Origin of the sequence: Haloferula sp., assembly GCF_049672945.1 — a bacterium.
Taxonomy (GTDB): domain Bacteria; phylum Verrucomicrobiota; class Verrucomicrobiia; order Verrucomicrobiales; family Akkermansiaceae; genus Haloferula.
The window spans coordinates 1-57,671 of the sequence record NZ_JBATWY010000039.1 but is presented as its reverse complement, the minus strand read 5'-3'; the positions used below and the strand labels follow the sequence as shown (position 1 = coordinate 57,671).

Here is a 57,671-nt window from a genome sequence, read left to right as displayed (position 1 = left end):
TCCAACTCCTTTAGCGGGCAGGTTTCAGCATTAGGGGGTGGAGCGAACGACCGATTCCCGATCCTCGATCAATTCAAAAAACCGTAAAAGTCTTTCCTCGCGCCGGCAAAAATTTGGATTTCTCGAGCAGAATGAGGAGGTTCAATGCTCTGGAGGTAAAACGGTCAATTCAGCTTGGCACGACCACCTTGTTTCAGAGGTGGTCGTGCGGGATGCCGGATCAATTCGTGCGATTAGGCACGTTCCGCTCTGAAGTTGGACTACTTGCCGGCGGGATGTCCCATGCGGTGGGTGCTGGTTCCAGATGACTGCCTGGAGTATGACCTCACCCTATCCGAGGAGGACTGGGTGTTGCTTGGAAATCCTTTGCTTGGATTGCCCATTCGATGGGTGTCGCTCCTTGAAGGATCGGTGGAACACGAGGTAGTGGCAAAACCGAAGGTTAATATGCCGACTGTCGTAGCGATGGTTGCGAGGTACGTTTTCATGGATTGTTTGTTGTTTGTTCTTGGTTTGTTGCGGTCGTCAATCCGCCCGTGCTGGAGACTCCTCCGTGGATGGATTGAAGAGATTGATTTCGGGTGTAATAATAGGATGGGGTCGGATTCAGGTGTATTCCAAGGGTGCCATCCTCATTGTGCCGTTGCTTTCCTTCGGTTCACCATCAGGTAGAGGATTGGCAGCACGACGAGGGTCAGGGCGGTGGATGTGATGACTCCTCCGATGACGACGGTGGCGAGCGGTTTCTGGACTTCCGAGCCGACACCGGTGGAGATCGCCATAGGGAGAAAACCGATCGCATCGGTGATGGCGGTAGCGAGCACCGGGCGGAGGCGTTCGGTGGCGGCTTGTTTAACTGCGGTCACTGCGTCGGTGGCGTCCTGAAGGTTGGAGCGGATCGCCTCGATGAGAATTTGGCCGTTGAGAACGGCGATGCCGAAGAGAGCAATGAAGCCGATGGCGGCGCTGATGCTGAACGGGATGTCGCGTATCCAAAGAGACAGCACGCCGCCCACCAGAGCGAAGGGAATCCCGAGATAGATGAGGGCGACATCCTTGAAGTTCCGCAAGCTGAGATAGAGCAGGACGAAGACGAGAATCATGGTCAGGGGGACGACCAGAGAGAGGCGGTTGTGGGCGCGTTCGAGGTTTTCGAACTGGCCACCCCACTCGATGACATAGCCTTCCGGAAGGTCGATCTCCTCGGCGATCTTGCGCTTGGCTTCCTCGACGAAGGAGACGACATCGCGGCCATCGACGTTGCTCTGGACACGGATCAGGCGGCGGCCCCATTCGCGGTTGATTGTGGCTGCACCGGGAGCCTCGACGACATCGGCGACATCTGAAAGGGGGATGTTTGCGCCAGTAGATGTTGGAATGACGAGGTTCCGCACCGCGTCGATCTGGGTGCGGTATTTGTCCGGTAAGACGACGGCCAGGGGAAACTGGCGCTGGCCTTCGTAGATCTCGCCTACGCGGAGCACGCCTATCGCCTCGATGTAGGGAAGAATTTCGGAGGCGGAAACCCCTAGCCGAGCCATCTTTTCGGGGCGGAGCTCAATACGGAGTCCCGGTTGGCCGCTGATCTGATCGGTGGATACGTCAGCCTGCCCCGGAATATCGACGAGAACGCTCTGAATCTCATCGCTCAGCTGGGTGAGCGTTTCGAAGCTGTCACCGTAGATCAGGATGCCGACATCGGAGCGCACGCCGGATTCCATTTCGTTGAGCCGCATCTCGATGGGCTGGGTGAAGAGAATATTGACGCCCGGCAGGGTAGATACGGTTTCCTGCATTTGGGTCACGAGTTCGTCTTGGGTCGAGGCACGGGTCCATTGTTCGCGTGGCGTCAGGGATAGAAAAATGTCGGTCAGCTCGGTTCCCATCGGGTCGGTCGCGATCTCGGCGGTGCCGATGCGGCTCCAGACATGGCGTATCTCATCGGGAAAGTTTTCCTTCAGCAGTTGTTCGATGCGGGTGTTGTAGTCGGTGGATGTATCGATCGAGGTGCCTGCCAGGCGGATGGTGTTGGCGGTGATCGCGCCTTCACTCAGGCGTGGGATAAACTCGCCGCCGAGCCGGGTGGCCACGATACCGGTAACGACGAGTAACGCGACGACGATGGCGAGAACAGGCCAGCGAAGTTTCAAGACCAAGCCTAGGATCGCCGAGTAGCCGCCGGTTAGTTTGCGCGAAAGCCAGCCTTCGGTGGCTTTGAATTTGCGGGGAAGGAACAGATGCCCGAGAACCGGTGAGGCGACGATGGCAATGATCAACGCACCCAACAACGCGAGGATGAATGTGATTGCCATGGGCCGGAACATCTTCCCTTCGGTACCTTCGAGGGTGAGGATGGGCAGGAAAACAACGGCGATGATTCCCATGCCGAAGAGGATGGGTCTTGCGACCGAACGGCTGGATTCCAGAATGCAGTCGAAGCGTTCGGCGATGGTCAGCTTGCGTCCAGCTTGGCGGGTGCGCTCGGCGAGGCCGCGCAAGTTCGCCTCGGTCATGACGACGGAACCATCGACGATCAGGCCGAAGTCAATCGCCCCGAGACTGAGTAGGCTGGCGGTGATGGCGAAGTAGTTCATCCCGAGAACTGCAAAGAGCATGGCCAGCGGGATACAGATGGCGACGAGCAGACCGGCGCGGACGTTTCCGAGAAGAATAAGCAACGTGAGCGTGACCAGAACCGCTCCGCCGATGAGATTGTGGCTCACGGTATCGAGCACCGCATCGGTCAGCTCGGTGCGATCATAGACGACTTCCACTTCCACGCCGTCTGGGATCGAGGGACGGATTTCCTCAAGACGCACTTTCAAAGCCTGAGTGACTTCCTGGGCGTTCTCGCCCATCAGCATGAAGGCCAGGCCAAGCACGACTTCGCCATTGCCATCGGCGGTGACGGCACCACGACGCAGCTCACTGCCGATGCGGACCTCCGCGATGTCCGACACGCGGACGGGTGTGCCAGCGCTGGAGGCTACCTCGATGCGCTCAATTTCCGGAATGGATGTGACGCGACCGATTCCGTGAACGAGCAAATCCTGGCCACTGACGGTGACGCGACCGCCGCCGACATTGCGGTTGTTGTTCTCAAGAGCCTCGACGACATCTTGCAGTGCTAGGTCGAACATCAGCAGTAGCTCGGGGTCGACGACGACGTGATACTGCTTTTCCAGGCCGCCCCAAGAATTAACTTCAGCGACGCCTCGCACCTTGCGAAGTTCCGGCTTGATGATCCAGTCGTGAATGGTGCGCAGCTGCTCAAGCGTTCGACTATCGTCGCTACTACGAATGACGTAGTGGAAGATTTCGCCGAGTCCGGTCGAGATAGGACCCATTTGCGGGGTGCCAACACCATCGGGTAATTCGACGGTGAGCAGCCGTTCGGAGATGTATTGCCGGGCAGTGGTGATCTCGGTGTCATCATCGAACGTGGCGACGACCTGCGAGAGCCCGAATTTTGAAACTGAGCGGACGCTGGCGAGACCAGGAAGCCCGGAAATCTCCAGCTCCACAGGAAGGGTGATCTGCTGCTCGATCTCCTCGCCGTTTAACGAAGGTGCGACGGTATTGATCTGAACCTGGATCGGGGTGGTGTCGGGGAAGGCATCGACCGGCACACGTGAACCGGCCCAGAACCCCGCGACCACCAGCAGTGCGGTGAAAAGGAAGACCAGCAGACGGTTGGCGAGACAGAAGCGGATAAGATGAGTGAACATGGATGCGGAATCGGATGAGAAAACTGGAATGGAGCGGAACTAGACGGACAGCGGCAATCAGTCATCGACGCAACCGGCGCCGAGCAGGGATTTGAGAAATTCGGAGCGCAGGATGTAGCTGCCTTGGCTGACGATCTGATCGCCAGGGGCGAGTCCGCTACGGATCGCGGTGACTTGTTCGGAACCAGTATCGGGCGTGAGTTCAACGCGGGTCGCGGCATAGAGAGCGGGCTCGATGCGAACGAAAACGAAAGGCACGCCATCGATGGTTTGGATCGCGCCAGTGGGTACCGCGAGAGAAGAGCTGGCCTCACCAAGGTGGATGCGTGCCTCGCCATACAGTCCTTTTCGTAGGGCCGTGGGTGGTGTAGTGACCAGAGCCCGTGCCTGAATGCGGCGGGTCTTTTCATCAATCGCGCTGGCCACCCAGACGAGTTCACCGGTGATGATCGTGTCCGGTAGGTCAGCGAAGATCGCGCTGACCTCCATGCCGGGAGCGAGGCCAGCCGCGTCGCGTGCGGGGATCGAAAGCTCAAGCCACATGGTCGAGAGATCGGCGAGGACGAAGATTGCATCGCCGGGCTCGATCCGTTCGCCAGCGGCGACGTCTCGTTCAACGATCGTTCCGGCAAATGGAGCCTTCAGCGTGAGTAGTGAAGTCGGGCGGCCATCAGAGGCTAATAGGTCGATTTCGTTGTCGCTCAGCCCGAGATTGAGCAAGCGCTGGCGGGCGGCTGCTAGATCGACATCGGCGACTTCCGCAGCGGCTTCGGCGGTTTCGAGATCGGCGACTGCGGAGATACGTTTGTCAGCGAGCTGGCGCTCGCGATCGGCTTGGAGTCCCGCGAGTTTCTTCGCGGCGGCGGCAGCGAGGAACCGACTTTTCATCTCGGCGAACTCGGGTGAATGGACCGTGCCGAGAATGTCTCCGGCAGCGACCGTCTGACCGGGGACGACAGCAATTTCGCGGACGATGCCTTCGACCAGAGGTGTGATCTTCGCGACTTGGTTCTGATTGTAATCGACTGTTGCGTATGCCTCGACTGCGGGCTGCGCGTTGGTGGTTTCGGGTTTGGAAACCTCGACGCCGACCCTCTCCATCGATTCGGCGGAGGCGACGCGGATCTTAAGGCTCTCGCCCGGCTTGAGTCCGGCAGCGAGTTGCGGCTGGCAGACGGCGCATTCCTTTTCGGGGACACCGTGTTCCTTGCACATCAGCACGTCGGCGGGTTCCGACGGAGCAGTGGCGTCAGTTTCCTTGCTCTTGAGTTCGGGGTGGCAAAGATAGCATTCGTCTTCAAAAACACCATGTTCTGAGCAGTAGAGGCGCTTGGGATCCTTCAGCTCCGGATGGCAGAGGAAGCATCGGTCCTCGTAGCGGTCGTGCTCTTTGCACCAGAGCCGACCGGCGTCTCGTTTTGAGGCGTCGCAAATGAAGCAACCCTCGCCGGTCGGGCATTCAGCCACGACGTGGACTTCGATTTCCCCACCGGAGGATTCCTCGCTCGCTTCGGGCTTGTTAGAGGGTTCACTTTTCTCGGCATTACACGCGGCGAAAAAAACGGTGAGGATGCCCAGGCCGATGACCTGACTTAGTTTTGGTATCGATTTCATGGCTTGTTGGTTTCAGTTGTTAGATAGGGTTTTTAGAGAATTGTGGGCGCGGAGAAGATCAGCTTGAGCGCGGGCTTGGCCACGCTCGACCTCGAAGAGGGTTTCGCGGGCATCGAGGACTTCGAGCAGAGACGCCTTGCCAGCGGAGTAGGCTTCGCGGGTGTCATCCAGGCCTTGGCGGGCGGCGTTGATGGTTCGTGAATCGAACTCGTTGGCGCGACTCCGGGCGGCTTGGAGGTCAGCAGACAGTTTGGCAAATCGGGAACGAAGATCACTTTCAGTGGAGCGACCTTCGGCATTGGCACGACCAAGGCGCTCCTTCGCGGCCTGGATATTGCCCTGATTGCGATCAAAGATCGGGAGCGGGACGCGGACCCCGACAATCGCGGCCGTTTCATCGGCATCCCGCAGTTCACGGATTCCACCGCCAACTTCGACGTCGGAATAACGCTTTGCCTTTTCGAGGTCGTAGGTCGCTTGGGCACGAGCATAGCGCAGTGCTGCGGCACGCATCGCGGGATGCCGTGAGATTGCGGCCTCAGGATTCGGTGGAGCACTTCCCCCGGGCGCGGTCAGTGATCCGGCGGCGGTGACATCGGCTGCTCCGCCGCCCCAGGTTTGGCTCAACTCGGCGGCGGCATTGCTTTCCGCCGAACGGGATTCGGCGAGGAGTTCCTTCGCTTCGGAAACAGCCAGCTTCGCCTTGCCGACATCGATACGATTGCTTTTCCCGGCTTCGAGTAAGGCGTCGAGAGTGCCGAGGTTCTCTTCGGCGCGAGTTACGTTCTGCTCGCTGAGTTCCCGGACCTGACGGGCTTCGAGCAGGGTGGTGAACCCACGATCTGCAGCAATCCTGATCTCGCGTTCTTCGCTGGCGATCTCGGCTCTTTGCGCCTCGGCTTCGAGCGCAGCGACGAGGGAACGCTTGGAGCGTTTGCCGCCAAGTTCGAGCTTTTGAGAGAGAGCTGCGGTAATTTCTGCTCCATCAAATCCACGGCTGCCGCCATTTCCTGCGAAGTTCTCCACATCGAACCCGAGTTCTGGATTCGGCGGCAATCCGGCCTGAACGATTTCAGATTCAAGTGCGCGGAGTTCGGCCCGCTGAGATTGTAAGGTTGGATTGTAAGTCAGCGCATGGCGGATGGCTTGATCGCGGCTGACCGACCCTCGCAATGCGGGGGCGGATGCGAAGTTGTTCGAGAACTTCGCTTGCATGAAAGTAGACGTGCTGCCGAGCGAGTCGGAAGGATCGTCCGTGGCGCATGATATGAGCAGGATCGGGAAAAGAATAAAAATTGAATGACGAGGGTGCATGAAATGAAGTCAGTAGAGTTGGCGTGATGCGGCTACAGCAAGAGGGCTGTGATTCAAAATGGACCGCCGAGAAATCGCGGGTCACAAGCATCCTGCAGCGCTCATGGGCGTGCGGATGGCAAGGCGGCAGGTCCGAAAAAGGACCAGCGCTTCAAAGGCGCAATACGACGCCCGACATCAAGGCTTTCCTCAATGGGACAGCCGGATCGGGAGCGTCCAGAGCGGACAGCCGCCTGTTCGCTTGGCTCTCTGACAGAATGGAGTCATCCGTGTCGAAAAGGGTCGCGAATTCAAAGGGAAGGATGATGCAGGGCTGAGACGGAATCTTAACCGAATCGGCGAGAACTGGATCGAGTCTGACTTCGTGTTCCTCGCAATCGTCGTCGTTGCACGGACAGTGGCAGGGGCTTTCGCGATCTTCACCCTGAGCGAAAATCTCAGGCTCGCAGAAGTAGCTACCTCCCGAAAGATCGAAGCATACACTGCGTCCCTGGCTGCAAAGCAGCAGGAGTAGAAGCAGGATGCGGATCGCGACGTTCACGGCAATTAGAACTCTAGGTAAGCTTAGTTAGTGTTCTAGTCAACCCAGAGTTGGTTTCCGCAGATCTCTTGTATGTGGTGGAAGCCATTTCGCTACTAAGAGTAGTGAAAGCCGATGGTATTCCCCAATGCTTGCAAATTGGGATGCCGATGAGAAAGCACCTCATCTTGAAGCATCTACGGATACTCCAGACGAGCATTCCGAGCAGGCCGGTTATTTATGGATCGTTTTGTTTTACTTGGCCAACTGTTGGGGTGAAGGAACCCAATGGGGTAAGATCACTCCAGGTCCATCCTGCGTCTTCGACGAAGGCCCGGAGGTGTCTGCGGCGCTGGCTGGAATCGGAAACGGCTTCTTCTAGCTCCTTTGCGTCGGCCATAGGGATCCCTGCATTTGCAAGTCGGGCCACTTCAGGTGGTGAGGGATTTTCTCCTGCTCGCTGGACATAGGTGGTACCCAGCATGTCAAGTAGGCCATTGATCGAACGGCGGGCGTGCAGAATCTCTGAAGGATGGGGGCGCGTGTTCGGAGCCGCCGCGTGGGCGATCAGGGCCAATGCCTCGTCGAGAACCGCGATTCCGATGGCAAGCGAGGCTTCGACCTTGATACTTTGGAAATAGTGGAGGACGGGATATTCCAAGTGTCGTTGCGCGTGCAGATGGATCATCGGGGAAAGGGTGGATGAAGTTTTTCTCATCAGCATGTCGAAGCCCTTTCCATCCCATGCCTCGATTACCACGCTTTGGGGATCGGCTCCGAGATCTCGGATCATTGCCGCAAGCTGGCGTTTTTGAGTCGCGGCTGAAAGAACCGGTAGCAGGTAGGTAATGGAGAGGGTGACGAGGAAAAGGCCGCTGAATGAGGATACTACGGTGACGAGTTGCCAGAACGGGCCGTTCGGGACGAAGTCACCGTTTCCGAGGGTGAAGAGGGTGAAGCCGGTGAAATACGCGCGGTCAATATGGCCAGCATCCATACCGGTTTTTGTATTCACGATACTGGATGGGTCAGCGCAGAACAGCACCATCCATCCAAGCCAGAGCATCAGGACACCACCGAAGATGACCACGAGCATACTGAGGCTGCCTACGACAGGCAGAAGTCTTCTTCGCAAGGGAGACGGACATCTTTTCACCAATGCCCACATCACTCTACAAACCCTTCCGCTGAGCGGGCCTGCACCGTGCGGCATCACGGTCGTCCAGAGGGCGTCAATAAGTGTGACCGCGAGAAGAGCGATCCCGCAGGCGAGGAGCAGTGGATTCATGATTTGGCGCAGCTTGAAGGGAAATAGGGATGGTCGATAGGCATCGGTTCGATGACGAAGGGGACCAACTTCAATTGCTGGGTGGGCGGGAGTGAAGTTCTACGGAAGTGGAGGTCGCCGATGATATGAATAAGCATTCCAGCGTCGAGCTGAGTAGCAGACTTTTTCGTGGATAGCTTCACAATCAGGTCGAGTTCAGCAATCATCTATCAAAGATAGGGGCAATGGAAGCCGGCGGCGTTCCATAAGGCGTGAGGCAAAGGAATGACGATGGCGGCGAGGATGGCAAAGGTCGCGTAGCCAAGCCAACGGCGGCCATCCGGAATCGGAGTCACGTCATTGAGCGGCGGGGCACCGCGACCGGCGATGAAGAACACGATGAACGCCCACATCATGAGCCCAGGCCAGATGAAGATGGCCAGCATGAACAGCGTCCACATCGCAACTCGGCTGACGTTCATGCCGGTGCGCGTACCAAACATGGCCCGCGCCATGTGGCCGCCGTCCAGCTGGCCAATGGGCAAGAGGTTGAGCGCAGTGATCAATAGACCAAGCCAGCCGGCGAAGGCAAGCGGGCTAAGGCGAACGAGGTGTCCCGATTGTAGGGCATCGCCGAATGATAGTTTGGCGAGCAGCGCAAAGAGGAGCGATGACCCAGCTGAAGTGCCACCAAACATGTGACCGAGTGAATCGGTGTCGGGCGGAAGTATGGTTGAAGTGCGTAAGCCGACCAGCAGTGCTGGAATGGCGATTGCCAGCCCGGCCAGCGGCCCAGCAACGGCAACATCGAAGAGGGCGGTGCGATTCTGCGACGGAGTGCGCATTTTGATAAACGCGCCGAAGGTCCCGAGTGCAAAGGGCACGGGGATGAAAAAGGGTGGAGTGACATCGATCCCGTGTCGTCGCGCCGCGAAGTAGTGTCCCATTTCGTGGACTCCAAGAATGGCTAGCAAGCCGAGGGAATAGGGAAGCCCGGCGATGAGTCGTTCCGGCTCGTTCAAGGGATTGATTCCTTGGTGGGCGGCACCCGCCCATGTGGTCGTGAGGATTGTGAGAGCGAAGAGAAGCCAATGAATCACAGGACGGGAAGGATTCGCAATGTCCGCCTCGCGCGCTCCTGCGGGGAGAATGATGATCGCCTCACCATGCTTCTCGTCTTGCTGAATGAGTGGAATGCTACCGGCTTCAAGAGTTCGGGAGAGGGATTCAAAGGCGGCAGAAGCAGGTAGTTTTAGCGGCCCTTGAAATGCCTGGATGCCGTCGTGATCCGTAGCAACGTGAATATCCATGACAGCTTTGACCGATTCCGGTTGCTGGTCCTCATGAAGCATTCGCGGTCGGGTTTCTGCGGTGTCCTTCTCTTCATCACGAGGAATTCCGATAATGGTCCAGATCAGTAGGAAGCAGAACATCAGAGCAATCCAGAACCATGCGCTTGAAACCAAGGCACCACCAGGAAGCAGGAAAATGATCACCACTGGAAGGCTGACCAGAAGGATGAAGGTTAGTCGTGACGCGATGGGGATATGTCGATGGCTGCTCATTGAACTTGAGGTCTTTGAGACCAGTGTGATGTAATCTTTATAGTGATACTCTTCGGAGACGGAGTGCGTTCAGGATAACTGACAGCGACGAAATACTCATGGCGGCACCGGCGATCATGGGGCTGAGCAGGAGACCGGTGACGGGGTAGAGCAATCCGGCTGCAATGGGCACTCCAAGGGCGTTGTAGATGAAGGCGAAGAACAGGTTTTGGCGGATGTTCTCCATCACGGCGCGACTCACATGGATGGCTTTGGTGATGCCCATCAGGTCACCTTTGACCAGAGTGATTCCGGCGCTTTCGATGGCAACGTCGGTGCCAGTACCCATGGCGATTCCGACGTTTGCTTCTGCCAATGCGGGAGCATCGTTGATGCCGTCTCCGGCCATCGCGACGATGGCACCACTAGCCTTGAGTTTGCGGACGATCTCGATCTTGTCTTGGGGAACGACTTCGGCATGCACCTCGTCGATTCCGAGTTCGTGGGCGACGGCTTCGGCCGTTTTGCGGTTGTCGCCGGTACACATGATGACCTTCAGACCGAGTGCATGCAGTGCCTTAATCGCTTCGGCGGAGCTTTCCTTGATGGGGTCGGCGATGCCTAGAATCCCGGCGGCACTGTCATCGATGGCAATCCAGACGACCGTGCGTGCTTGCTCCTGCCAGGTGCCGGCTTCTTGAACGAGATCAGTAGGAAGCTCGATGCCGTTGTCGGTGAGAAAACCCGCTTTCCCGACACGGATGGTTTTCCCATCGACTGTTCCCGTGACGCCTCCGGCTGTGGTTGAGGCGAAGTCCTTGGCGTCCAGCAACTCGATGTTGCTCTCCCGCGCTTCGTCGACGATGGCGCGTGCCAGAGGGTGCTCACTACTGGTTTCGATGGCGGCGGCGAGTTGCAGCAAGCGGCTTTCCTCGATTTCATCCACGGCCTTGCGGTGAGTGACGCGGGGTTTGCCGGCTGTTAGAGTTCCGGTTTTGTCGGTAACCAAATGAGTGACTTTCTCGGTGATCTCGATGGCTTCGGCATTCTTGACAAGGATTCCGATCTGGGCGGCGCGGCCAACTCCGACCATGATCGACATCGGCGTGGCGAGGCCGAGAGCACACGGGCAGGCGATGATAAGGACCGACACTGCATTTACCAAGGCGTAGGCCATCGCTGGGACTGGCCCGAAGATCGCCCAGACGATGAAGGTGATGATGGCAATGGCGATGACGATGGGCACAAACCAGCCAGCTACCGAATCGGCGAGCTTCTGGATCGGAGCACGGCTGCGTTGGGCCTCGGCCACCATGTGAACGATCTGGGAGAGGAGGGTTTCCGAGCCAACCTTCTCGGTTCTCATGACGAAGCTGCCTGTTTGATTGATCGTAGCTCCGATCACTGGGTCACCCTCACTTTTGCCAACGGGCAGGGGTTCGCCAGTGATCATCGATTCATCGAGGTTGCTGTGCCCTTCGGTGATGACACCGTCGATGGGAACCTTTTCACCTGGTCGGACTCGCAGTAGGTCACCCTTTTTCAAGTCATCCACCGGCACGTCCTTTTCTTTTCCATCGATCAATCGGTGAGCGGTCTTTGCTGCTAACCCGAGTAGGGCCTGAATGGCTTGGCCGGTGCGGCTGCGTGCCTTGGCTTCCAGTAGCTGACCCAGCAGGACCAGCACAGTGATGACGGCGGCCGCTTCGAAGTAGAGGCCAACCTCGCCATGCTCGCGGAATGATTCGGGAAAAATATCCGGGGCGAGGACTGCCACGGCACTGTAGACGAATGCGGCTCCAACGCCGGTCGCAATCAAGGTGAACATGTTGAGGTTTCGCGTCTTCAACGACCTCCAGGCTTTGGTGAAAAACATTCCGCCAGCCCAGATGACGACCGGAGTGGTAAGGGCGAATTCAATCCATTTCGAAATGTGCTTCGGGATCAGCGCCGCGATGTCGAAGCCCGGGATCCAGTGAGCCATTGCGATAACGAAAACCGGTAAAGTCAGGATGGCGGAGATCCAGAATTTTCGCGAAAGTGAGCGGATCTCTTCGTCATCCCCATCGTCTGCGGCGGGGACACCTTTTGGTTCGAGCGCCATCCCGCAAATGGGACAGTCGCCCGGATGATCCTGCTCGATCTCTGGATGCATCGGACATGTGTAGATGGTCGCCGATGCCGTGGACTTCCAAAGCGGATTTCGCTCAAGAGCCATGCCACATTTCGGGCAGTCGCCAGGTTTGTCGGATTCGACGCCCGGGCACATCGGGCAGAAGTATTTGGCCTGAGCCGAAGGTGTAACGTCGGTCTCCGAATGATGGTGAGCGTCGCTGCTATGTGCAGCTTCGTCGTGGCCTTTGCCACCGCAGCATGGCCTGTTCGGGTTGTCTTGCTGATGATCGTCCATATCTAATTCGTCGTTGGGAGGAAGGGGTGGGGGTGAATCCCGCACTACGGTTCTCGCTCATGAATGCTAGCTTGTCCACCAGTGACCTCCGTCCGGTTGGATAAGTCGCGTGGATGCATCCGGTCCCCATGTTCCGGATGGGTAATTCGGGAAATCGTCGGGCGGATTATCTTTCCATGTCTGGAGGATTGGATCGGCGACCTTCCACGCGGCTTCCACCATGTCGGTTCGATGGAAGAGTGTCGGGTCGCCCACCATACAATCGTAGAGAAGTTTTTCGTAGCCGGTAGTCGGGGTGACTTTTCCAAACTGAGAGTAATCGAAATCGAGAGTCACCGCCTGGGTTTGAATCATCGGTCCCGGCGTCTTGGCACGCATCTGAAGGGTGATTCCTTCCTCGGGCTGAATGTGGATGATGAGAAGATTCGGGCCGAGGGGCGAACAATCGGAGCCTCCGAAGAATGAATGGGGCGGGCTCTTGAAGCGGACGACAATTTCGGTTGTCCGGCGGGGAAGTCTCTTCCCCGTCCTTAGATAGAAAGGCACTCCCGCCCATCGCCAGTTGTCCACCCAGAGCTTGGTTGTGGCAAAGGTCTCGATCTGGGAGTCAGGTGATACTCCCGGCTCGTCGCGATAGCCCGGAACTTCGACTCCGTCCACGCTTCCCGGCCCGTATTGACCACGCACGGTGTCGTTCAGAACGTCCTCCCGAGATGGAATGCGGATACTCTCCAACAGCTTGACCTTCTCGTTGCGGATGGCCTCTCCGGCAGACGATGATGGCGGCTCCATGGCAATGAGCGCGAGCAGCATCAGCATGTGGCTTTGCATCATGTCACGGACTGCGCCGGTGTTTTCGTAGAACGCACCGCGTCCCTCGATACCAATCGCTTCCGCTGCGGTGATCTCAATGTGATCGATAAAGTTCCGATTCCAAACCGGTTCGATCATGTTGTTCCCTAGTCGGAACACGAGAATGTTTTGCGTGGTTTCCTTGCCGAGGTAGTGATCGACCCGAAAGATCTGCCGTTCGGCGAGGATGGAGGTCAGTGATGTATTCAAGGTGCGGGCGGAAGTCAGATCGCGCCCAAAGGGTTTCTCGATGACGATCCGCCTCCAGGTCTGGTGATCCTCTGAAGTTAGTTCGGTCTCATGCAGCTTCTCTGCGATGGTGGAAAAAGACTCTGGTTGGACCGATAGATAGAAAAGGGCATTGCCCCCGGTGTGATGGTGTTCGTCGGTTTCGGCGAGGATGACCTTGAGTTGCTCGTAGGTCTCTGCCTCGTCAAAGGAACCCCGGCAGTATCGAATCCTTTCTTCGAATTCCCGCCACAGGTCATCATCCACTTCTTGAGTGCCAAACTCCACAATGGCTTCCCTCATTTTGCCCCTGAACTCATCCTCGGACCAAGGCCTCCGGGCTACGCCAACGATGCTGAAATTTTCCGCGAGCAAACCGTCGACCGCGAGATTATAGAGCGAGGGGATGAGCTTCCGCTTCGTAAGATCACCGGAAGCACCAAAGATGACGATGGCGCATGGATCACCTCGGTTTTCGGCTGAACTAGTGGACACGAACTGGGCCTTGCATTGGGCGCTACAGAAATGAAATACCTTACCGTCCCGAACTACGCTCGGTGCGGTGTCGGGGTCCACGGTCATACCGCAAATGGGATCTTTTGTCATGATGATGGGTCCGATCGGTTCTCGCTGGCCGATTCTGAGCGCTGGATAGCAACCTCGAAATCGGTCTCCTCCCAGTGATCGGAAAGCAGGATCGCAAAGCTAACGCTGGAACCTTCGGACAGCTCAGAAGTCGGAAGATCAGCAAACCAACATCCCAAACCGGTGTCTGTGGTTTCGAGATAGTCCGCAGAGATCCAGTCGTTAGTGCTCCATTGGATTTTCGCCGGGTGGTCGGTAACAATCCGCAGCGTCTTGCCCGGTGAAATTCGCTGCAATCGATGGGCGAGAGTCCAGACTTCGATTTGGCTTCCGATCTTGTTTTTTACATAGCGCTGGAACGCCGGTTCGATGCGGTCGAAGACGACGCCGTTCTTGCGGCTGTGAACGAGACTCAGATATTCCGCGTGTGACCAACAAAGGGGCATCGCCGCACCTGTCGGCCCACCCCGGTGCATGGAGGCATGCGGGAGGTCATCGGCATCCCAAACTTGTTCGGGTAGCATGCCTCCGGCATTGGCGAATTTCTCCAGAGTCTCGATAAAGGGCAGCGGGTCATTCCCGGCGGCGAGTTCGTAGTGGCCACGCTCTCCCGTGAGAATTGGCCAGCAGCGGCCTACTCCTGTCCCATCATAAGCGCTGCCGTCGTCCTTCTGGCCATAGCCGTCGAAATTGTAGCGTCTCCATCCGGGACCTTGAGGTAGTTCGCGTTTGATGACGTGGTCGATGACGGCGAGTGAATCGACGATCACTGGATCATCCGCGGCGCGAATCCCGAGTCTTACCAAATGGAGAAAGTCCCCACCGACGATGTCGCGCGCCGGGTGATGGCCGCCGCCATTGGCCAACTCGATCATGGCTTGATCGGCGTCGGGAGATGCGATCGGATCCTCCGGATCAGCCGGGGTGATGCGGATGTAGTGCCGCGGCTTGCCCTCAAGTTGTTGTCCTCGGGTGGTCGCAGTCCATTCTTCTAGATGGCTTGAAAGCCAGTCGGCATGATCGAGTAAAATGCGTGCGGCGATGTCATCATTGCGGTCTTTAGCGAAATCAGCGGCGCAAACAAGTCCCCCAATGATGAAGGCGAGAGTCGAGGGTGAGTAGCCGGATTGTTCCTCCCATCGGTCCTGTGAAGTCACCGGTCCGTTGAGGATCAGATAACAGGCTGCACGGGATACCAGCGTCCAAGGATCGAATCCGCGCATCGCATCGGCACGACGGACGCGCCATGCGAGAAGAATTGGAGCGGCCACTTGGTCGAGCTGGACTCCCCGCCAATGGGCCTTGCCTCCGATCGAACTGTTCTGGGGAAGGCACCCATCCTCGGACTGGACACAAGCTAGCCATGCAAGAGCCCGTAGGGGCGTTTCCCGATGTCCGCAGGCGAGCAGTGAAGTCACCGTCTGCACCATATCCCGAGTCCATACCAGATGGTATCCTCCACGGTCGCTGTCATCTTTCGTCTCGCCCCAAGGGATGCTTAACGAAGCAACGAAGGAGCCTTGAAAGATCTTGTCCTCATGCGCTAGCAGGATGCATTGGCTCAAGCGTAGCAGTGAGCCGCCATCCGTAGTCTGGTCACGTGGATCGAGACCGGTGTCGGCACGCTTCCATTGCTCCACATACTTCTTTCGCTGTGCGGGGAATGGGATGGCGAGGGACTGGACGAGGTGGGCGCAGGCGCTCTGGGGGGTGTGTCCGAAAGCGACTCCGATGGTGAACTCGTCACCCTCAGTCAAATCGACTTCGCCCATGAGTGCGATGTTTCCGTTTTCCGCCTGCGGGAGTTCCCAATCCATCTGGAAATTGTCCATGAGATCCTGCCAGCCGTCGCTGGTTCCGACGTAGCCGACCGAGCGGCGCTTGAAACTGGGAAGGCATCCGAATGACATGTCGATGTCCACGCGTTGGGCTTCGATGAACTTCCGTCCTGCCAGATTGCAACACCACGCCGAGTTGTCCTTGCCTGTCCCCTTTATATGTGGAGCGAGAAGCGCGTAGAGGTGAAGTTTGCCACAGAGAGCCTCGTCCATGATCTCCAGCTTGCAGTTCATCAGCAGTACCGGCGCGTGGGGGTCTCCGATGATTTCCTTGATAAGTCGGTAGCGGCCTCCGGCGTCCGTGCTGGTGATGCGATAGAGCAGTGATCCAGGTTCGGGGTATTCGAGCTGGTGGCTCAAATCGCGCTTCTCCTCGTGGCAAAACGTCTCGCCGTCGGTGATGAGGAATTGCAGGTCACGGGTGTTAGGCGAGTCCACATGGGGGAAATAGATCTCGTTGACGATGCCGTGGCTGAGGGTGAACCAAAGCGTGGAGCTGCTCTGGTAGGCGGTGCCGATGCCTTCCTTCGCACTGGACGTCCAGCGAGGCGGCACGCCAGGTTCTCCGAATGCATTGGGGGTGGACATGATTTTGTTGAAAAAAATAGATTTGGATATGGATGACAGCGCCCACCTCCCCCCGGGGGCGGGCGCTGCATCCGACTAGAGGCAATAAGCGCCTCAATAGCTTAGACACCCTCGACGCTGGAAACCCTTAAAGAATCCTTGGAATCTTTGCCGGGTGGGTGGCGGGAACATGATATGCGGTATTGAGCAGCTTGACGCGGGTGAACCCGAATTGGTCCTTGAAAGCAAGGCCTTCCTCTGCGCCCGGGAGATGAGCGTGGTATACAGGGACTACTTTTCTTCTCCGTGTTCTTTGTGCTCGTCGCCCTTCTTATGCTCGCCGTGTTCCCCGTCCATCATGGTGCCGCTGCCGGCTTTTGTCGCCGTGCAGAACATGGCGTCATCTCCACAATGGGAACAGACGTGCTTCACTTCGGCGTGCTTGCCCTCGCCCTTGCCGGTTGCGACGACCACGACGTCACCGTCACAGGCGACGCATTTCATTTTCTCGCCGACCGTCATCATTTTGACGTGGGCGTTGTCATCGGTCACTTTCTGCACGATCACGTATTTGCACTTCGAGCAGGTCATGGCCATGGAGTCACCGGGCTTGAGCGCTTCCGCCTGTGCCTGGGTCAGAATGTGATCCATGCGCATCTTGTCATGCGATTTCCCGTGCATCTCATTGGTATGTTCCTGTGCGAGAGCTGTTCCGGAGAATCCCAGCGCGAACGCGGCTGCTAAACCGAGGGTGATCTTGCGGCCGAGGTTGGTTATTCCGAATTGCGTCTTTCTGTTGTTTTTCATAATGGATTGTTAGTGTTGATTGTAGGTGAGACTTTTTTGTCTAAGGATGGATCAGAGCGTTGATCTACAGTTGTAGGCGGCTCCTACGCTCTTCTTTGTGGTGGGAGGTCAGCGTTGTGGTTTGGCAGCGGGCTCCGAAAGCAGAGGGGTAGACATAACTTTGGTGAATAAATACGATTTGGATGACATTACCCGTCTCCTCCCAAAGACGGGCGCCGCATCCGAGTAGAGGCAACAAAGGCCTCAAGTCCTTAAACACTCTCAACGGAGTAAACCCTTGGATAATCTCAGGGTTCGTGATTTAGGAACAAACCGAAGGGTTTATGGGTGCGCGTTTTTTCGGAACCATGGAGCAATTTCCCAGATCAATGCAGAAGTCTCAAGGGGGGAGAGGGTGCTTGGTGTTTGTCGCTGTGGGAATCATCCCGAAAACACTATAATGCAGATGAAAACAATACTGAATAGCGGACTGGTCTTGGTCCTCGCAATGGCCTCGCTAGGCGCGGAGGAAACACAAGAATCCCAGATCGACCTTGAGGCGCGTAAGGCGACAATTCCGATCGTCGAGGAGCGGGTAAAGGAACGGGAAAATCAGGTCAGTAAGATTGCCCACGACATTCTCGGGCTCCATCAACAGCTTGATGAGAAACTGGAGAGCGTGGTCGAACATCTGTCCGGAATCAAGGACTCAGAGCGCTCTGGATACCGTGTGGGAAAGCTCAAGATGGCGGCGATCGAGCAGCTCCAGAATACGATTGATACCTTCCGTACTAAGCGGGCGGCCTTGGTCGCGGAGTTGCAATCGGGAAGGACGGGTTTGTCACCCGAGATGGTGGACGCTGAAGTCGAGCATCTAGATTCCCATGTCGAGAAGCACATCGCTCAAATGCTCAAATTGTCAAAATCGTTCACTCAAGATGAGAACGTCCAGAAATTTGAAACGGTTGGCGGTGGTGGCTACTATGACTCCGGATATGGATGGTATGAGGATACCGTTGAGATCACTGACGAGTGGAAGCAGAACCGGCGCGACCGGAGTATGGATAGGAAACAGCGTGACGCCGTGGTCGGAGCGTTGAAGGAATCCATCGAGCACTGCGAGGGAAGGGTCGGTGCATTGCGTGACAATCTCAAGAGAGGAAGGCTGTCCGAAGCCGAGCGCGAAGTCGTCCAGCAGGAATTGGACTCGCATCTAGGCATGCTGAAGACCCGGCGTGAGCAAGTGGACGGCTTGCTTATTGTTGAAGATCCCAATACGGTCGAGGTCAGCCGCGATGTGGCAAGGGATATGGAAGAGGCCCTTGGAGATCTGGTGGATGATATGCAGCGGGACCTTCGTTTGATTGTGCTCAAGCATTCTCAGCTGAACCGGGAGCAATCCAAGTTGCAGGCGCTCAAGGAAAACCTGGAAGCCCGAAAGGCATGGATCGAGGAGTATGAGGAGAGCGAAAACAAGTGAGCCGGTGCGCCATGTCGTTATCGAGCAAAAAGCCAGCCCTTGAAGAAGGGATGACGGGATCGTCTGTCGATGTCGCCGACGACAGTAGGGTCGGAGAGAGACCGCATGATCGAGAGGGCGACCGACAACGAAGGTTGCGCGTGCTGATCGTCACGCCGGAGATCACGGCCCTGCCGGACTGTCTGGCAAAACCGTCTCCCAGGATTGTGGCAAAGGGCGGGGGACTGGCCGACGTGGCCGCGTCGCTCGTCGAAGGGCTCGATCTGAAGAACGTTGATGTGCATGTGGCGCTTCCCCACTACCGCCGAATGTTCGGTGTCGAGCTTTGCTCGTTCGAGTGTGACGATTTGAGGAATTACAAACGGAAGCTTGGGGATGCCAGAGTCCACTTGGCCGAGGACCGGAGCTTCTACTATCGAGACCGGGTATATAGCTATCAGCAGCAGGAAAACCCGGATGCCTCATTGGCTTTTCAGCGCGAGGTCATCAATCACATTCTGCCCCAGGTCGAACCGGACATCGTCCATTGCCACGACTGGATGACAGGACTTGTCCCGGCGGCTGCCCGGCGGATGGGAATCCCGAGTGTATTCACTCTGCACAACATCCACACGGAGAGGATTCGCCTGGCGCACATGGAACACCTCGGCATTGATGCGGCCGAGTTCTGGCAATCACTCTACTACGAGCGCTACCCTGAAAATTACGAAGAATCGCGCGACCATAATCGAGTGGACCTGCTAGCCAGCGGAATCCTGGCATCGGACTACGTGAATACCGTTAGCCCGACCTTCCTTGATGAAATGATTCACGGTTCTCAGGGGGAGCTGCCCGTTGCAGTTAGGGAACGTCTGGCAAGCATGCGCGAGAGTGGTTCGGCTCGTGGTATCCTGAATGCACCGCATCCGTCCTATAATCCAGCTTCTGATCCTGCTTTGGTGAAAGCTTATGATCCGACGACGGCGATGGAAGGAAAGAGAGCGAACAAGATCGCCTTTCAGGAACGGGTCGGCCTTTCGGTGAATCCCGACGCTCCTCTCTATTTCTGGCCATCTCGTTTGGATCCGGTGCAGAAGGGTTGCCAGCTTCTAACTGAGATACTCCATGAAATGGTCGTCGCTCATGCGGATAACGGATTGCAGATCGCAGTGGTCGCAGATGGACCGTTTCAGAAACACTTCCATGAGATCGTGAATATGCTCGGGCTACATGACCGGGTTGCTGTTCGTGACTTCGACGAGAATCTCTCAAGGCTCGGTTATGCCGCTTCGGACTTCACGCTGATGCCGTCGCTCTTCGAGCCCTGCGGCCTGGCGCAGATGGTCGCGATGCTCTACGGGTCGCTACCGGTGGTTCACTGTACCGGTGGACTCCGGGATTCCGTATCGCACCTGGTTCCGGGTGGAGGTGAGGGAAATGGTTTTGTTTTCGAAACCTTCGACAGCGGAGGGCTCCGCTGGGCGCTTGAGCGATCGATGGACTACTTCCGTTGCGATGCTACATGGCGGTCCGGTGAGACGGCCCGAGTCATGATGGAGAGCGGTGATAGGTTCCGCTCCGATAGGATGATCGCTGAATACAAGAGGATCTACCAGCAGATCGCCGCGAAGCAGAGATCCTAAGTTAGGAGCCGCTTCCTTCAGCTACTGAGCACCGGAGGCGCAATGTCATCCGATTAAGATTCTCCTAATTTGGCGGATTGGGGTGATGAAGCGTTTCGTTGGCCGACTTCATAACGGCGTAGTAGCCAGGCTTCTTCTGGAAGGTTTCGAGGCAAAGCGGGCAACACAAAGCAAAGGACTTGCCTTCGTGTTCGAGGTGAGAGTAGCCCCGTCCGCCAGCAACGGATTTCCCGCAGACAACACAGGTTTCGCCACAATTTGAGTCGGAGATGAAAGGATCTGTCATTGATAGGGGAGGGTAAGTTCTATCCCGCTGATGGCAACCGGGAATGGTCCACGATTAAGGTAAGTCGCTTCAGTGCTTGAAATGGCTGACTTGCCGATCTAGTGGTGCAAGCGATGTTGGACCAGATGTCTTGTCCTTGGTTTTGAGTCTTGAGCGAAGCAACTGTATGCATTTTTGACTGCAAGCGACGTGGTACTGGTCGCCGAACATAAGCCAACTACATTCGCTTATAGAGTGGATGCGACGATCGCAGACTTCGCAGTGGACTCGTCGAGGTTCTGAGTTTGAAACATGTATAGGAGTCATGGGATTCGCTTTAGTGTGACACACCGAAGTGCCTTGAAACCCTTGGATGACCTATTAGTTCGGATCGCGTTGGACGCTTGCTTTTTGCCACGGCCAGCGACCGTCAATTTCGAGTTGCATGGAGAAGCTGAGAAAGGTCCGGATCAGGACAAGGAGACCGAGCACCGCGACGTTTTCCATGGTCGGGGCAACGACGACGGTGCGGATGATGTCGCCGGCGACAAGGAACTCCAGTGCGAGAAGGATGGCTCGGCCGAAGTCTTCGCGGAACTGCTTGTAGCCCGAGCCGCTGCGGCGCAGCAGCAGGCGAACTAGGGCGACAATCGCACCGATCACGATGATCAGCACGCCGACGGCATCCACGCCGGTGCCGATGATGTCCATGATGTGGCGGAAGTGTTCCATGAAGTATGGGGAATCAATGATGCTTGTACCAACCAACCCCCTTGATGTCCGGCCATGAGGTGGTTTGGTGGCAAGTGTAGCACTCGCTGACCTTGGCGTGGGGTTTTCCGGCGACAGTCGCGGAGATCATTTTGAAATGCATCATGTAGTGGCTCGGGGGTGCCTGATGGCATTGGGAGCAGTCTTTTGAGTTCGATGAAGGGTGGCGGAACTCGGGGAGGTTCCAACGGGTGGCTTCGTGGCAGGATGAGCAGTCGCTGCCGAAGAGACCGAAATGCTGATCGTCGTTTTGATGGCAGCTCGCGCAGTTGAGGGTGCGTTCGTTGGCGGTCAGCATCGGATGGACGAAATCAGATGCCGGTGCTGCGGTGCCGGCGGTGCTTTTGCCGGCTCCTGCATGCTTGAGCCAGGCCAGTAGGGCGGCGGATTCGCTGCCGTCGCTTGCGGACTCTTCGAGATTTTTCCGCCCAATGACAGCAAGAACGTCGTGGTCCATGTTGGTCATCTCGGCATGACGCCCGCGATGTTCACTATGACAGTCCCGGCAGTTTCCGATGTCAGCGTGAAAGGCAGTGGGTTGCCGCTGGAGGATGCTGTCGTCATTGGCGTGGCAGACAATGCAGTTGGTGGCCTCGGCACCTTTCCCTGGAGTGTGGCAGGCGCTGCAGTTGTGGTCGAGAAAGGCGTGGGCCGTGGAGAGTGTGCCGGGATTGGCCATGCGCTGCCATGCGGCGGTGCTTCCCAGGCCCTGCCTGCCGCCTTCGCCATGATCGGTGGTGAAATAGACGGCGGCGGCGATGGTTGCGAGGACGGCGATGGCGAAGAGGAATGCTTTTTTAAGTTTCATGATAACCACCTAAGTCCGAAATGAAATCCCGCCCAGATGTGAAGGCCGAGCAGCACGTAAAGGAGGATAGAGAGAACGATATGCAGCTTCAGCGAATAGGAGAACCAGCGTTTGAAGAGTTCATCGGTGCGAATCGCGAATTCCAAGTCCGCCACGGAATCGGCGAGGCGCGTGACTTCGCCCGCCGGACCGCCCGGTGAGAGATCGATGCCCAGCGAACCCAAACCTGCCGCGAGGAGGCGCGACTTTGGAAGGGCTTTCGCTTCCGCTGGGGAGTTTTCGAGCACTCCCCACGCGCTGTCGAGATCGCCGCGGGCGGTCTGGAGCAGGAGAAGCTTGTCCTTCATATCATGCGCGACGTAGGTGGTGAGATAGCGAAGGGCGAAGCCGCTGACGACGCAGAGCAGCATTACTGCGGTCAGCGTGATCCCGAGCCAACTCTCGAACTTGTGGCCGGTGTGGATGATCGCGAGCAGGGGGCCAAAGATGCCCGCATAGACATGCCAGGTCATCATGGTCTGCAGTGAAACGCGTTTTGTGACCCGATCACGGATAAAGGCAATGCGCTTCACGAAGGGATAGGCAAGCGGGATGAGCATGAGCACGGCACCGGCGATCCCGAATGCCGAACCCAGGCCACTACCCGCAAAGTCCGGCGAGCTGTGGAAAAGAAAGCCGAGCCAAGTTAACAGCAGAAGGGCGAGAACACTGCTGAGAATGAGACGTTCACGTTCTTTCATAATTTATGCCTCTACGGTGACCTCGGTCGTGGGTTTTGCCTGACAGGCGAGGATGATTCCATCGGCCTTATCGTCATCGTCGAGCGCGTCCTGCACCTCCTGGTCCACCTCGCCGGCGGTCATCTTTACCTTGCAGATTCCGCAGGTGCCGACGCGGCAGGAGAATTGGATTTCGACGCCGAGGTCCTCAGCAATTTCCAACACGGTTTGACCAGGATGACTTTTCGCCGACTTGTTATTCTTGGAAAATGTCACCAGCGGGCCGCTGGCTTCGGTGGAGGGTTTGGCGGTGGTTCCAGCGGCAGCCGGGCTGGGTTTTGGCGTGCCGAAGGCTTCGGTTTTCACCTGCTCCGAAGGAACGTCCAGCTCGTCGAGGAGAGCTTTTGTTCCATCCATCATCGGGATCGGGCCGCAGATGTGGATTCGACGCGATGTAAGATCGGGAACGGTCTCTGCGAGCCATTCTTTGGTAATGCGACCCCGATGCCCTTTCCACTCACCTTCTTCGGCACGGGACATCGCGATCGCTACATGTAGCTTTGGGTTACGCTTTTCGAGTTCCGCGATCTCTTTTGAAAAAATATAGTCTTCCGGGGTGCGGCAGGCATAGATGAAGTAGATGTCTCCGGGCCAGGACTGCTCGGTGAGATAGCGGCTGATGCTCATCATGGGCGTGATGCCGACCCCGCCGGAGATGAGGACGATGCTGTCCGCTTCTTCTCCGGTAAACGTGAACATCCCGACCGGGCCGCCGGCCTCGATCAGGTCGTCTTTTCTGAGCAAATCAACGATGTGACGGGAGACCGCACCCCGTGGCTCGCGCCGCACGGTTAGATCGAGGTATTCGCGCTCGTGCGGTGAGGAGGAGATGGAGTAGGAGCGATTCATCCTCCCGCCGCCGATCCAGAACGCGACGTTGAGGAACTGGCCGGGCACGTAGGTAAAAGGCAGGTAGCGCTCGCCGGAGGCAGGCACGAGCCGAATCGTTTTCACGTTCGGTGTTTCGATGATCACGCTTTCCACGCGAAGCTGCCCGCGCCAATTCTTGGTCAAAGGTGGCGTTGTCTTCGGATTGGAATCGGCAGGCCGTGGGTCTTTTTCGTCTTCCTCAGACGACGTGGCTTTCTCGGAAATTGATTTGCTCATATCGGTGTGGCCTCGATCAGTTGGTGGCCGCAAAAGGTTTGTCTTCCTCCGGTGCTTTTTACTTTGCTGGCTTTCCTCCGGCGAGTTCCGGGGCAGAGCCGGGAGGCGGGGGTCCTTTGCCTGCCTCGATCCGACCGAAGAGCGCTGCCGCGCGGCGCATCTTGAAGAAATACATGGCAAGCATCGCGAGCGCGAATGCGACAAGCAACACCATCGTAAAGAGGTGAAATGGCGTGATGCCGAACAGCCCGGACTCCATCGACGTGGTGCCGGGCGGGAGAAGATTCATCTCACGCTTGAACCACTGGAGTGCGACATTGTTCGGAGCCTTGCCTTCGGCCAAAGCGCGACGTGCGGCGAGTCCGCTATCGAGCTGGGCGAGTCCTTCCCGGATGGTGGCAACGGCTTCCTGCATCGCGGCATGGTTTTCCGTGGCGTTGCCCTGCGACAGGGCGTCGAGTCCTTTACCCATGAGCGCAGTGCCGGAGGCGACTCTCTCATCCGCTTGCGCCTCGACCTCGATGCGCTTCTCGGGCGTGAGTTCAGGGAGGCTCATCAGCGTCGGATAGAGATCTTTCGGCTTGGGTGCGCCCATCTTTTCCATCATCCCGCCCATGCCGCCTTTGCCTCCCATCATCCCGCCGCCAGCTCCGGCTGGCGGGCCGCCCTTGCCCCCCATCATGCCTCCCATACCCGAGCCTTCTTGAGAATCACCCCCATTCGGGCTTGTAGCCTCACCGGGGTGGTGGCTTGCATGCTCTTCTGGAGTCTGCGCAACGGTTGGATGCGCAGTGACTAATAGGGTAGCAAGAATGATCAGATGTTTCAAAATGGTGTGGAAGGTGAGGAGATTACTTATGGTCCGACGCTTCATTAATGGCTGAAGTAGCTGTAGGTCCCTTGGGAGTCGACGGCCGCATCGATACGCTCAAGTGCGTGTACGTAGGCTGCGGTGCGGAAAGTCATTTCGCCGCCATTCATTCGGGAGTAGATCGCTTTGAAGGCGGCCGACATGCTTATGAAAAGACGATCACGAACTTCATCGAGTGACCAGCGGTCGCCTGAGCGATTTTGGAGCCATTCGAAGTAACTGACTGTCACTCCACCGGCGTTGGCGAGGATGTCGGGGACGATCAAGGTTCCTTTAGAATTCAGAATCTGGTCTGCTTCGGGTTGGGTGGGGCCATTGGCGACTTCGACGATGACTGGGGCCTTGATTCGGTCCGCGTTCTCGACCGTAAGCTGGTTCTCCAAGGCGGCTGGTATCAGGACATCGACATCCAGCTCCAACAGCTCTGAGTTGGTGATTCGTCGCGTACCCTCATTCTCGCAGGGACTACAGGTGGAAACCGAGCACTCGCAGTAGACGCCCGAAAGTGATCGTGTTCGGTTCTTTTCTTCGATAATTCTCGGAATCTCGAGCCCTGATTCCCGATAGGCGGCACCATGAGAATCACTGATTGCCACAATACGGTAGCCGTCCCGATGGAGCAGGCTGGCGACGTGTTGGCCAGCGTTGCCGAATCCCTGAATGGCGACGCGGATTTCCGATGGGCTCCAGTCTCTAATCTTTTCGAGTTGCTTGATACAGTGATAGGCACCTCGGCCGGTTGCTTCCTCCCGCCCGAGGCTTCCGCCTAGTGGCACAGGCTTCCCGGTGATCACGGCAGGTAGCTTCTGGTGGTGAATTTTCGAATATTCATCCACCATCCAACCCATGATGGTCGGGTTGGTGTAGACATCGGGTGCAGGAATGTCGGTGTCCGGTCCGATAAATCCGGCAAGTTGCTGGATGAAACCACGACTGAGGCGTTCCAACTCCAATTTGGACAGGTTCTTTGGATCAACGGTGATGCCCCCTTTTGCACCTCCGAATGGTATCCCGACAGCGGCACATTTGCAGGTCATCCAGAATGCTAGCGATTTGACTTCACCGAGGTCTACTTGGGGATGGTAGCGGAGTCCTCCTTTGGTCGGGCCAAGAACATCATTATGGCGGACTCGATAGCCCTTGAAAATCTTTAACGAACCGTCATCCATCCGCACAGGTACTGACACCTGAAAAATGGCCATTGGATGGCGGAGGCGCTGGAGTGTTTCGGGGTCGATTTGGCAGTGCTTGGAAGCTTCTTCTAAGCGGCTTAGGGCAGATTGAAAAATATCGGGCATAGAAATTTTAAAAGTGGGGAGGCATCATGGTGAAACTCCTGCTGTCTGGTTCGTAGTGCCATGCTTGTTCCTAAAGCGGTCTGGGCAGGCGTGGTTCATATTACTTCCCGGCGTCCAACACCAAAATTTGTCGCTGAAGAACCTGTCTTCGTGACGACTCAGAGGAAGCTCCGAGATGATCCTCAATTCGCTGGATTTAGGATTTTTCATCGATTTCAATTAGTCATGGGCCGGTCGGATTCGGCAATTTGGTTGTCGCCTGTTTTTCTGTAAGTAGTTGCTGCTGTTGGTCGGTCAAAACCTCTACCGCCTCTGCAACTGCGTGGATAAATGCCAGCCTTCTTGCGCTCCGAAGTTTTTCTATCTCCCTTACTTTCTCGGCAATAAATCTATCGTTGGGTTGGTTCTCTGAAGTAAGAAGCCAAAGCTGGTGTTCTTCATATTCGATATTCAGGTCTGCGGAAGACTGTGATGACGATGACCGCGCCCTAATAAGAAAGAGTGCGTATATCTGTTCTGCACTAAGCGTGAGTTTGGCTTGGTGGTCCAAGAAGAAATTCTTCGATCCAATATGATAGAGGCTGTAGATCTTGGTTTCCGTTTTGTGAATAGGTAAGCTAATCTCGGCTTTGCCGAGTGACTTTCGGATACCCATGAACGTTGCCTTTGAAGGGGCATCTCTACATTGATGGCCCTCGTAATCTTGAAAAGGGTTTTGGGCAACAGTCGTGCTGGTGGTTAGTACAGCCAGAACCCCCAAAGCCAATTTTGGGATAATCAGCTTTCTGGTCGGTTCGTTTGATCTGGCTGCACAGAGAATCATCAGCTGACTTCAATGAATCGGTTCATCGTTCCCATCTCGTTGGCGCAGCATTTTTTGCAGCCCTTGTATTCGTGCTCGCATCCGGGTTCGCAACACCACTGACCATCGACAATGAATTTGAATTCGTAGCGTCCTGGTGCGAGGTCGAGTCTGGTGCTCCACTTCCCGTTGGTGGCAAACTTCAACGGAATGGACTCGGGATTCCAATCGTTGAAAGTACCGGCCAAGAAAACTGATTTGGCTTTAAGGGCTATGCAGGAGAATTCGACCTTCTTTGTGTTGTTCTTTTTCATAGGGATATAGGTGTGATGATGAGATTACATTCCTTCCATCGCCGGGGTGGGTGGGGCGAATCCTGTGAGGCTCTGACGCTGTTCGTCGGTGAGAAGCTTTGCGGCCTCGCCGACCGAACGGATGAATGCGACCCGTTTTTCCGCCATGCTTTTCGCGATCTCCTCCGCCTTGGCTTCGATGGCGGCGATGTCCGGTTGGTCAACGGACGTCAGAACCCAGAGTTCCTCTTCGGCACTTTCAATAGAGCGATCCGAGGCACTTCCCGCTAAGGCAGATTGCTCCTTGATCCGATTAAGCGCGGCGGTCTGCTCGGTGGTGAGCAAGATATGCGACCCGTGATCTAGGAAGAAGTCAGTGGACCCAAGGTGATAAAGGTGGGACGCACCCGGGAAGCCGGGCAGTGCTGAGCCGGGAAGACCGTTCTGCATACTTCCCGACATCGGTCCCATGCCCATCATTCCAGCCTTCTTCATCTTATCCATTTGCATCATGCCCATGCCGGACATGCCACCCATGGATCCTCCCTCCATTTTCATCATTCCCATGTCTCCCATCATGCCCATGCCCTGACCGGCTCCGCCCATGTTCATTTCGCCGCCGGAGGGGGTAGCGGAAGCCGTGCCCATGGATCCTCCGCCCATTTTCATCATACCCATTTTGTCCATTTTTCCCATGGTTGGGCTGGAGTCCGTCATTCCACTCATTTTGGCGTCCTGGGCCGGTGCAGGCATGGCCATTTCGTTGGAGTTCGCAGACGGGGCGTTCTTCTTTGGAAGCGCCGCCTCCAGTTGTGCGACTTTCTCCCGCATGGCGGCGAGATCATGCGTCAACTCTGGATCGCCCGCCTGGGTATCCGTAGTAGATTGATGGGCGGTTGGGTCCGCCGCGACATGGGCAGCGTGTTCGGCGGGATCGACTTGTGGAGCGGCTGTCAATGCCAACGTCGAAGCAAACGCGACAAGCCCGGTTAAAGTGAGTAATGGTTTCATAATTTTGGTAATTCAGGATTTGGTGACAGGGTGACTGATGGGGCAGGAGAAGCCCTGTTTGCTACAGATCGAGCAGCGGTGCTGGAGTTTTCCCTCTTTGAAAAGCGTTGTCAGGGCACCTTGGCAGCCAGGACAACTATGGCTTTTATGAACAAGGGGCTCATAGGTCCCGTCGTCGTATACTTTGCTATCCAGCAGTACAGTTTCGCAGTCAGGGCATACCGTTGCGTTGGAGCTGTTACTCGACGTTGCACAACTGGCAAGTAAGGTGGCGAGGATCACCGAAATTATTATAGAAGCATTCTTTTTCATGGTGCAATGATTGTAGATTGGAATCCTTTTAGAACTCACAGATAACGCGGGTCTCCAGACTGGATTCGTGTAACCTTGGACCAACGAACGCATGGTCCGCCAATCATCCTTGGTGAATGAATCCGCAGTTTTTCAGATCGATCCCGGAGTCTCTTCAGTTTGCGCAGTATCAATCTTCCTTACGAGGTGCTGTGCGTGGACGAATGTTTCAGCACAGCGGGGGCAACATAGGTTGATCCGACGATCGTTGATGGTTTGACAATACGCATCATCTTTGATGAGGCTCTCGCATACTACGCAACGGCATGCATCCATTGGAGCGAGATGGCCACTGCACAGATCGCCAAGACCAGGAGGAGATTCGACAACGGATTCAGCGATGAGAGATATGGCTGAATTCTCCAAGGATGCAAATCCTTCGCCGAGTCCGAAGACACTAAGCTTCTTTCCCAAGTCGATTTCTAAGGAACCCCTCTTGAAAGAAAGATAGGATGAATCTCCAAGCCCGATACTTCCATCGGCGACTTTTAGGATCGCGGAGCGTGCCGAGAGCCTGCGGCCATCCCCGTGACAATCTCGAAGATGAATTTGGAGCGACATCAGAAGCGAAGAATTTGCAAGAAGGAGACTGCGGTTGATCGCGGCAGCCTCCCCACCACAATACAGGACTTATGGTGTTTTAGTACTTGTCTGAAATGCCCCGCTCTCTCGGCCTGCTTGGTCTCGACCCCTCGGTCATATGATCATCAGCCATCGGTTGGGACTTTCCTGGAACTCCCATTCGGTGCGTGCCTCCACCGGATCCGGTATTTGAGCACGAGCTGGCGGAGAGACCGAAGGCGAGGTAGCCGAGTGCTGCAACGGCAATTGTGATGTACTTTTTCATATTGTTTTTAGTTCGTAGTTGTCGGTATTCGTTGAATCCAGAAGGCTGGGAGCCTTCCGTAGCGAATTTTCCGATATGGCCAGATTAGCTTTGAGATCCCGGATTCGCTCCGCATTTTCCCAGAACCGATGAGCGCTTTCCCGGTTCTAAGACGATCCTCCGCTTTCCCGGACTTCGCTGGCCGTCATGCCGGCGTATCGCTTGAAGGCGCGGTTGAACTGGGAGAGCGATTGGAATCCGACTTCGCAGACCACTTCACTGACGCGAGCGGTGGGAATGAAGCGAGGATCCAGCGACGGAAGTTCGTCGCATATGCTTCTCTGCCTACCTTGTCTTGGGATCATCGGTCGTGGGCGTCATCGGGCATGGTGTGGGTTCTTCCCGGCGCGCCCATTTGATGATTGCCTCCACCGGAATCATAGTCGGCACACGAGCTGATGGACAGGCTGAACCCAATAAGGCCAAGGGCTGCGACGGCGGTAACGATTCGTTTTTTCATAGTGTTATGTTTTAGTGGTTTGATTGGAGCTGTCCCTGGTTTCGCGATTGCGGGACCAATGAGCGGACCAACTCTCTCAAGCTATAGGCGACTCCATGCCCTACGCTCCGCATTTTTTCAGAAGTCTCCGGCAATTCTCCGGAATCAGAAAACGGCACTCTCTTCGCGCAACTCGGAGGGGGTCATTCCCGCGTATTTCTTGAATGCGCGGTTGAACTGGGAGAGAGATTGGAAACCAACTTCGAAGGCTACCTCACTGATGCGCACATCCGGTTTTTGGAGCATATTCTTGGCTTTCTCGATACGGACACGGGCCACGTATTCGACGAAGTTGATGCCGGTGGCCTTCTTGAAAATGTCGCTAAAATAGCCTGCGCTGACGTTGACCTTGGCGGCGATCATTCCCAATGAAAGCTCATCCTGGTATTGAAGGTTGATGATCTCTCTGGCTCGCTTCACCGATAAGGGCTCCTTCTGTTTCTGCTTTAGGACCAATTGACTGCCGCAAAGCCCCAGATGCTGGGCAAAGACGGTTAGAAGGCGGACCATCGACTCATATTGATCACGAGTGAGGACCCTAGTCGCGAACCACGCTTCTTCGGCCTGCTTGAGGTCGATGTCTGTGCCTAGGCTCAGGAGTTCTTTTGATATTCGGCTGAACTTCGCCTTGTCCGGCCGATCGATGAGAACGTGGCCGGTGTGAAGGAACGCGACAAGTTTGTGACCGACGCGTACGGGGACCGCTGTCTCGCACAGGCCAGCAAAGCACTTCAAGGTTCTGGGTTCAAGTTGGGCCGATTCTTCGAGACGTTGCTGAAGTGCATAGCATGCGGCGCAGGAGACGTTCGACTTCGCCATCAGGGCACAGAAGGGGGCTGACTTCGGGACTTTCCTAAGGTGGAAGGCGTTCGCTCCGGGTGCATCCAGAGTCAGGGGCAGGCCGGTTGCTTTACTGAAGGCATCGTGGTAATCCCGGTAGATTCTGGACTTCGATAGAATGTCGGAAGTCGCGCTATGTTCTGGTTCCTCTTTCATGCCGATGGGGGACGTTGGGAGCCGGGATATTCGGCGAGAAGATTGATCCAGCGCTCGCCGGCAACAAAGGTCTCGTGCATAAAGCGGATTCGGTATCCCGAGGCTCGAAATAGGTAAGGATAGTTGTGGGAGAACGAGAACTCGGCAGCATAGACGTGAGACATCCGGTCGATCTCGATTTCATGGTCCGTAGCGATGTTTTCCGTAATGGCAAAAGCGACGGGACCTCCGCCCTTCCGAGCTTGATCGAGCAGAGAAGTGAGTTCGTCCGGTGTGAAGCATTCAAAGACGCCTCCGTTTGTTAGAAACACGATTCCGTCGGTGGATTCGTTGGCGATCCATTCCACGGCGTCGGCGGTGTGGAATTTCAGAGAAGCATCATGACGAATCCTGTTTTTCTCGATCTCCACATGGCTCAGATCGAGACCGATGTAGTGGTCGAAAACAGGCAAATGGCGACGATAGTAGTCGAGGACCATGCCATTACCGCATCCGATTTCACATAGGGATTGGTAGGCGGGATCTGACAAGGCAAGTCGCTCGATTTCTGGCATCAAACGGACGTCGCGGAGGAGAAAGTGGTTCTCGAAGCGATGGGCAAAAACTTCGTGGAAGTTCAAACCGGCGTCCACCGACCAGTAGTCCTTCAAGTAGCGACCAAGGGTTGTGAAGTCGCGTTTTCTCAAGGCCTCATAGTAAAGACCGTTTCGGAGCAGGCGGTGGAATGGACTCCAATCCTTGGAATAGGGTGCAGCGTCGATCAAGTCGGCATCAAACCGCCGTGTCTGAAGCAGAGCGGTGCCAATTAGAAAGCGGAGCTGCTTGCCCAGCGGGAAATCGGTAAGGCGGCGTTTAAGGGTGGGGCTCATGCGACGGGAACGAAGGAGGATAGGTGTCGAACACCGCCGAGCTGCCCAACCCTTGAAAATATTCCGTCGCGCTTGCTTGTCCCTCAGACGAGAACAGGGCGACCCAAGAGCCTTACGCTCTCGAATCGCCCTGCGAGTCTCGACCCTGAAAAGTCAAATATCGAGGAAGCTCGCTGCTAGTGTCCGTTCCTGCTGTGGCTATTGCCGTGCGAGTTTCCGCCATGCCCGCCGGTGCTGTATCCACCGCCTCGGGTATATCCGCGATGTCCATTGTTGTGGTTGTATCCACCTCGACGAGCATGATGGATTGGAGCGGGGCGGTGCCCGTAGTGTCTATCGATCACGTGACCGTGTTGATTACGGTACTGGTAGTTTGTGCGATGATCGCTTTGGTGGCCGCGAATGACATGACCAACCTCGTGCCGAATGCTGTCTGTTACAGCGTGGGCGAAGGAACGTTCTTGGTCTCGGGCATTTGCCGAAGTTGCGGCGAGTAGGCCGAAGCTCAAGGTGGCAAGAAAAGGGGTGAACGGATTCGATTTCATATTGTGATAATGCTTAGGTTACTGTTCTGCGATCTTCGATGATCGCAGCCCCTGAGACGAATCACCATGGAATCTATTCAGTTATATAGGAAACTTTCAGATCGTTGGCATTGGGAATCGATTGCGGCTTTCATCTCTAACAATGGAGTTTCATGGAATGTTGAAAGACTTTGTAACTCGTTAGAGTCGGTAACGATCAATGGGAATGCGTGTGATGTTCGCCATGGCTCGCATCAGATTCTTTGGCCGGCGAACGGGATTCTTTCACGTTTTCGCCATGGCTATCCGAGTCGCCTTTAGGTTGCGGCACTAAGGCGCAAACGACGGCTACAAGAATCGCGAGGATCGCGATGAAGATTGCGGATCGGTCAATGGTTGCGAATCGGTGCATGAGGACGGGGATTGCGATGATTTTAGTAGGAAAAGGCTTCGAGATGAATGCGCGTCTTGGGAACTCCCAAGTCTAGGATAATTCCGGAGATTTCGGACATCATTCCGGGTGGTGCGCAGAGATAAACGCCGGTTTTAGTCAGATCGTTCGGAAGGCTGGCCGCGATCATCTCTCGGTTGATGTGGCCTGTTTCCCCGTTCCAGCCGCCCGCTAGGTCCGGGTGGCTAAGCACGTGAATGACTTCAAGTCGAGGGGCGCCGCTTTCGGCGATCTCGTCAAGCTCGCGATGGAAGACGATGTCTTCGGCGGCTGTGTTTCCATACAGAAGGGTCACGCTGAGGTCCTCTCGATGCGTGCTCCGCATGTGACGGAGCATGCTCATCAGGGGAGTGATGCCTATTCCACCGGCGATGAAAATGAGATGCGTTTCTGCTGGATGAAGGACGTATGAAAAACGCCCGAACGGGCCGTCGATGGCGAAGCGGTCTCCTTCCTGAATCTTCGGAATCTTCGCAGTGAAGTCACCCGAACACTTTATCGAAGAAGCAAAGTGCCGCCGCTCGGTTGGACATGAAGAGATGGTGAATGGATGTTCTTCATGGGGGATGTCAACGATCGCGTCGACCGCACGGAGAAAGTGAAACTGACCCGGCAAAAACTCGGCCACCGGACCTCCCTCGTCCGGTTCCAGGACGATGGTTGCTACTTCGTGCGATTCCCCTTTTGTGGAGCGAACCCGATAGAGGTGTCTCTTCAAGTTTCGTGGACGAAGCCCTCGGTGCCAGATCTGGGCACCCACGGCCGTGGTCGCCAATGCGATCCAGTAGGCCTTCATGGCCGGAGAACCGAGAGAGCCCCCGCCGCTCCAGCTGTGGGTGAAAGCAAGGACCAGAACGACAGCTGCGATCACGAGGTGGAGCTGCCGCCATGATTCGTATTTCAAATCGATGGAGCGACGGAAGATCGTGACAGCGACCTGCGTGGCCACCAGAAGAAGTGCGATTCGACCGAACCAGATGAACCAGGGAACCTCGATCTTATAGAGGAGTTCGGGGCCGGACTCACCAAGCGCGAGAAGGAGCGGATGAATGATCAGGAAGAGTCCTGCCCACATGCCCATCCGGCGATGAAAGCGAAGTACTGCATCGAGGCCAAATGGGCGTTCGATCCATCGGATGCGCGCGGAGAGCACGAACTGCATCGCCACCATCGCGAAAGCGATCAAACCAAGGTTTTTCCCAATTCGACCGAGTGTGTCATCAGCATGACCGGCTGCCGCTCCGAGAATTCCAAGAAGCGGTGGCACTAGCAGGACCAGAGCATAGAGTCCAAGAAGGAAGAGTTTCGGAAGTGCCTTGCAGTCAGCACGGTGCGGCATTGCGGATAGGGTCATGAATTGGGGCTCCAAGAGTACAGGAGAGTTGAACACCCTGAAGGGGCTCCCCCCTTGAACTTTTGAGAGGGAGTGGCGCTACCTCAGAAGACTTTGAAGAAATCCCATTTTTTCTGAGGGGGAAGGCGGCCGTCGGTGTGTCTCCTATTGTAGCCGCTTGAAGTTCTGACCGAATGGAATGGTTAGACCCGGGTCGCTGCGGAAATCTAGAAACTGAAAAACAGATGAAAACTATGTTAAAAGCATTCACCGGCCTGCTGCTTGCAGTAGGGCTCGCCACCACTGCATCGGCCCAGCGCGCCAATAATGCGCTGCCGTTCCCAAAGAGTCCCCTTAAATCCGCAAGTTCTCAAGAAGAGATCCAGAAGATGAAGAAGGGAAACCGCTACATGCAAGTTTGCATGGAGTGTCAGTCAGTAACCGTCAAGGAAGTCGCCGATGACAAGGAAGTCGAGGCTCTCTGTCACGATGGAGGGCCGATTCACTGCCCATCCTGCAAGAAGAAGGTGAAGGTCAAGAGGGTTGGACCTCCTGGGAAGGGAACTGCTCCCAGAACCAAGCGTGAGATCATTTACGTGAACGAAGAAGGCAAGGAATGCATGTTCATCGTTCCGATCAAGGAAGAATAAGGAAGAGTCTTCAGGGGAGGTCCGTCCGGTTCGGGGCATGCTCCGACCGGGCGGATCATTGTCGTTAGCCCGATCAACGAGCGCCACTGGCTAAGGGCTTAGGTTTCCTAGCCTTGACGATCCGACAAGAGATTTACTACTACTGCACCGGGCCGTGCGCTCAAGATTCCTTGAATCCATTCCGTTTCATCATTTCGACGTTGCTGGCGCTTTTGATCGCCAGTCCGTTGTGTTGCTGTTCCTCCGAGACCTCCGCCTCGGCCGGGCGCGGCTCGTGCTGTGCGGTTGAAGCCGACCAAGAAGGGAAGGGGAGTGAAGAGAAGACGCCGCATTCCTGTGCCTGTAAGTCTAAGGAGCCAAAGTCCGAAGCTAAGACCCTAGAAATTCCCAGCGACATGGCGCTCTTGCTTGAGCCAGTGGTTCAGGATCTTACCTATGCGAACCTCAAGCTTGCCGTGAAATCGGTGATTTATGGGGCACCGCGCACAGACTGTGATCCGCCCAAGTGGTTGTTAGTAAGTTACTCTCGCTGGCTGATCTAAAGGTTCAGTTCTTTAGCCTGTCTCGCATCCATTGAGATTGTCGGGACCTTGCGCGCTCATTCGTCGCTCCCAGGCACGCGGATCCTTTTCATGGATCACGCCAGCCACTCTGCGTTTTTAACAACGTAGTTATTTGGACCAATCCAACAAAAGTATTATGAAACCAATTTTTATCTTTAGCTCCCTAGTCATCCTTTTTAGTTCCTGCTCCAAACCGGAATCGGCCAGCAACGCTTCCTCATCAGGGCAGGCAACCTCGAAACCCTACCCGCTGGATTCCTGCCTCGTCTCCGGCGAGGAACTCGGGTCGATGGGAGATCCTGTGGTGATTACCCACGAGGGACAGGACATTAAGTTCTGCTGCGACTCCTGCATTCCAAAATTCGAGAAGGACCCAGCGAAGTACCTGAGCAAGCTCGGAGAATAATCCATCCGCACCGGATTGCCGCGCTGGCTATCCGGGGACTCTCCTTCCATTCACATGAAGTCTAGCAACGACAAATTTTTCAAGGGTTTCAATCCTCAAGGGTGTTCTGACTTCGGAGCCCCACTCGGGCGAATGTTTTCAAACATGCATCAGTTAACACGGTACCTCACTCTTCTGGGTCTGATTGGGCTCATGGCATCATGTAGCACGGGAGGAAGCGGTGCTGGTGGAAAGGAAGTCTCGCTTGAGTCGCCACCACCATCGGCTGCTGTGAACTATTCGGTTTCGGGTGCTTCAGGTCCCGAGGAATTGGCGAGGCTTGCCATTCAGTACCATCCTTCCTTGATGGCTGCCCGACACCGTGCGGCCAGACTTTCCCAGAAGGCACCCCAGGACCGTGCGCTGCCTGACCCGATGATTGAAATCGCTGCAGGTTCAATGGCCGAGACCGCTGCCGGTCGGGTCGATGCCGCGGGCGGAGTGAAGCAGAAGATCCCATTTCCCGGAAAACGATCAGCTGCCGCCGCCGCTTCCGACAGTGAAGCCGCTGCTGCGACCGAAGAGGTCAAAGCGCTGGAACTAAAGCTCACCGAGCAAGTACACGCTGCGTGGTGGGATCTCTACCTCGCAGAACAAACGATCAGCATCAGCCGTGAAAGTCGTTCTGTTCTCGAAGCACTGCGCGAGGTGATCGACGCTCGCGTCGCTGCCGATCAAGCGACCCAAGCCGACCAACTTCGCCTCGCCAATGAAATCTCGTTGGTCGACCGAGACCTCGCCAACGCCGATCAACTTCGTGACACAGCCCGGGCGAGACTCAATTCACTTCTCAATCGTCCCGCCGGCTCATCCTTGCCTAGCGCGGCGAGTTCCCGGGTTCCCTCGCCGGGTTCGCTCAATGGTCTGCTAGCCCAAGCTCAATCGAGTCATCCCGAAGTCGCGGCTGCAGAGCAACGCGCCAACGCCTTCCGGCATCGACTCAAACGTGCTGAGTTGGAAAAGTATCCGGACTTCACCGCAGGCATTGCGGGAGCGGCGGTTTCCGACTCGGGACTGTCGGGAGTGGCCAATGGTCGCGACCAGGTTTACGCGACACTTGGTGTCAGCATTCCTCTTTGGCAAGAGCCACGGAAAGCCATGATTCGCGAAGCCCGTGAAGGGATTGCCGAGACCGAATCGATGATCGCCGCCACCCGCTCCGACCTTCGCTACCGCGTCGAAGATGCATGGTATCGCGCGAAGACTTCACGTGATGTCGCAAACCTATTCGAGACCCGTCTGATCCCGGATGCGAAGCAGGCTTTCGATGTCACGCTCACTGGCTACAGCGCTGAGGAAAGTTCCTACACCGATCTGATCGATACGTGGCGAGGCCTACTTGCCTACCGCCTCCAACTCGCCAGCAACCGCGCTCAAATCGGAAAAGCCACCGCTACCCTCCGCGCCGCTGCGGGAATCCGATGAGGAAACAACGCAAGTGCTCCTTACCTAACAACAACCATTTCAACCGATGAAACTTCCCGCCTTCCTTAATCATCCGCGCAAGCTATTGGTCTTTATCCTGCCGCTTGCTCTCTTTCTCGCAGGCTGGTGGTTCGGTCTACCAGGGTCTGAAAAAAATGACGGGCAGGACCATGCCGGTGCCAGCGACGAGGTTTGGACCTGCTCGATGCACCCCCAGATCCGACAGCCGAATTTCGGCCTCTGTCCGATCTGCAACATGGATCTCATCCTTCTCCAGGACGATGGAGGAGGTGGGCTTCGTGAAGTCAATGTGTCGGCCGAAGCGGCCGCGCTGCTCGATCTACGAGTCACTCCCGTTCGCCGGGCACCCGCTCAGGCTGACATCAAGCTCTTTGGAAAGATCGACTACGATGAGCGTCGAATCACCGCAGCTACTGCACGAATGGGGGGGCGGCTGGATCGGCTTTACGTCGATTTCACCGGGGCACGCGTGAGAAAGGGCGACCACCTTGCCGAGATCTATTCGCCCGATTTGTTTGTGGCGCAAAAGGAATTGATCTCCGCCAAAGCTGGCTTCGAGCGTCTCGATGCTTCCTCCTCAGCTGCCATTAAGGATACTCGCAAGCGGCTGTTGGATTCCGCCCGTGAGCGCCTCCGACTGCTTCAGCTCAGCGACGAACAGATTTTTCGCATCGAAAACAAGAGCGAGCCCAGCCCAACGCTTCAGATCGACTCACCACAGGATGGTGTTGTGGTTGATAAGCTCGTCAATGAAGGGGCCTATGTAAAAACCGGAGATGCGATCTTGCGTGTTGCAGATCTCAGCAGCGTTTGGCTACAGGTCGAGGCCTACGAAAGCGACTTGCCATGGATTCGCTATGGTCAGGATCTGGAGTTCACGGTCGATTCGATCCCGGGCGAGGTTTTCCACGGGCGTGTCGCCTTTATCGATCCCGAGCTCGACCCAATGCGTCGCATTGTTTCAGTCCGTGCCAATGTCGAGAATCCGGACGGCCTCCTTAAGCCAGGCGTCTTTGCCAAAGTTCGCATCGCCTCACGGATGACTGCGGACGGTCGCGTGATTGATCCCGAATTGATTGGAAAATGGATCAGCCCGATGCACCCGGAAATCGTGAAAGACGGCCCGGGCCAATGCGACATTTGTGGTATGGACCTTGTCCCGGCGGAATCACTCGGCTTTGTCGGTGAAGAGAGTCCGGTTCTAAATCCCTTGCTAATTCCACGAAGCGCCGTGTTGCAGACCGGTGATCGCGCCCTTGTGTATGTGCGTCTTCCCGAGGAGGAAACGCCTATTTTTGAAGGTCGCCAGATCGTGCTGGGTCCGTCGGTGGGCAGTGAATTCATCGTGCGTGAAGGATTGGCCGAGGGCGAACTGGTCGTCACTCGCGGTGCTTTCAAGCTCGATTCCGAACTTCAGATCAAAGGTCGGCCATCGATGATGAACGCCGAGGCCGGGCTCGAAGAGAGACCCGCAGGCGAGGCTCCGGAGGACTTGTCAGGACAATGGCCGTCGGTTTTGCGCTCCCTCGGGCGTTTTGAAACGGCCGCCCGTGCAGAGAACGTAACGGGCATGACCGAACAACTTCAGTCGATCCGAAAATCCGTGCAAACCGTGCGCACTGAGGCGATGCAAGCCGAGGACCTGAACTTGTGGAACGAGTTCTCTGATCAGCTGCTGGTCGATCTAACACTCGCACAGGACAAGCTCGGCAATTCGCCGTTGGTGGCTATGGGAATCGTCGGGCGCAGCATTGAAAATGCGGGTCGTCGCCTTGGGCTTCCCTACAAGGCGATTGCCACTCCGAACTCGGACCCGGTGGTTGTGGAGAATCTGAAGAAAGCGGTCGCTGCCTACCTTCCGCTCGCCAAAGCGCTGGCCGATGATGATGAAGCCGGATCAAAGGCTGCCGCTGCCTCCTTTGAAGTGACGATGGCCGGGCTGCAACTGCCTGATGCGAAGGCGCTGGGAGAGGCTGCCGGAATGCTGGCGGATGCCAATGACATCAAGTCGCGTCGCGCCGCATTCAAGCAGGTTAGCGACACGCTGATCGCCATAGTCCGGGCCCATGGCATGGATCAACTAGGTGATCTCTACGTCGTTCATTGCCCGATGGCTTTCGGCGATGGAGCCGATTGGCTCTCAGCTCTGCCAACGGTCCTCAACCCCTATTACGGTGACGCTATGCTCACATGTGGAGGCCTGAAGGACACGCTTTCCATGGGGCGCACTCCGGATACGAAGCCGTCTGAGGAGCCGGTTAAGCCTAAGCAAGATCACTCAGGCCACTAAGCATGACTACGGTTCACTTCATACTTCTCACTTGGCAATCGCCGCAGGCGCAATGAACAAGCTCATCCATTTCTGTCTTCATCAGAAGCTAGTCGTCCTGCTACTCCTTGCCTTCGTGATCGCATGGGGTGTGCGGGTCGCACCCTTTGATTGGGACACGGGCGATTACCCGCGCGATCCGGTGGCGGTCGATGCGATTCCAGACCTCGGCGACAACCAGCAGATCATCTTCACCGAGTGGGCCGGGCGATCGCCACAGGACATCGAGGACCAAGTAACCTATCCGCTTACGGTGTCACTTCTCGGCGTGCCGGGCGTGCGCGAGGTGCGTTCGTTCTCGATGTTCGGATACTCCTACGTTTATCTGATTTTCGAGGAAGACGTGGAGTTTTACTGGAGCCGTAGTCGAGTGCTCGAAAAGCTCAACTCGCTTCCCGCAGGGCTGATTCCTGATGAAGTGACCCCGACTCTCGGCCCCGATGCCACCGGTCTTGGCCAGGTCTTCTGGTATTACCTTGAAGGCCGGGACCCCGATGGCAATCCCGTGGGTGGATGGGACCCGGACGAACTGCGATCTTTGCAGGACTGGCAGGTGCGTTACGCATTGCTCGCGGCGGAGGGTATAGCAGAGGTGGCTTCGGTGGGTGGCTATGTCCGGCAATACCAGGTCGATGTGGATCCCGATAAGCTGCGCGCTCAGAATGTGACCTTAGCTCAGGTTGTTGATGCGGTTCGAAAATCGAACCAAGAGATTGGCGCACGCAATCTGGCAGTAAATGGAGTGGAGTACTTTATCCGTGCGACCGGCTATGTCTCAAGTGTTGATGATCTGCGGGATGCTGTGGTGACGGTGCGTGACGGAACACCAATCACCGTCGGCCAAGTCGCCTCGGTCGAGTTGGGTCCAGCGCTACGCCGCGGAGCGCTTGATGTGAATGGAGCCGATGCTGCCGGTGGTGTGGTCGTCGCACGATTCGGAGCCAATCCGATGGCGGCGATTAAAAGCACCAAGGAGAAGATCAAGCAACTAGAGGACGCTCTCCCGACTAGGGTGGTCGTTGATTGGAACAGAGTTTCACCCGAAGAAGTTAAGAGCTTCGCGATTGAACAGAAGATCGAACCGGCTTTCGCGGACGAGGGTGTTGAGTCGCTTGCCCAGAACGAATGGATTGCCTGGGCCAAGCTCAGTGCTCGCGCCGATTGGCCCGACTGGATGACGACTTCGAAAGTCACCGTCGTTCCCTTCTACGATCGAACCCACCTCATTTCAGAAACTCTCAACACCCTCGATGAGGCGCTGTGGCAACAGATTCTGGTGACGATCATTGTGGTGGTGGTGATGGTTCTTCACCTACGTAGCAGCCTGTTGATCTCGGCGATGCTGCCGCTCGCCGTGCTGATCACCTTCATCACCATGAAGCTCGCCGGGGTCGATGCGAATATCGTTGCTCTAGCAGGCATTGCGATCGCGATCGGCACGGTGGTTGATGTCGGGATCGTACTCACGGAGAACATGCTCAAGCATCTCGATGAAGCCGATCCCAGTGAGTCGAAGGCGGCCGTCATCTATCGAGCTGTCACTGAGGTGGCCTCGGCGGTGACGACATCCGTGGCGACGACGGTGATCAGCTTCCTGCCGGTATTCACGATGACAGGCGAGGCGGGTCGCTTGTTCCGTCCGCTGGCGTTCACCAAAACCTTCGCGTTGATTGCTTCGATCGTGGTGGCTCTGACAATCATCCCGCCGGTGGCACACATCATTTTCGGAACGTTGCCGCGTTTCATGCGGGAGCGCCGATTCCTTGCCGCCAAGTTGCTGCTGGCAGCCGGGCTAATCTCGTTTTCCTTCTCAGCCCCGCTGGCAGGCGCTTTGCTGGTGCTCGCCGTCGGTGTCTATTTTTCGCCGAAAGTCCAAGGCCGTACGGCGCGGATCAGCGTGCTGGTGATCAATCTATCCATTGCTGTAGTCGTGGCCTGGATGCTTACGGTAGATTGGATGCCACTTGGCCTCGATCGCAGCAGCGTGATGAACTTCGTTTTTGTATTCATGGTGCTCGGTGGCCTGCTTGGTGCCTTTCGTTTGTTTGAACTCACTTATGGCTCCGTGCTCACTTGGTGCCTGCGACACAAAGCGATGTTCTTAAGCGTACCGGTCGCCTTGCTGATACTCGCCGGGAGCATCTGGATTGGTTTCGATAAGTTATTTTCCTTTGTGCCGAATACCTTCGGAGACCGGGTCACAGAGACGGCGCTTTGGAAGGATGCCTCGGAGAAGTTCCCCGGGCTCGGCCGCGAGTTCCGCCCGGCGCTTGATGAAGGGACCTTCCTTTTCATGCCGACGGTTAGTCCACATGCTTCGATCGAAGAAGCAACCGAGTCGCTTCGTCAGCTTGATGCCGCCATTGCCTCGATTCCTGAGGTCGATCAGGTGGTCGGAAAGATTGGACGCGTCGAGTCCTCACTCGATCCCGCGCCGATCTCGATGGTCGAAACGGTCATCAACTACGTTTCCGAATACAAGTCCGACGAGAAGGGTCGGGTGCTGCGATTCAAGACTGACGAACAAGGGGACTTCATCTACGATGAAGCTGGTAGTTTGGTCGAGGATTCCAGCGGCACGCCTTTCCGCCAATGGCGTCCGGAAATCAAATCGCCCGATGACATTTGGGTGGAGATTGACCGTGTCACCCGTATGCCAGGAGTCACCGGTGCGCCGAAGCTTCAGCCGATCGAAACACGCCTGGTGATGCTGCGCACAGGCATGCGCGCACCGATGGGGATGAAAATCAAGGGGCCCGACCTTGAGACGATCCAGAATTTTGGACTCGATGTTGAAAGGTTGTTGCGCAGTGGCGAGGTGCCCGGTCTGGCCACTGCCACGGTCAATGCAGACCGCATCGTCGGCAAACCCTATCTTGAAATCATTCCCGATCGATCCGCTGCCTCGCGCTACGGGCTGAACATCTCCGACATCCATGAAGCAATCCAAGGGGCCATCGGAGGCAAAATGATGGGCTATACCATCGAAGGGCGCGAACGCTACATGATCCAGGTTCGCTACGCTCGTGAGCGCCGTGATGACATCGAAAGCCTCGGCCGGATCCTCGTCACTTCGAAGGAGGGCGCGCAGGTGCCGCTCGAACAGCTGGCCGATCTTCGCTATGTGCGTGGTCCGCAGGTGATCAAGGCGGAGGATACGTTTCTAACAGGTTATCTGACTTTTGGTGCAGAGCCGGGATTCCCGGAGGTCGACGTCGTGGAGGCGATTGGCAAGTTCCTAAATGAAAAGGAAAAGTCCGGAGAACTACGCCGCCCGCCTGGCTTGCGCTACGACTTCGCCGGGAACTACGAGGCCGCGCTTGAGTTTAATCGGACGTTGCTGTTCATGCTACCGATCTGTCTCGGCGCGATCTTCATGCTGCTCTACCTCGACAGTCGCTCGGTCATCAATACCGGCATCATTTTCAGTGGCGTGGCTGTCGCCTGGGCGGGCGGATTCCTAATGTTGTGGCTCTACGGTCGTCCGGGCTTTCTTGATTTCGAGATCTTCGGCCATCACGTCGGTCACTTGTTCAACGTCGGACCGATCAACATCTCGACTGCGGTTTGGGTGGGCTTCCTTGCACTCTTCGGCATTGCAACTGACGATGGGGTTGTGGTGTCTACTTACCTCCGACAGAAGTTCGACGAGTTAAAGCCGAGTACCATAGATGAAGTTCGAACTGCGACGCTTGAAGCCGGGTTGCGGCGTGTCCGCCCATGTCTTATGACAACCGCCACTACCTTGTTGGCATTGCTTCCCGTTATCACCTCGACCGGTCGTGGATCGGACCTGATGGTCCCGATGGCGATCCCGATCTTCGGCGGAATGTTCGTCGAACTGATGACGATGTTCATCGTTCCGACGCTCTACTGCCTCTGGCAGGAGGGAAGGATTTCTAGAGTGCGAGTAGAAGATTAGTGAATGCCGAAAACCCAAATCAAAATCAATGAAAGCCTACCGACGCATCTCCAATCTTCCTGCCTCTCGCCTTATAAAGGGGCTATTTGGCAAGCAATTGATTGGGCTACTTCCTGGGCGAGCTCGCGCGGTGAGAAAGCGGCCTTTCAGCAAACCATGGGGGACCTCAGGGAAGCTGCTCAGAAATGGTTTTCTTGTTCGCGCGATTGGTGAAGAGGATCACGGGCTGATCCAGGACTTCATGCGTGACTATTGGGCATCGCCGCACTCGGACGAGTTTTTCGACAACTTCGAACATCGGTTCGAAACGGTCTTTCTTCGTCATCACGCAGGAATCTTGGAGGAGATCTCAAAGGTGGTGCAGGAGTTCGGAGTTGAGACTCCACGGCTTGTTGAAGTAGGGGTGGGGGATGGAAGGGTGCTTTCCTACTTGGAATCGAAACTTGATTTGATTGGAGAGTTCCACGGAGTCGACATCAATGCGGAGCAGATTGAGTCGAATCGGGAGAAGTTTCGCCAAAACCCGAAGCTCCACTTTTGGAATGAAGATGCCCTTCATTGGTTGATCCGCCGGCCTGCAGCTGGAACTGTTCTGCTGACGAATGGAGGTGTTCTTGAGTATTTTACTCGCGACCAGATTCTGGGGCTATTCGAGGAATTGAAGCGGGGAAACCAGCCCTGCGCAGTAGCCGTCACCGAGACATTGGCGATCGATCATGACCTGAATGGGGAGCCGGCCTCTTTTCCCTATGGTCACGAATTGTCGTTCTCTCATAATTACAAGGCTCTCTTCGAGGAATCTGGCTTTGTCATTCGATTTTCCAAGGATCGGTTCACTATCGAGGGCGAGGAACATCACCCCACCCGGTGGTGCCAGTTTCTCGCGACAGTAGATGAGTCCTAAAAAACTGAGACGAATGTCAAATTTAACAACGAAGTCTTTCCTAATTCATCAAATCCCGGTCGGCATGCATCCTGCGGAATATTCATCGAAACTCATGAGAATCACCAAAAACCATTTCACCTTGCACCTTTTGACGATGGCGATCGCTCTCTTTGCAATCCCGGCCGTTGCGAAAGAGGTGAGCTATAAACTCACGATCGAGAAGAAGGAGGTCAATTTCACGGGGAAGAAACGTGAGGGAATCACGGTCAATGGTGGAATCCCGGCTCCGACTTTGCGCTTTAGGGAGGGTGATACGGCTGTGATCGAAGTTCACAATGCGATGGACGAGCCAGGTTCGGTGCATTGGCACGGCTTGCTGGTTCCGCCGACGATGGATGGGGTTCCGGGGATTTCCTATCCGGGAATTGCTCCTCATTCGACCTTCACCTATCGATTTCCAATCCGACAGACGGGCACCTACTGGTATCACTCTCATACGGAATTGCAGGAACAGGTTGGAGTCTACGGTTCGATCGTGATTACACCCAACGATCGGAATCACGGGGCCACGAAGGATCATGTGGTGCTGCTCTCGGATTGGTCGGATCGCTCGCCGCAGCAGGTGATGAAACTTCTCCGTCGTGGTTCGGAGTGGATGGGAGTGGAGAAGAAAACTTCGCAATCGCTGCTGGGTGCCGTCAAGACCGGCAAGTTCATCGAGTTTTGGAAACGGGAGGCAATGCGGATGCCACCGATGGACCTTTCGGATGTTTCCTATGATGCGTTTCTCCTGAACGGAAAAACGTCGGAAGTGCTGGATGCGCGACCGGGGGAAACCGTGAGATTGCGGGTGATCGACGGCTCTGCCATGAGCTTTTTCTACCTCCAGTATGCGGGTGGCCCAGTCAAGGTCGTGGCGGCTGATGGTCAATCCGTGGAACCCCTGATGATGAAGAAACCACTGCTCATCGGAGTAGCTGAAACCTATGATTTGATAGTGAAAGTTCCGGCTTCCGGAGCCTACGAGTTTCGTGCGACCGCTCAGGATGGTTCGGGATACGCATCACTTTGGATCGGGCGGGGCGAGAAGCAGGCCGCACCCGATATGCCGAAGCCATTTCTCTACGACACGATGGACATGTTTAGTTGGAAGCGGATGTTCGCACTTACGCCAAGAGGTTCAATGGGAATGACAAACCGTGACGTCGATGCGGGGAAATTCGATCAACCGGGGATGAACATGCCTGGCATGAAAATGCATGGTAAGATGCAGATGGCCGGCGATATGAAAGGAATGGATCACAGCGCCATGCAGATGGACGGCGGGATGTCTGGTTCGATGGAGGAGATGGATCATGGCTCAATGAGCCCAATGAAGAAGGATCCGGCGATGAGTGGCATGGAGGATAGCAGCCTGAAATTGAATCCGCCGAAGTGGTATGATTTCCTTCTTCGCGATGATGCGGCGATTCATCCGGAACTCGCTTCGGATGGGATGAGTTCCCGCTATCGTCCGTTTTCACCGTATGCGATGCTTCGAGCTCCTCAGAACACGAGCTTGCCGCCAAACGCACCGCGCCGAACAGTGCGCCTGACCTTGGATGGGGACATGTCCAAGTATGTGTGGCAGATCAATAATCGTATTCTTGCTCCGGACAACGACATTCACATCAAGAAGGGTGAGGTGGTCCGTTTTGTGATGATCAATCGCACGATGATGCATCACCCGATGCACCTCCACGGGCACTTTTTCCGGGTAATCAATGGTCAGGGGAAACGCTCACCGTTGAAACACACTGTCGATGTCGCGCCGATGTCGACCACGGTGATCGAGTTTGATGCGAATGAGTTTGGCGACTGGTTTTTTCACTGCCACTTGCTCTATCACATGCACAGCGGCATGGCTCGCGTGGTGGAATATGACGGCTACGAACCGGATGCGGCGACAGTTGCGGCGAGGAGGAATCTTTATGCCGACAAGTCGTGGAAGCTATATGGGATAATCGATGTCTTGAACAGTGAGTCGCAGGGCACGATCGTGTTTTCCAATATCCTCAACAGTTTCGCTCTGAATTACGAAACGGGATGGGATGGGGTTACCGATAGCGAGTGGGAAGCCGACATCACCTACAACCGCTACATCAACCGGTTTACCTCGGTCTTCGCCGGGGTTTACGGTGAGGGCGTCGACTTCTCCCGAGATACCGAGCGTTTGATCGTGGGGGCCAACTATTTGTTGCCGATGAATCTCCTCGCCACCGGTTGGATCGATTCGGATGGGGGTGCGAGGGTTACGGTAGGCCGGGAATTGATGCTCACTCCGCGACTTGGGATCTTCGGCGAGGTCGAATACGACACCCACGACGATTGGTCGTATCAAGGAGGCGCATCCTATCGTTTGAATCAAAGTATTTCGGCGACCGCATTGTGGGACTCTGTCTATGGAGTAGGAGCCGGTATTACCTTCCAATTCTAAGAGTAACTCTCCAATAGCGATGAACCGTCAATCTGCGAAATGGGCAGCTAGTTTTGCAGGTAATGTTTCGATAGGAGCCGGGCTAATGATCGGGGCTGGCGTCAACGCCCTTACCGGTGGCGGGACCTAGTTCCCGTCCGCTTTCCTGTTGGCATGCCGTTGTTTTGGTATTCAGTACCTACACCTATCTCAAAATGTCGGATACCTACCCGTCTTCGGGAGGGGTCGCGCTATTTCTCAGAGAGACTTATTCGAAATCGTCGATTACTGGTGCGAGCGCGTTGCTGATCTTCTTAGTGGTTATCCAACAGAGCCTGGCCGCTCGAACCTTCGCGACCTATGTGCTTCAGCCCTTCGGCGGAAGCCCCGGCTGGTGGTGGATCCCGGCGCTCGGCGTGGCGCTGCTACTTTTTGCATTCGTGGTCAATGTCCTCGGTAACAAGTTCATCGAGGGCTTTTCCTTCGTCACCGCCTTCGTGAAAATAGGGGGGCTGCTGGTTCTCGCCGGAGGTGGTCTGTGGGCATCGGGGCTGGATTTCAAAAGTGTGACCGTCGCTCCGCCGGAGACCGGTATCGCAAGTTTTATCGGTGCGGTCGCTCTCGGAATCCTAGCGTATAAGGGATTCACCACCATCACCAACAGCGGTGGAGAGATCAAGGAACCGCACAAGAACGTCGGTCGTGCAATCGTGATTTCGATGATCATTTGCGTAATCCTTTATATGGTCGTCGCGTTCGCAGTTGGCGGAAACCTGACCATATCGGAAATCGTCAGTGCTAAAAACTACTCGTTGGCCGAGGCATCTCGCCCGGCCTTCGGAAAGTGGGGTCTATGGACTACCGTCGGCTTTGCTATCGTTGCGACCGTTTCCGGTGTGATCGCAAGTATCTTCGCAGTCTCTCGAATGCTCGCGATGCTGACTGAAATGAAGCTCGTCCCGCACAAACACTTCGGAATGCCCGGCGATCTCCAGAAGCACACCCTGGTTTACACGGTGGTGATCGCGATGCTTCTCACCATCTTTTTCGATCTCTCCCGCATCGCTTCTCTCGGTGCTGTGTTCTATATCGTCATGGACATAATCGTCCACTGGGGCGTTCTTAGACATCTGCGCGAGGAGGTGGAGGCGAAAGCGTGGATTCTTATCACTGCGATCATCCTCGATGTCATCGTCCTTGGAGCTTTTCTCTGGGTGAAGTGGCAATCGGACATGCTCGTTATCTGGGCTTCCGTCATCGGCCTGATTCTGGTGTTTCTCGGTGAGAAAATGTTTCTCAGAAAAATTGCCCGCGATCCTGACTCAGGACTCACGGAGGGAGCGGAGGAATGAACATCCTCCTCTTCGCCACCGGCATCGCACTGATTGCCCTTGCCACCTATGATGCGTTGAAAACAACCATCTCATTTTCCGGAGGCGGCCCCCTGACCCTGCCGCTTGCAACCGGAATATGGAGCTTCGCCCTCGGCATCCACCGGGCGGGGCGGTCCGATTCCAGAAAATTACTGAAACTCGCCGGGCCTGTGATCCTGCTGACAACGGTTCTGCTCTGGATTTCGATGGTGTTCGCGGGCTATGCGATGATGTTCGGATCGCATTGCGATTCCATCATCAGTTCCACGACCCGGTTGCCCACGGATTTCGCCGAGAAGCTCTACTTCACCGCCTATACCCTCTTCACTTTAGATATGGGGGATTTCATTCCGAACGGCCATGGCTGGCAGATGGCGACTTCGATTGCCTCACTCCACGGGCTTTCCTTGTCACACTCCGGTGCCAATGCCAAAGTACATCGATCGGATGGATCTTTCCGAAATTGAGGCACTCGTTCCAATTGAGGATGTCGTCCACAGCGTATCAGTTGATGAAGAATGGGGGCTGCTTGAAAACGTCATTGTGCCCGAGATCGTGAAAATGATCCGCGAGGCCCAATCAGCCGAGTCGAAGTAGTAGTGGCGTAGGTGAGCTCCGTTTGCTCCCACACGCATCCGGTCGGCTCCCCGAGTGGGGACCAATTGGTCGCGATGGAGCAACGAGCTTTAGCTCACCACCGGAGCCGGGTCAGAAATAGCCCGGCTCTCACTGTGTTGGTTGTCAGCTTCCTAGGATCTTTTCTCTTTCGTTTGCATGCTCGTGCTCGGCCTGAATGCTGGCGCACGTTATGGATGAGAATGTGTCGTTTGAATCTGCCTGCTTCTCTTTAAGATTGCCGGCCAACTCACCCTGAGCGTGCTGCGGGTACATATCAGATTGGCGAACGCCTGTCCGATTTCGTGAGATCTTGCCATCGCTCACGCCAATCTTCAAAATCTGTGCTAACATCGACTCACGAATCCAAGTGCGGTGACTCCCGCCTGGGCGCTGAGAGGAGCAGTCCAAAGCATTCTCGGCGTGCGGGGAAGTGAATTGCTGGTAGCGAACAGCGATAAGCAAGAACGCCCCCAAATCTACGCAGCTCATTTCGCGTTGAGTCACGCGGGATGGGGGCTGACGTATCCGCTCACGTATCGGATTCGTCCACGCGGATTGGGTTTTCGCGGTGATCTTGTTCCTTGTTACTATTCCTTTCTCGGTGCCTGCGATAAAAGGAAGATTTTCGTCGATGACCAACTGAAAATAGCGGAAGAGCTCCAGCAATTCCCGGCAGCATTCCGCCGAGCGGCGGAGAAGCACCAGGAATCTTCGCTCTGGCAGGCCATTCGCGAAGGATATATCCCCGCGAAAGTGAACTGCAGTGCGTTCCGAGTTATAGGACGCGGGGCGTTCTTGCCGCGCCATCCAGTCGACGGTGGAGGAAGGACGCCATCGTGAGTAAATCAAGCGCGTCCTGTTCGTTCATCGTCCACGAAATTTTAGGGGCGTGAGCAGTAGTGTTCCGAAAGGTGCCGAAGAAACCAACCATCAGATTTTTTAATCCCTTCTGTTCCGAGCGCTCGGAATCCGTTTGAAGGGTGTTGAACGCGAGGAATGGCATCCCCGCCTTCCCCAGCGATAGCGACAGCTCCGCGAGTTCGCCCGCATCGCCGGGGAGTCCCGTTTTGACTCGCAGTTTATCCGAAACGCTTTTCGTTGCTTCCAAAACCGCGTGGAAATGGTTGTTCTGGAGGAGCTCGGCACGACAGAATTCCAATACCTCGGGATGCACGCCACGTTTCAGAAGTTCGCTCCGCAACTTTCCTGCTCTTTCCTCGGCTTCTGTAAGTGTCGTCGCCGCAGTGCGGTTCCTGAGCTGACCGTCGGCCCCCAGCTCAAGGCCACTGAAAACCAGAACGTGATTGAGCGCCGCTCGGCGTTCCTCAAACACTTCCGGACGACTCGTGAAACGGACCGGGCGCATTGCTTCCAGCACGAACTCGATGACCTTGTTGCCGCAACGATCCTGTCGCTGCCGACTATCGAGTGCGGCAAAGAGGCGCTTCCATTTGGTGATTCCCGCTTCTGGGTCGTCGATCCTCAACGAGCTTAAAAGCACGCCTATCTCTGTTCCCTTGAGTCCACTCTCAGTGGCCGCGACTACCTGGCAGAGGCTTTCGAGATGGCCATGGGAAAAGGAAGGATGCGTTGGCACGGGTTCAAGAAGAGCGTGGTTCCGTAACGAGGTCGAGCGGGAACGGGGTAGGTTCTCGCCTTTGTTTTGCATCGGCAGTTTTGTTGCTCAAGCTCCGTATCGGCTGAAAGAAAATCCTAAACATGACAAAACCCAATCGATTGATCAAACTCACAGAATAAATGAGCAACCCGACGGCTGGAAAAGGCACCCCATATTGGTATGAATGGACAGTAGGCCTGCTGAAGGTTGCAGAAATGATGCGTCCTGATTCAGAAGTGGCTTCCGTCACATTTCAGGAAAGTGGTGTAAAGGGATGGGATGATGTGGTCGTCCGGCACGAGCAGGGCAACATTGAGTATATTCAAGTCAAGCACACACGAGAGGGCAGTAATCTCACATTTGGCGTATTCCTGACACCTGACTCAAAGGGTGAAACCCTTTTGGGCAGCCTCTACGAAGCATGGCTTGAGAAGGGACTTTCTTCGGAAAGTGCGCGATGCATCGTTTACACGAATCGCGAAGCGGGAGAGAGAGTTTATTTGGGGCGACCGCCGCTTCTGGAGTTTACCCGTTGGCTCAAGAAAGAGGCATTGGAGCGGACTACTATTGATGAGTTTGAAGTGCCTGAAGAATGGGAATCCGCGTGGGAGGAGTGGTTAGAAAAGCTGACGTCGGGAACGGATGAAGCACGTTTGGATTTTTTTCGCGAATTCTCGATTGAGACCAACAGGCCGGATCTTAAAGAATTGCAGATGGAAGTTCTGAGGGATCTTGCGCTGAGTTTTGGCATTTCGGAGGCCAAAGCCCTACCGCTCCTGCATGGCTTAAACGATGCACTCAAACATTGGACCGATGACCATGAAAAGGTGACCGCAGAAGACGTCGCCACTGCGCTGTCGTTGCCGGACGAAATCGAAACCCTGAAGCTGGCTCCGCCTCCGCCCGTGCCCTTCTTTCCTACCAGGGAAAGTGAGGCAGCCAATTTGGAACGGATTCTCGTAGCCGCCGATGGCCCTCCGGTAGTCTTTCTTTGCGCCGATCCGGGAGCGGGAAAAACCAGCTTGCTCAGTCGGATTGAGATGCGCAGGACTGAAAAGGCTCACAGCGGTGTAGTTGGCCTCCGGTACTTTTCGTTTCTTCCCATCACGCCCCAATCCCAAGGAACGCCCTCAGAAACGGACTACTCAGTAAATCCCGAGCGACTATGGTATTCCCTTCTCTCGCAGCTGCGGAGTGATCTAAGAGGGAAGCTTTGGCATTATGCGGTTCCCGTCAGAAACGAGATCTTGAGTTGGGAGCAGGCAAGGGGACACGTGTTGCGCCTCGCTGATAGGATCGGTCGCGAACTCGGTCGAAAGTTCGTGATCGTAATCGACGGTATCGATCATGCGGCAAGGGCGGGGCGTTTGAGGTATGAACCGGGATTGGCCTTCGATTTCTTCCGCTCCCTGCCTGGGCCGGAAGAATTGGCGGAGAAAGAAATTCGGTTGTTGGTGGCAGGTCAGCCTGCGGTGGATTATGATGAATACCCTTCATGGTTAAAGGGACAGGAAGAAGGTGTCTTACAGTTGGATCTCCGGACTCTGGAGAAAGCTGATGTCGCGAAACTCTTTACCAAGAGAAGTCCGGGTTTGCCCTCTGAAGAATGGGATCGTGCAATCGAAATAATCACCGAAACCACCCTAGGTAATACCCTCGCAGTGGTTTTCGCCGTAGAGGAAGCGCACACAAGTAATTCTGCGGAAGATCTTCGCCTCCGCTTGGAAAGTCGGCGCCTCAGATCCGGCCTTCGAACCTACTATGAATCGATCTGGCGGTATGCGTTTCCAGATCACTCCGACCCCGGCGGAAACATGGGTGCGGAAATCGCCATCGCCGGAACCCTGTGTCTAGTGCGGGAAAGTATTTCCGGAACGTTCCTTGCGAACGCATTCCCTGGTTTGGGATTCACCAGCGACCAGTGGTATCTCACATTGTCGAAACTTGGTCCCTTGGTTATCGAAAGAGAGGGTGGTTTTCATGTGCTGCACAATGATGTCCGTGTTTTTTTGGCCAATTACTTTAGCGAGCGTGGCGAAGCCCAGCGCAGATGGGTAGCCGGCTGTCTAGTGGATCACTACTGCTCCCTAAACTCGAACCGCAAGGTCGCCCATGTATCGTTGTTCCAGCTCTTGCGCACCGCGGGTCGGGACAACGAATGGGCACGCGTATTCGACAATCGATGGGTTTTCGAAGCTGTGGCGCTTGGAGAATCATTCCAGGAGGTTTCCCTACAATGCAAAGCAGCACTTTCGGCGGCAATCGCTCTACAGGATTGGGATATTTTGCATCAGGTGGCGTGTGCGACAGAAACTTTGGAACGATGGGAGAACTACAGTCGTGGTGCCTCCACCTCAACTGATGATCGGAATACGGAGATGGCCCCATTTTTCCCTCCCTCCGAACTTGTGGTGCTCCCGACGGATTCCTGGACCATCGATTCGCTTCGCGGAGTGACGACCGACGCCGCCCGAATCGCAAAAGCGGGAGAAACGGATCGGGCGAACGCACTTTTGAAACGATGGTTTTCCGGCATGACAATCGGTGAGCTTGCTATGCTGATTTATCCTTCTGGCGAAAAGAGTGAGCTTGACGACTCGAATGTTCAATCTGCGGATTCTTGGTTTTGTGAGTTCGGCGATGTTTCCAGATCCTTGGGCTTCATACTTGCTTCAGACGATGAGGAGCATCCAATGCACAATCGAGCGGAATATCACTATGAAGAAGGATGGGCGGCCGCAAGTTGCAGGCTAGGTCCGTTCGACTCCGTATCTTCCTGCTTCAACGAGTTTTCGCCGAGATACTATCCGCATATTGAAACATCGGTAAGGATTTTGGCAGACCTTGAAGAATGGAAGCTTGTCGCGGAGTTCCTCCAGCACTGTCACGAGGAACGCTCAAACTTCACGGATGATTTCAAAATGTTCGCTACATGGTGGAGCGTCAAATCGGGGATACATTCAAGCTGTCCTAGTTGGCTCGAATCCCTTGGAGAGAAAAATCTGGATTTAAAAAATTCCAGTGGGAATGACATCCAAGCCTTGCTCGCCATTGCAAGGGCCAGCGGGTGGTTGGACACTGCGGGAGAATCGTCTGATCTGGCTGGCGAAATCTTCAAGCGCACCAAATACGCTATTGGCTCCAAAACCGGATTGCGTGTCCTTCTGAATGCAGCGGTGGTATTGGGTCAAGTCGCTTCCCTGGAAGCACAAGGAAAGAGCGATGCAGTGCCTATCTTGTTCCGGCCGGAGTCCATCGGTCAGATTGCAAACGCTTTGTGGGGTAAAACCTGGATGGATAAATCCGACCCGCTATGGCTTTCAGCTGCTGCCGGAAACCTGTCCTTGGAATGGGTGAAAACTTTTTTCCCTCTAGATCAGGCATATCGGGATGCGCTCTTGGCGGCGGGCAGGCCGGTAGCAGAACTCGCACCGCAAGACCACCGTGTCGAAAGTGTGTGGCTGCTTTTGAAACTAGCGGGCGAACGTGACATTCTTGCTGAGTGGTGCAGGAAAGCAATTGGGGAGGGAGGCTGGATATGGTCAGATAGTTCAGGTTCAAGTGATGAACCGGAAACGATGTTTTTCTTGGAAGCCGCCAGGGAAATCGGAGAATCGCATCTGGCTCAGATGGCGGAGAGCCGCCTCAAATGGCACCGGCTCGGTTATGTGTGCCATAAAGATTACTCATTCCGTTGGGCGTGGAGCTGGTTCGAGGAACTTTCCGCAATAGATGCTTCAGTGGTCAGGAACCAGGGACTTCGCCTGTTGTTGTTACAGGATGCTTGCGATTCTCAAGGGGGCGAAAACCGTTGTTTCTCGGAAATCCAAGCAGCCGTTGGAACTGCGGCTATCGCATCCGGTCCTGCGGATGTTTGGCGGGTGATGTTTTCGGATCGCGGAAACCGGGAGGACTGGCGATGGTTCGAAAATGTCAAGATCCTGTTCCTTGATGGTTTCTTGGATCGGCTGGCTCAGCCCATGCCCGAGGAAGAAATGATCATCTGTTGGTGCATGGCGATCTCTTTGGCGCGTTGGTACGACGCTGGAGATGTCGCCATTATTTTCCGTATCAGGAATGCGATTCTGGAATCCTGCGCAACGACAAATGAGCGCCAGGACATGGAGGATCTGTTACGTCGGATCTCTCCGGGAGAATTCGCTCGGAAACCGTTGAAAGATGAAGAGGATGCATCTGGAAGTGATAACAGGTCATCAGGAGAAATGGACTGGCGCGAGGTTGTCAAATCAGGCCATCGCCTTTCCCCCTCTACAGCGGCGACGGCAGTCCGAGAAATCCTCCTCACAAATAGTGCTGATCAGGAGAGCGAGTTGATAGAGGTTCTAGAACTTTTCGGTAGAGCGAACTCCATGTCTGGAGGCTGGGGATATTTTCGCGAAGAGTTGAAAAAACCTTTGTCAGACATCATGAGATCCGTGCCTGATCGCATGCTCTGGTATCTGGCGAAGTCCGCCATCCTGCGTGTAGATGAGGGTGGATACTGGTATTCATCCGTATGCGAGAATCTCCAAGCGCTGCTTTTAACCAGAGCCTCGATACTCGGCCATGACGAGCTGGAATCCGGACTCGGGAAAGTTCTCGATATGCACGAGCGCTTGGCACGAGGTGGCGATCTGTCCACTACGTTGCCCGAGATCGCCGTGGCCGATGTTTCACGGTGCAAGACATGGGAGGGGCTGGCATGTGAGACGTTTGCCGTTCTATTCTCGTCCCGTTATGGAGCTGTGCTGGAATCGGCATGCACGGGTCTAAATGCGTTCGTTTCCTGGAAGCCACAGATCATTCCCAAGATATTCGAATCTTTCGGAGATGATAGCTGGCGTGTCCGCTGGCTGCTAGGCCTTACTGAAGCTTGGGCTACCAAGTTTCCAGAAGAGCTGAGTCGCGCATCCGAAAATTTAACATCAATTTCAAAGAACGGTTCTTTGAGCATACGATTACAAGCTTGGATCACCCAGATTTTGATGGCCAAAAATCAAGACGGGTCGATGCCTTTGTTCGAATTCGTAGAAAGGGACAATGGAGAAGATTTCGAGCCGGTTGGAGGCCATGACATTCTTGAAACCGGATTCCAGATGCATGGGGCTTTCCGCCTGGTGGATGGTTATAAGTTTGCTCAAAGTTCGATCAATCGGGTTGAGCACACGACTGGTGAGGACTTTAGGGATGTCAGATTCTCCGTGGGCCCCAAACTGATTCAGGCAGGGGGGGATAACGCGAGCGAGCGATCGTGGCCGGAACGAATCAAAAACGATCATGACTGGGAATGCAGAGGTGAACTGAAAGACCTTATACTCGACCAAGAATTTGACCGTGTGATTGTCGAGCGCGTCGATAGCCCCGGGTCACTATTGCGCTTTGCACAAGGTCACTTACCTTGCGAAGAGGGTTGGGTTTTACATCGAACACCCATGCCCCATCCCTTGCTGGCAGATTGACCGTCCGAACGTTCACTGGGGGGGGCATACAACCAACCGCCACCGTCTCGCAAGATATTGGATTCGCTTCGCCCCCTCGCGCTAGAAGGTATCAATGATGATGAGGTCGTGCTGGCTGCTTGTTTGGAGGCAAGCTCGTGGCGTGATCATTTTAAGTATGAGTATTGGTTTCAGGAAAGTGAAGACGCAACCACCGCAAATGCAGGGATGCCGACTACACTGAACGGTAGAACGTTCGCCTGGATGGCTTGGAACGACTGGTATGAGCCAAGACAATCCAAAGGAACCCGGTCAATCTGCTTTTCCGTGCAAGGTCAGCAGAAACTGTTGAACGCATCCCCGAAAATGTTTCCGTCGAAAATCTGGATTACCAAGCTTGGCTGGATGCCCTCTGATGGCAATCCCTTCGAATGGTTGTCGAAAGCTCAGCCAGCGGTGCGTTACGAAATTCTCCACGGACCTCTTCAAGCACACAGCACAAACGCTAGCCGTTTGCAAACTGTCCATCGGTGGGTCGCAAAAGCGGACGCTTTTAAAAACGCAATGGAAACGATGCCATTGTTGAAAGTTACTGAAAAGTTCACGCGCATAGCAGTAGTTACAAAAAGTACCACAATGGATTCTTCCGACACGGATAAGGAGTTTTACAGCGATTTGGAGAAGCATGCCGCCATTCCTGATTTCCTTGAAGGCGTTGATTTAGGTCCCAGCACGCTCGAAACCCACCTGGCCACCCCTGAAATTACTTACAATGAATACCGCCGCAAAATAGATCTCGATTGTGGAGACACAGTCATGGCTCGGAAATCGGTATATCTCGATACTCGATTCTGGATTCATCTGCGGGATGCCGATCTTGGAAAACCCGTGCTCGCAATTTTCAAGCAGCTTCTTGCGGAGCTGAGGAGAGGAGTCGCTGAGGGCAAACTTGTCTGCCCATTCGCGGCAGACATGCTGGCAGAGGTTTACAAACAATCCGACCGGAACACACGTTTAGCCACCGCCCGTCTAATCGACGAATTGTCGCTCAATGTTGCTCTTCAATCGGAACCCGAGCGCTTGGAAATAGAGCTATTCCATGGTATTCAGGCAATTCGTTCAAGTCGCCATCTGCAGAAGCCTTTGAAGAAGCTCGTGTGGACTCGTCCCTCATTTGTAGTTGGACATATTGCGCCCAGCTTTACTGGGTATGGAGCATCCACTGACCTAGCGCTTCAGAAGTCGTTCCTGGATTCAATCACTCGACTCGGATTCTACCATCAAGTGCTGGGAGCGGACGAAGACCATTGCTACGAGGCTGGGCAATTTAACCAAATGTGGGACGAACTCGCCGAGCGTCTAAATAAATTGAACGTCGAGAACGCGAAAGAGGCAAAGCCGAAGACTCAGATCGAAGCAGAGGAATTCTCCGGTGGACTGCAAGCTTACCTTCCTATTTTACGAAACGTCATCCGGTGCATTTTCACCAGTGAGTTGAGGCAATCACCCAACCAACAAGAGGAAGCGCAAATGAAACAAGCTGCTTTTCAAATCGGAGGAATGATTTGTGAGGCATTTCGACTCGGTCGGCTTAATGGTAATTTCCCCACATTCACCATTCGAGCGGCTTTCGCCGCTGCTGTCCGTTGGGATCAGAGA

43 protein-coding genes and 2 pseudogenes are annotated in these 57,671 nt (G+C 55.5%); 15 read left to right on the top strand and 30 right to left on the bottom strand.

Annotation, left to right across the window (positions count from 1 at the left end):
• Positions 1-632: 632 nt before the first annotated feature.
• The 12 genes and pseudogenes from WBG04_RS03480 to WBG04_RS03425 all read right to left on the bottom strand — a co-directional run bounded on the left by WBG04_RS03480 (position 633) and on the right by WBG04_RS03425 (position 17,274).
• A complete protein-coding gene (locus WBG04_RS03480; RefSeq protein ID WP_424312970.1) occupies positions 633-3,728 on the bottom strand; it encodes an efflux RND transporter permease subunit in 3,096 nt (1,031 codons plus the stop codon).
• 57 nt (positions 3,729-3,785) lie between these two features.
• On the bottom strand, positions 3,786-5,342 hold the full coding sequence (locus tag WBG04_RS03475) for an efflux RND transporter periplasmic adaptor subunit (RefSeq protein ID WP_424312969.1): 1,557 nt from the start codon (positions 5,340-5,342) through the stop codon (positions 3,786-3,788).
• A 12-nt stretch (positions 5,343-5,354) separates the two neighbouring features.
• The gene (locus WBG04_RS03470; RefSeq protein ID WP_424312968.1) at positions 5,355-6,557 is read right to left on the bottom strand and encodes a TolC family protein; all 1,203 of its coding nucleotides are present in this window, start codon (positions 6,555-6,557) and stop codon (positions 5,355-5,357) included.
• 250 nt (positions 6,558-6,807) lie between these two features.
• Entirely contained in the window at positions 6,808-7,197 is a 390-nt protein-coding gene (locus WBG04_RS03465; RefSeq protein WP_424312967.1) for a hypothetical protein, read from the bottom strand.
• A gap of 217 nt (positions 7,198-7,414) precedes the next feature.
• Positions 7,415-8,464, bottom strand: a complete 1,050-nt coding sequence (locus WBG04_RS03460) for a potassium channel family protein (RefSeq protein ID WP_424312966.1) — start codon at positions 8,462-8,464, stop codon at positions 7,415-7,417.
• Positions 8,461-8,670, bottom strand: a complete 210-nt coding sequence (locus WBG04_RS03455; RefSeq protein WP_424312965.1) for a hypothetical protein — start codon at positions 8,668-8,670, stop codon at positions 8,461-8,463. The genes WBG04_RS03460 and WBG04_RS03455 overlap by 4 nt, the downstream gene beginning before the upstream one ends.
• Positions 8,671-8,673: 3 nt before the next feature.
• Positions 8,674-10,008 carry a site-2 protease family protein gene (locus WBG04_RS03450; RefSeq protein WP_424312963.1) on the bottom strand — a complete coding sequence of 445 codons (1,335 nt, stop codon included), beginning with the start codon at positions 10,006-10,008 and terminating at the stop codon, positions 8,674-8,676.
• Between the two features lie 37 nt (positions 10,009-10,045).
• Complete coding sequence (locus WBG04_RS03445; protein WP_424312962.1) at positions 10,046-12,397, bottom strand: copper-transporting P-type ATPase; 2,352 nt, start codon at positions 12,395-12,397, stop codon at positions 10,046-10,048.
• Positions 12,398-12,463: 66 nt separating this feature from the next.
• Positions 12,464-13,972 carry a glucose-6-phosphate dehydrogenase gene (gene zwf / locus WBG04_RS03440; protein WP_424313012.1) on the bottom strand — a complete coding sequence of 503 codons (1,509 nt, stop codon included), beginning with the start codon at positions 13,970-13,972 and terminating at the stop codon, positions 12,464-12,466.
• Between the two features lie 12 nt (positions 13,973-13,984).
• Positions 13,985-14,083, bottom strand: a pseudogene (locus WBG04_RS03435) (YHS domain-containing protein); the annotation flags it as partial.
• On the bottom strand, positions 14,080-16,488 hold the full coding sequence (locus WBG04_RS03430; RefSeq protein WP_424312961.1) for a glycoside hydrolase family 15 protein: 2,409 nt from the start codon (positions 16,486-16,488) through the stop codon (positions 14,080-14,082). The pseudogene WBG04_RS03435 and the gene WBG04_RS03430, both read right to left, overlap by 4 nt.
• Before the next feature lie 270 nt (positions 16,489-16,758).
• Complete coding sequence (locus WBG04_RS03425; RefSeq protein ID WP_424312960.1) at positions 16,759-17,274, bottom strand: hypothetical protein; 516 nt, start codon at positions 17,272-17,274, stop codon at positions 16,759-16,761.
• A 445-nt stretch (positions 17,275-17,719) separates the two neighbouring features.
• Here WBG04_RS03425 and WBG04_RS03420 point away from each other — a divergent pair, with 445 nt between their 5' ends.
• Together WBG04_RS03420 and WBG04_RS03415 are read left to right on the top strand one after the other, a co-directional pair.
• Positions 17,720-18,733: a hypothetical protein gene (locus tag WBG04_RS03420; protein ID WP_424312959.1), complete on the top strand. Its 1,014-nt coding sequence runs from the start codon at positions 17,720-17,722 to the stop codon at positions 18,731-18,733.
• A gap of 11 nt (positions 18,734-18,744) precedes the next feature.
• The gene (locus WBG04_RS03415) at positions 18,745-20,355 is read left to right on the top strand and encodes a glycogen synthase (RefSeq protein ID WP_424312958.1); all 1,611 of its coding nucleotides are present in this window, start codon (positions 18,745-18,747) and stop codon (positions 20,353-20,355) included.
• A 64-nt stretch (positions 20,356-20,419) separates the two neighbouring features.
• Here the strand turns inward: WBG04_RS03415 and WBG04_RS03410 are convergent, their stop codons facing one another.
• The 16 genes from WBG04_RS03410 to WBG04_RS03335 all read right to left on the bottom strand — a co-directional run bounded on the left by WBG04_RS03410 (position 20,420) and on the right by WBG04_RS03335 (position 34,290).
• Positions 20,420-20,641, bottom strand: coding sequence for a hypothetical protein (locus WBG04_RS03410; RefSeq protein ID WP_424312957.1), 222 nt, complete (start codon positions 20,639-20,641; stop codon positions 20,420-20,422).
• Positions 20,642-21,001: 360 nt separating this feature from the next.
• Positions 21,002-21,352, bottom strand: a complete 351-nt coding sequence (locus WBG04_RS03405; protein WP_424312956.1) for a DUF1622 domain-containing protein — start codon at positions 21,350-21,352, stop codon at positions 21,002-21,004.
• A 13-nt stretch (positions 21,353-21,365) separates the two neighbouring features.
• Positions 21,366-22,199, bottom strand: a complete 834-nt coding sequence (locus WBG04_RS03400; RefSeq protein ID WP_424312955.1) for a hypothetical protein — start codon at positions 22,197-22,199, stop codon at positions 21,366-21,368.
• Positions 22,196-22,939 carry a hypothetical protein gene (locus WBG04_RS03395; protein WP_424312954.1) on the bottom strand — a complete coding sequence of 248 codons (744 nt, stop codon included), beginning with the start codon at positions 22,937-22,939 and terminating at the stop codon, positions 22,196-22,198. The genes WBG04_RS03400 and WBG04_RS03395 overlap by 4 nt, the downstream gene beginning before the upstream one ends.
• 3 nt (positions 22,940-22,942) lie before the next feature.
• Complete coding sequence (locus tag WBG04_RS03390) at positions 22,943-24,085, bottom strand: 2Fe-2S iron-sulfur cluster-binding protein (RefSeq protein ID WP_424312953.1); 1,143 nt, start codon at positions 24,083-24,085, stop codon at positions 22,943-22,945.
• A gap of 58 nt (positions 24,086-24,143) precedes the next feature.
• The gene (locus WBG04_RS03385) at positions 24,144-24,914 is read right to left on the bottom strand and encodes a hypothetical protein (RefSeq protein ID WP_424312952.1); all 771 of its coding nucleotides are present in this window, start codon (positions 24,912-24,914) and stop codon (positions 24,144-24,146) included.
• 44 nt (positions 24,915-24,958) lie between these two features.
• A complete protein-coding gene (locus tag WBG04_RS03380; RefSeq protein WP_424312951.1) occupies positions 24,959-26,254 on the bottom strand; it encodes a Glu/Leu/Phe/Val family dehydrogenase in 1,296 nt (431 codons plus the stop codon).
• Between the two features lie 223 nt (positions 26,255-26,477).
• Complete coding sequence (locus WBG04_RS03375) at positions 26,478-27,077, bottom strand: hypothetical protein (protein WP_424312950.1); 600 nt, start codon at positions 27,075-27,077, stop codon at positions 26,478-26,480.
• Positions 27,077-27,370: a glycogen-binding domain-containing protein gene (locus tag WBG04_RS03370; RefSeq protein ID WP_424312949.1), complete on the bottom strand. Its 294-nt coding sequence runs from the start codon at positions 27,368-27,370 to the stop codon at positions 27,077-27,079. The genes WBG04_RS03375 and WBG04_RS03370 overlap by 1 nt, the downstream gene beginning before the upstream one ends.
• Before the next feature lie 24 nt (positions 27,371-27,394).
• Positions 27,395-28,360, bottom strand: a complete 966-nt coding sequence (locus tag WBG04_RS03365; RefSeq protein WP_424312948.1) for a Spy/CpxP family protein refolding chaperone — start codon at positions 28,358-28,360, stop codon at positions 27,395-27,397.
• A 1,344-nt stretch (positions 28,361-29,704) separates the two neighbouring features.
• Positions 29,705-29,902: a helix-turn-helix domain-containing protein gene (locus WBG04_RS03360; RefSeq protein ID WP_424312947.1), complete on the bottom strand. Its 198-nt coding sequence runs from the start codon at positions 29,900-29,902 to the stop codon at positions 29,705-29,707.
• Positions 29,899-30,057 carry a hypothetical protein gene (locus WBG04_RS03355; protein WP_424312946.1) on the bottom strand — a complete coding sequence of 53 codons (159 nt, stop codon included), beginning with the start codon at positions 30,055-30,057 and terminating at the stop codon, positions 29,899-29,901. The genes WBG04_RS03360 and WBG04_RS03355 overlap by 4 nt, the downstream gene beginning before the upstream one ends.
• Before the next feature lie 144 nt (positions 30,058-30,201).
• Positions 30,202-31,092, bottom strand: a complete 891-nt coding sequence (locus WBG04_RS03350; protein WP_424312945.1) for a helix-turn-helix domain-containing protein — start codon at positions 31,090-31,092, stop codon at positions 30,202-30,204.
• Positions 31,089-31,961 (bottom strand): class I SAM-dependent methyltransferase, encoded by an 873-nt coding sequence (locus WBG04_RS03345; RefSeq protein ID WP_424312944.1) that lies wholly within the window; start codon positions 31,959-31,961, stop codon positions 31,089-31,091. The genes WBG04_RS03350 and WBG04_RS03345 overlap by 4 nt, the downstream gene beginning before the upstream one ends.
• 176 nt (positions 31,962-32,137) lie before the next feature.
• Positions 32,138-32,506: a hypothetical protein gene (locus WBG04_RS03340; protein WP_424312943.1), complete on the bottom strand. Its 369-nt coding sequence runs from the start codon at positions 32,504-32,506 to the stop codon at positions 32,138-32,140.
• A gap of 413 nt (positions 32,507-32,919) precedes the next feature.
• A complete protein-coding gene (locus tag WBG04_RS03335; protein WP_424312942.1) occupies positions 32,920-34,290 on the bottom strand; it encodes a ferredoxin reductase family protein in 1,371 nt (456 codons plus the stop codon).
• A gap of 173 nt (positions 34,291-34,463) precedes the next feature.
• On the opposite strand from WBG04_RS03335, the gene WBG04_RS03330 reads away from it, so the two are divergent.
• The 11 genes and pseudogenes from WBG04_RS03330 (at position 34,464) to WBG04_RS03280 (ending at position 48,935) form a co-directional block, all read left to right on the top strand.
• On the top strand, positions 34,464-34,919 hold the full coding sequence (locus WBG04_RS03330) for a hypothetical protein (RefSeq protein ID WP_424312941.1): 456 nt from the start codon (positions 34,464-34,466) through the stop codon (positions 34,917-34,919).
• 170 nt (positions 34,920-35,089) lie between these two features.
• Entirely contained in the window at positions 35,090-35,461 is a 372-nt protein-coding gene (locus tag WBG04_RS03325) for a hypothetical protein (protein ID WP_424312940.1), read from the top strand.
• A gap of 157 nt (positions 35,462-35,618) precedes the next feature.
• The gene (locus WBG04_RS03320) at positions 35,619-35,888 is read left to right on the top strand and encodes a hypothetical protein (RefSeq protein ID WP_424312939.1); all 270 of its coding nucleotides are present in this window, start codon (positions 35,619-35,621) and stop codon (positions 35,886-35,888) included.
• A gap of 192 nt (positions 35,889-36,080) precedes the next feature.
• A complete protein-coding gene (locus tag WBG04_RS03315) occupies positions 36,081-37,352 on the top strand; it encodes a TolC family protein (RefSeq protein WP_424312938.1) in 1,272 nt (423 codons plus the stop codon).
• A 46-nt stretch (positions 37,353-37,398) separates the two neighbouring features.
• A complete protein-coding gene (locus WBG04_RS03310) occupies positions 37,399-39,663 on the top strand; it encodes an efflux RND transporter periplasmic adaptor subunit (RefSeq protein ID WP_424312937.1) in 2,265 nt (754 codons plus the stop codon).
• A gap of 52 nt (positions 39,664-39,715) precedes the next feature.
• Positions 39,716-43,624 (top strand): efflux RND transporter permease subunit, encoded by a 3,909-nt coding sequence (locus tag WBG04_RS03305; protein WP_424312936.1) that lies wholly within the window; start codon positions 39,716-39,718, stop codon positions 43,622-43,624.
• Between the two features lie 130 nt (positions 43,625-43,754).
• Entirely contained in the window at positions 43,755-44,528 is a 774-nt protein-coding gene (locus WBG04_RS03300; protein ID WP_424312935.1) for a class I SAM-dependent methyltransferase, read from the top strand.
• Between the two features lie 94 nt (positions 44,529-44,622).
• Entirely contained in the window at positions 44,623-46,986 is a 2,364-nt protein-coding gene (locus WBG04_RS03295) for a multicopper oxidase domain-containing protein (RefSeq protein WP_424312934.1), read from the top strand.
• 19 nt (positions 46,987-47,005) lie between these two features.
• Positions 47,006-48,317, top strand: a pseudogene (locus tag WBG04_RS03290) (APC family permease).
• Positions 48,314-48,805 carry a hypothetical protein gene (locus WBG04_RS03285; RefSeq protein ID WP_424312933.1) on the top strand — a complete coding sequence of 164 codons (492 nt, stop codon included), beginning with the start codon at positions 48,314-48,316 and terminating at the stop codon, positions 48,803-48,805. Before WBG04_RS03290 ends, WBG04_RS03285 begins: the two are co-directional and overlap by 4 nt.
• Complete coding sequence (locus WBG04_RS03280) at positions 48,786-48,935, top strand: hypothetical protein (RefSeq protein WP_424312932.1); 150 nt, start codon at positions 48,786-48,788, stop codon at positions 48,933-48,935. The genes WBG04_RS03285 and WBG04_RS03280 overlap by 20 nt, the downstream gene beginning before the upstream one ends.
• Before the next feature lie 144 nt (positions 48,936-49,079).
• Here the strand turns inward: WBG04_RS03280 and WBG04_RS03275 are convergent, their stop codons facing one another.
• Together WBG04_RS03275 and WBG04_RS03270 are read right to left on the bottom strand one after the other, a co-directional pair.
• The gene (locus WBG04_RS03275; protein WP_424312931.1) at positions 49,080-49,763 is read right to left on the bottom strand and encodes a hypothetical protein; all 684 of its coding nucleotides are present in this window, start codon (positions 49,761-49,763) and stop codon (positions 49,080-49,082) included.
• Complete coding sequence (locus tag WBG04_RS03270; protein ID WP_424312930.1) at positions 49,732-50,553, bottom strand: TIGR02391 family protein; 822 nt, start codon at positions 50,551-50,553, stop codon at positions 49,732-49,734. Before WBG04_RS03270 ends, WBG04_RS03275 begins: the two co-directional genes overlap by 32 nt.
• 161 nt (positions 50,554-50,714) lie before the next feature.
• On the opposite strand from WBG04_RS03270, the gene WBG04_RS03265 reads away from it, so the two are divergent.
• Positions 50,715-56,033 carry an ATP-binding protein gene (locus WBG04_RS03265; RefSeq protein WP_424312929.1) on the top strand — a complete coding sequence of 1,773 codons (5,319 nt, stop codon included), beginning with the start codon at positions 50,715-50,717 and terminating at the stop codon, positions 56,031-56,033.
• A 57-nt stretch (positions 56,034-56,090) separates the two neighbouring features.
• Positions 56,091-57,671: hypothetical protein (locus WBG04_RS03260; RefSeq protein ID WP_424312928.1), on the top strand; the 1,581-nt coding region annotated here is incomplete at its 3' end.

Bases quoted from the DNA above. Each gene is read 5' to 3' on its own strand.
- WBG04_RS03310 (WP_424312937.1), top strand. From the start codon at position 37,399: ATGAAACTTCCCGCCTTCCTTAATCATCCGCGCAAGCTATTGGTCTTT.
- WBG04_RS03470 (WP_424312968.1), bottom strand. From the start codon at position 6,557: ATGCAAGCGAAGTTCTCGAACAACTTCGCATCCGCCCCCGCATTGCGA.
- WBG04_RS03460 (WP_424312966.1), bottom strand. From the start codon at position 8,464: ATGAATCCACTGCTCCTCGCCTGCGGGATCGCTCTTCTCGCGGTCACA.
- WBG04_RS03315 (WP_424312938.1), top strand. From the start codon at position 36,081: ATGGCATCATGTAGCACGGGAGGAAGCGGTGCTGGTGGAAAGGAAGTC.
- WBG04_RS03390 (WP_424312953.1), bottom strand. From the start codon at position 24,085: ATGAGCAAATCAATTTCCGAGAAAGCCACGTCGTCTGAGGAAGACGAA.
- WBG04_RS03415 (WP_424312958.1), top strand. From the start codon at position 18,745: ATGTCGTTATCGAGCAAAAAGCCAGCCCTTGAAGAAGGGATGACGGGA.
- WBG04_RS03350 (WP_424312945.1), bottom strand. From the start codon at position 31,092: ATGAAAGAGGAACCAGAACATAGCGCGACTTCCGACATTCTATCGAAG.
- WBG04_RS03335 (WP_424312942.1), bottom strand. From the start codon at position 34,290: ATGACCCTATCCGCAATGCCGCACCGTGCTGACTGCAAGGCACTTCCG.
- WBG04_RS03480 (WP_424312970.1), bottom strand. From the start codon at position 3,728: ATGTTCACTCATCTTATCCGCTTCTGTCTCGCCAACCGTCTGCTGGTC.
- WBG04_RS03265 (WP_424312929.1), top strand. From the start codon at position 50,715: ATGAGCAACCCGACGGCTGGAAAAGGCACCCCATATTGGTATGAATGG.
- WBG04_RS03475 (WP_424312969.1), bottom strand. From the start codon at position 5,342: ATGAAATCGATACCAAAACTAAGTCAGGTCATCGGCCTGGGCATCCTC.
- WBG04_RS03380 (WP_424312951.1), bottom strand. From the start codon at position 26,254: ATGCCCGATATTTTTCAATCTGCCCTAAGCCGCTTAGAAGAAGCTTCC.
- WBG04_RS03345 (WP_424312944.1), bottom strand. From the start codon at position 31,961: ATGAGCCCCACCCTTAAACGCCGCCTTACCGATTTCCCGCTGGGCAAG.
- WBG04_RS03280 (WP_424312932.1), top strand. From the start codon at position 48,786: ATGGATCTTTCCGAAATTGAGGCACTCGTTCCAATTGAGGATGTCGTC.
- WBG04_RS03375 (WP_424312950.1), bottom strand. From the start codon at position 27,077: ATGATTCTCTGTGCAGCCAGATCAAACGAACCGACCAGAAAGCTGATT.
- WBG04_RS03305 (WP_424312936.1), top strand. From the start codon at position 39,716: ATGAACAAGCTCATCCATTTCTGTCTTCATCAGAAGCTAGTCGTCCTG.
- WBG04_RS03410 (WP_424312957.1), bottom strand. From the start codon at position 20,641: ATGACAGATCCTTTCATCTCCGACTCAAATTGTGGCGAAACCTGTGTT.
- WBG04_RS03420 (WP_424312959.1), top strand. From the start codon at position 17,720: ATGAAAACAATACTGAATAGCGGACTGGTCTTGGTCCTCGCAATGGCC.
- WBG04_RS03295 (WP_424312934.1), top strand. From the start codon at position 44,623: ATGAGAATCACCAAAAACCATTTCACCTTGCACCTTTTGACGATGGCG.
- WBG04_RS03395 (WP_424312954.1), bottom strand. From the start codon at position 22,939: ATGAAAGAACGTGAACGTCTCATTCTCAGCAGTGTTCTCGCCCTTCTG.
- WBG04_RS03405 (WP_424312956.1), bottom strand. From the start codon at position 21,352: ATGGAACACTTCCGCCACATCATGGACATCATCGGCACCGGCGTGGAT.
- WBG04_RS03450 (WP_424312963.1), bottom strand. From the start codon at position 10,008: ATGAGCAGCCATCGACATATCCCCATCGCGTCACGACTAACCTTCATC.
- WBG04_RS03365 (WP_424312948.1), bottom strand. From the start codon at position 28,360: ATGAAACCATTACTCACTTTAACCGGGCTTGTCGCGTTTGCTTCGACG.
- WBG04_RS03320 (WP_424312939.1), top strand. From the start codon at position 35,619: ATGAAACCAATTTTTATCTTTAGCTCCCTAGTCATCCTTTTTAGTTCC.
- WBG04_RS03370 (WP_424312949.1), bottom strand. From the start codon at position 27,370: ATGAAAAAGAACAACACAAAGAAGGTCGAATTCTCCTGCATAGCCCTT.
- WBG04_RS03400 (WP_424312955.1), bottom strand. From the start codon at position 22,199: ATGAAACTTAAAAAAGCATTCCTCTTCGCCATCGCCGTCCTCGCAACC.
- WBG04_RS03340 (WP_424312943.1), bottom strand. From the start codon at position 32,506: ATGAAATCGAATCCGTTCACCCCTTTTCTTGCCACCTTGAGCTTCGGC.
- WBG04_RS03275 (WP_424312931.1), bottom strand. From the start codon at position 49,763: ATGGCGCGGCAAGAACGCCCCGCGTCCTATAACTCGGAACGCACTGCA.
- WBG04_RS03445 (WP_424312962.1), bottom strand. From the start codon at position 12,397: ATGGACGATCATCAGCAAGACAACCCGAACAGGCCATGCTGCGGTGGC.
- WBG04_RS03285 (WP_424312933.1), top strand. From the start codon at position 48,314: ATGAACATCCTCCTCTTCGCCACCGGCATCGCACTGATTGCCCTTGCC.
- WBG04_RS03430 (WP_424312961.1), bottom strand. From the start codon at position 16,488: ATGTCCACCCCCAATGCATTCGGAGAACCTGGCGTGCCGCCTCGCTGG.
- WBG04_RS03330 (WP_424312941.1), top strand. From the start codon at position 34,464: ATGGAATGGTTAGACCCGGGTCGCTGCGGAAATCTAGAAACTGAAAAA.
- WBG04_RS03425 (WP_424312960.1), bottom strand. From the start codon at position 17,274: ATGAAAAACAACAGAAAGACGCAATTCGGAATAACCAACCTCGGCCGC.
- WBG04_RS03360 (WP_424312947.1), bottom strand. From the start codon at position 29,902: ATGATCCCAAGACAAGGTAGGCAGAGAAGCATATGCGACGAACTTCCG.
- WBG04_RS03455 (WP_424312965.1), bottom strand. From the start codon at position 8,670: ATGATTGCTGAACTCGACCTGATTGTGAAGCTATCCACGAAAAAGTCT.
- WBG04_RS03355 (WP_424312946.1), bottom strand. From the start codon at position 30,057: ATGAAAAAACGAATCGTTACCGCCGTCGCAGCCCTTGGCCTTATTGGG.